At 32.0% G+C, this 57,671-nt stretch carries 70 protein-coding genes and 1 other annotated feature (1 of these 71 cut by a window edge); of the genes, 67 read left to right on the forward strand and 3 right to left on the reverse strand.

What is annotated here, in order from left to right:
• The first annotated feature begins 17 nt into the window (after positions 1–17).
• From tuf (I2A75_RS11695) to I2A75_RS11975, 57 genes are all read left to right on the forward strand, one after another.
• On the forward strand, positions 18–1,211 hold the full coding sequence (tuf, locus tag I2A75_RS11695; protein WP_195264663.1) for an elongation factor Tu: 1,194 nt from the start codon (positions 18–20) through the stop codon (positions 1,209–1,211).
• 174 nt (positions 1,212–1,385) lie between these two features.
• On the forward strand, positions 1,386–1,535 hold the full coding sequence (gene rpmG, locus I2A75_RS11700; RefSeq protein WP_008681213.1) for a 50S ribosomal protein L33: 150 nt from the start codon (positions 1,386–1,388) through the stop codon (positions 1,533–1,535).
• 51 nt (positions 1,536–1,586) lie between these two features.
• Positions 1,587–1,820 carry a preprotein translocase subunit SecE gene (gene secE, locus I2A75_RS11705; RefSeq protein WP_195264665.1) on the forward strand — a complete coding sequence of 78 codons (234 nt, stop codon included), beginning with the start codon at positions 1,587–1,589 and terminating at the stop codon, positions 1,818–1,820.
• 33 nt (positions 1,821–1,853) lie between these two features.
• On the forward strand, positions 1,854–2,375 hold the full coding sequence (gene nusG, locus I2A75_RS11710; RefSeq protein WP_195264667.1) for a transcription termination/antitermination protein NusG: 522 nt from the start codon (positions 1,854–1,856) through the stop codon (positions 2,373–2,375).
• A 69-nt stretch (positions 2,376–2,444) separates the two neighbouring features.
• Complete coding sequence (rplK, locus tag I2A75_RS11715) at positions 2,445–2,870, forward strand: 50S ribosomal protein L11 (protein ID WP_008681208.1); 426 nt, start codon at positions 2,445–2,447, stop codon at positions 2,868–2,870.
• Between the two features lie 52 nt (positions 2,871–2,922).
• Positions 2,923–3,612: a 50S ribosomal protein L1 gene (rplA, locus tag I2A75_RS11720; RefSeq protein ID WP_008681207.1), complete on the forward strand. Its 690-nt coding sequence runs from the start codon at positions 2,923–2,925 to the stop codon at positions 3,610–3,612.
• A gap of 42 nt (positions 3,613–3,654) precedes the next feature.
• Positions 3,655–3,782: a sequence feature (ribosomal protein L10 leader region), on the forward strand.
• 38 nt (positions 3,783–3,820) lie between these two features.
• Positions 3,821–4,324: a 50S ribosomal protein L10 gene (gene rplJ / locus I2A75_RS11725; protein ID WP_195264669.1), complete on the forward strand. Its 504-nt coding sequence runs from the start codon at positions 3,821–3,823 to the stop codon at positions 4,322–4,324.
• A 31-nt stretch (positions 4,325–4,355) separates the two neighbouring features.
• The gene (gene rplL / locus I2A75_RS11730; RefSeq protein WP_195264671.1) at positions 4,356–4,724 is read left to right on the forward strand and encodes a 50S ribosomal protein L7/L12; all 369 of its coding nucleotides are present in this window, start codon (positions 4,356–4,358) and stop codon (positions 4,722–4,724) included.
• Between the two features lie 354 nt (positions 4,725–5,078).
• Positions 5,079–8,786, forward strand: a complete 3,708-nt coding sequence (gene rpoB / locus I2A75_RS11735; RefSeq protein ID WP_195264673.1) for a DNA-directed RNA polymerase subunit beta — start codon at positions 5,079–5,081, stop codon at positions 8,784–8,786.
• 21 nt (positions 8,787–8,807) lie between these two features.
• Positions 8,808–12,341 carry a DNA-directed RNA polymerase subunit beta' gene (gene rpoC / locus I2A75_RS11740; RefSeq protein ID WP_195264675.1) on the forward strand — a complete coding sequence of 1,178 codons (3,534 nt, stop codon included), beginning with the start codon at positions 8,808–8,810 and terminating at the stop codon, positions 12,339–12,341.
• A gap of 153 nt (positions 12,342–12,494) precedes the next feature.
• Positions 12,495–12,734 carry a ribosomal L7Ae/L30e/S12e/Gadd45 family protein gene (locus I2A75_RS11745; protein WP_195264676.1) on the forward strand — a complete coding sequence of 80 codons (240 nt, stop codon included), beginning with the start codon at positions 12,495–12,497 and terminating at the stop codon, positions 12,732–12,734.
• Between the two features lie 65 nt (positions 12,735–12,799).
• On the forward strand, positions 12,800–13,180 hold the full coding sequence (gene rpsL / locus I2A75_RS11750; protein WP_008681201.1) for a 30S ribosomal protein S12: 381 nt from the start codon (positions 12,800–12,802) through the stop codon (positions 13,178–13,180).
• 154 nt (positions 13,181–13,334) lie between these two features.
• On the forward strand, positions 13,335–13,805 hold the full coding sequence (gene rpsG / locus I2A75_RS11755; protein WP_111928710.1) for a 30S ribosomal protein S7: 471 nt from the start codon (positions 13,335–13,337) through the stop codon (positions 13,803–13,805).
• Positions 13,806–13,880: 75 nt separating this feature from the next.
• A complete protein-coding gene (fusA, locus tag I2A75_RS11760) occupies positions 13,881–15,944 on the forward strand; it encodes an elongation factor G (protein ID WP_195264678.1) in 2,064 nt (687 codons plus the stop codon).
• Positions 15,945–16,131: 187 nt separating this feature from the next.
• A complete protein-coding gene (gene tuf, locus I2A75_RS11765) occupies positions 16,132–17,325 on the forward strand; it encodes an elongation factor Tu (RefSeq protein WP_195264663.1) in 1,194 nt (397 codons plus the stop codon).
• 665 nt (positions 17,326–17,990) lie between these two features.
• Positions 17,991–18,299: a 30S ribosomal protein S10 gene (gene rpsJ / locus I2A75_RS11770; protein WP_008681195.1), complete on the forward strand. Its 309-nt coding sequence runs from the start codon at positions 17,991–17,993 to the stop codon at positions 18,297–18,299.
• 78 nt (positions 18,300–18,377) lie between these two features.
• Positions 18,378–19,007 (forward strand): 50S ribosomal protein L3, encoded by a 630-nt coding sequence (gene rplC / locus I2A75_RS11775; protein ID WP_195264680.1) that lies wholly within the window; start codon positions 18,378–18,380, stop codon positions 19,005–19,007.
• Between the two features lie 24 nt (positions 19,008–19,031).
• A complete protein-coding gene (gene rplD / locus I2A75_RS11780; protein ID WP_195264682.1) occupies positions 19,032–19,652 on the forward strand; it encodes a 50S ribosomal protein L4 in 621 nt (206 codons plus the stop codon).
• Positions 19,652–19,942 (forward strand): 50S ribosomal protein L23, encoded by a 291-nt coding sequence (gene rplW, locus I2A75_RS11785; protein ID WP_008681192.1) that lies wholly within the window; start codon positions 19,652–19,654, stop codon positions 19,940–19,942. Before rplD ends, rplW begins: the two co-directional genes overlap by 1 nt.
• A gap of 64 nt (positions 19,943–20,006) precedes the next feature.
• Positions 20,007–20,840: a 50S ribosomal protein L2 gene (gene rplB, locus I2A75_RS11790; RefSeq protein ID WP_195264684.1), complete on the forward strand. Its 834-nt coding sequence runs from the start codon at positions 20,007–20,009 to the stop codon at positions 20,838–20,840.
• Positions 20,841–20,908: 68 nt separating this feature from the next.
• On the forward strand, positions 20,909–21,193 hold the full coding sequence (rpsS, locus tag I2A75_RS11795) for a 30S ribosomal protein S19 (protein ID WP_136006846.1): 285 nt from the start codon (positions 20,909–20,911) through the stop codon (positions 21,191–21,193).
• Between the two features lie 21 nt (positions 21,194–21,214).
• Positions 21,215–21,550, forward strand: coding sequence for a 50S ribosomal protein L22 (gene rplV / locus I2A75_RS11800; RefSeq protein ID WP_008681188.1), 336 nt, complete (start codon positions 21,215–21,217; stop codon positions 21,548–21,550).
• Positions 21,551–21,569: 19 nt separating this feature from the next.
• Complete coding sequence (rpsC, locus tag I2A75_RS11805; RefSeq protein ID WP_195264686.1) at positions 21,570–22,238, forward strand: 30S ribosomal protein S3; 669 nt, start codon at positions 21,570–21,572, stop codon at positions 22,236–22,238.
• Positions 22,239–22,255: 17 nt separating this feature from the next.
• Positions 22,256–22,690, forward strand: coding sequence for a 50S ribosomal protein L16 (rplP, locus tag I2A75_RS11810; protein ID WP_008681186.1), 435 nt, complete (start codon positions 22,256–22,258; stop codon positions 22,688–22,690).
• Positions 22,690–22,902, forward strand: coding sequence for a 50S ribosomal protein L29 (gene rpmC / locus I2A75_RS11815; RefSeq protein ID WP_008681185.1), 213 nt, complete (start codon positions 22,690–22,692; stop codon positions 22,900–22,902). The genes rplP and rpmC overlap by 1 nt, the downstream gene beginning before the upstream one ends.
• Before the next feature lie 22 nt (positions 22,903–22,924).
• The gene (gene rpsQ, locus I2A75_RS11820; RefSeq protein ID WP_008681184.1) at positions 22,925–23,179 is read left to right on the forward strand and encodes a 30S ribosomal protein S17; all 255 of its coding nucleotides are present in this window, start codon (positions 22,925–22,927) and stop codon (positions 23,177–23,179) included.
• Positions 23,180–23,207: 28 nt separating this feature from the next.
• The gene (rplN, locus tag I2A75_RS11825; protein ID WP_008681183.1) at positions 23,208–23,576 is read left to right on the forward strand and encodes a 50S ribosomal protein L14; all 369 of its coding nucleotides are present in this window, start codon (positions 23,208–23,210) and stop codon (positions 23,574–23,576) included.
• A gap of 17 nt (positions 23,577–23,593) precedes the next feature.
• Positions 23,594–23,908, forward strand: a complete 315-nt coding sequence (gene rplX / locus I2A75_RS11830; RefSeq protein ID WP_195264688.1) for a 50S ribosomal protein L24 — start codon at positions 23,594–23,596, stop codon at positions 23,906–23,908.
• A 22-nt stretch (positions 23,909–23,930) separates the two neighbouring features.
• Positions 23,931–24,473, forward strand: a complete 543-nt coding sequence (gene rplE, locus I2A75_RS11835; RefSeq protein ID WP_008681180.1) for a 50S ribosomal protein L5 — start codon at positions 23,931–23,933, stop codon at positions 24,471–24,473.
• A 15-nt stretch (positions 24,474–24,488) separates the two neighbouring features.
• Positions 24,489–24,674 (forward strand): type Z 30S ribosomal protein S14, encoded by a 186-nt coding sequence (locus I2A75_RS11840; protein ID WP_008681179.1) that lies wholly within the window; start codon positions 24,489–24,491, stop codon positions 24,672–24,674.
• Between the two features lie 31 nt (positions 24,675–24,705).
• A complete protein-coding gene (rpsH, locus tag I2A75_RS11845; RefSeq protein WP_016205888.1) occupies positions 24,706–25,104 on the forward strand; it encodes a 30S ribosomal protein S8 in 399 nt (132 codons plus the stop codon).
• Positions 25,105–25,167: 63 nt separating this feature from the next.
• Entirely contained in the window at positions 25,168–25,710 is a 543-nt protein-coding gene (gene rplF / locus I2A75_RS11850; protein ID WP_008681175.1) for a 50S ribosomal protein L6, read from the forward strand.
• A 20-nt stretch (positions 25,711–25,730) separates the two neighbouring features.
• Complete coding sequence (gene rplR, locus I2A75_RS11855; RefSeq protein WP_195264690.1) at positions 25,731–26,093, forward strand: 50S ribosomal protein L18; 363 nt, start codon at positions 25,731–25,733, stop codon at positions 26,091–26,093.
• Positions 26,094–26,112: 19 nt separating this feature from the next.
• Complete coding sequence (rpsE, locus tag I2A75_RS11860; RefSeq protein WP_008681172.1) at positions 26,113–26,610, forward strand: 30S ribosomal protein S5; 498 nt, start codon at positions 26,113–26,115, stop codon at positions 26,608–26,610.
• A gap of 12 nt (positions 26,611–26,622) precedes the next feature.
• Positions 26,623–26,802 (forward strand): 50S ribosomal protein L30, encoded by a 180-nt coding sequence (gene rpmD, locus I2A75_RS11865; RefSeq protein WP_008681171.1) that lies wholly within the window; start codon positions 26,623–26,625, stop codon positions 26,800–26,802.
• A 21-nt stretch (positions 26,803–26,823) separates the two neighbouring features.
• The gene (gene rplO / locus I2A75_RS11870; RefSeq protein WP_008681170.1) at positions 26,824–27,264 is read left to right on the forward strand and encodes a 50S ribosomal protein L15; all 441 of its coding nucleotides are present in this window, start codon (positions 26,824–26,826) and stop codon (positions 27,262–27,264) included.
• Position 27,265: 1 nt separating this feature from the next.
• Complete coding sequence (secY, locus tag I2A75_RS11875; protein ID WP_195264702.1) at positions 27,266–28,540, forward strand: preprotein translocase subunit SecY; 1,275 nt, start codon at positions 27,266–27,268, stop codon at positions 28,538–28,540.
• 22 nt (positions 28,541–28,562) lie between these two features.
• The gene (locus I2A75_RS11880) at positions 28,563–29,213 is read left to right on the forward strand and encodes an adenylate kinase (RefSeq protein WP_195264704.1); all 651 of its coding nucleotides are present in this window, start codon (positions 28,563–28,565) and stop codon (positions 29,211–29,213) included.
• Complete coding sequence (map, locus tag I2A75_RS11885) at positions 29,213–29,962, forward strand: type I methionyl aminopeptidase (RefSeq protein ID WP_195264706.1); 750 nt, start codon at positions 29,213–29,215, stop codon at positions 29,960–29,962. The genes I2A75_RS11880 and map overlap by 1 nt, the downstream gene beginning before the upstream one ends.
• 51 nt (positions 29,963–30,013) lie before the next feature.
• Positions 30,014–30,325, forward strand: a complete 312-nt coding sequence (locus I2A75_RS11890) for a KOW domain-containing RNA-binding protein (RefSeq protein ID WP_195264707.1) — start codon at positions 30,014–30,016, stop codon at positions 30,323–30,325.
• 7 nt (positions 30,326–30,332) lie between these two features.
• Entirely contained in the window at positions 30,333–30,551 is a 219-nt protein-coding gene (gene infA, locus I2A75_RS11895; protein ID WP_066889870.1) for a translation initiation factor IF-1, read from the forward strand.
• 44 nt (positions 30,552–30,595) lie between these two features.
• Positions 30,596–30,709, forward strand: coding sequence for a 50S ribosomal protein L36 (rpmJ, locus tag I2A75_RS11900; protein WP_016205879.1), 114 nt, complete (start codon positions 30,596–30,598; stop codon positions 30,707–30,709).
• A 220-nt stretch (positions 30,710–30,929) separates the two neighbouring features.
• A complete protein-coding gene (gene rpsM / locus I2A75_RS11905; RefSeq protein WP_016205878.1) occupies positions 30,930–31,295 on the forward strand; it encodes a 30S ribosomal protein S13 in 366 nt (121 codons plus the stop codon).
• 15 nt (positions 31,296–31,310) lie between these two features.
• Entirely contained in the window at positions 31,311–31,703 is a 393-nt protein-coding gene (rpsK, locus tag I2A75_RS11910; protein ID WP_008681161.1) for a 30S ribosomal protein S11, read from the forward strand.
• A gap of 23 nt (positions 31,704–31,726) precedes the next feature.
• The gene (gene rpsD, locus I2A75_RS11915; protein ID WP_195264718.1) at positions 31,727–32,347 is read left to right on the forward strand and encodes a 30S ribosomal protein S4; all 621 of its coding nucleotides are present in this window, start codon (positions 31,727–31,729) and stop codon (positions 32,345–32,347) included.
• A gap of 102 nt (positions 32,348–32,449) precedes the next feature.
• Positions 32,450–33,397 carry a DNA-directed RNA polymerase subunit alpha gene (locus I2A75_RS11920; RefSeq protein ID WP_097033900.1) on the forward strand — a complete coding sequence of 316 codons (948 nt, stop codon included), beginning with the start codon at positions 32,450–32,452 and terminating at the stop codon, positions 33,395–33,397.
• Positions 33,398–33,411: 14 nt separating this feature from the next.
• Positions 33,412–33,753: a 50S ribosomal protein L17 gene (rplQ, locus tag I2A75_RS11925; protein ID WP_008681157.1), complete on the forward strand. Its 342-nt coding sequence runs from the start codon at positions 33,412–33,414 to the stop codon at positions 33,751–33,753.
• Between the two features lie 215 nt (positions 33,754–33,968).
• Positions 33,969–34,814: an energy-coupling factor transporter ATPase gene (locus I2A75_RS11930; RefSeq protein ID WP_195264719.1), complete on the forward strand. Its 846-nt coding sequence runs from the start codon at positions 33,969–33,971 to the stop codon at positions 34,812–34,814.
• Positions 34,799–35,659, forward strand: coding sequence for an energy-coupling factor transporter ATPase (locus I2A75_RS11935; RefSeq protein ID WP_195264721.1), 861 nt, complete (start codon positions 34,799–34,801; stop codon positions 35,657–35,659). The genes I2A75_RS11930 and I2A75_RS11935 overlap by 16 nt, the downstream gene beginning before the upstream one ends.
• An 11-nt stretch (positions 35,660–35,670) precedes the next feature.
• Positions 35,671–36,474: an energy-coupling factor transporter transmembrane component T gene (locus I2A75_RS11940; protein ID WP_195264722.1), complete on the forward strand. Its 804-nt coding sequence runs from the start codon at positions 35,671–35,673 to the stop codon at positions 36,472–36,474.
• Positions 36,475–36,501: 27 nt separating this feature from the next.
• Positions 36,502–37,236: a tRNA pseudouridine(38-40) synthase TruA gene (gene truA / locus I2A75_RS11945; RefSeq protein WP_195264724.1), complete on the forward strand. Its 735-nt coding sequence runs from the start codon at positions 36,502–36,504 to the stop codon at positions 37,234–37,236.
• Between the two features lie 217 nt (positions 37,237–37,453).
• Complete coding sequence (gene rplM / locus I2A75_RS11950) at positions 37,454–37,888, forward strand: 50S ribosomal protein L13 (RefSeq protein ID WP_008681152.1); 435 nt, start codon at positions 37,454–37,456, stop codon at positions 37,886–37,888.
• 26 nt (positions 37,889–37,914) lie between these two features.
• Entirely contained in the window at positions 37,915–38,307 is a 393-nt protein-coding gene (gene rpsI, locus I2A75_RS11955) for a 30S ribosomal protein S9 (protein ID WP_195264727.1), read from the forward strand.
• A gap of 593 nt (positions 38,308–38,900) precedes the next feature.
• Positions 38,901–40,517: a Na/Pi cotransporter family protein gene (locus I2A75_RS11960; RefSeq protein ID WP_195264729.1), complete on the forward strand. Its 1,617-nt coding sequence runs from the start codon at positions 38,901–38,903 to the stop codon at positions 40,515–40,517.
• Positions 40,518–40,645: 128 nt separating this feature from the next.
• A complete protein-coding gene (gene cwlD / locus I2A75_RS11965; protein ID WP_195264731.1) occupies positions 40,646–41,335 on the forward strand; it encodes an N-acetylmuramoyl-L-alanine amidase CwlD in 690 nt (229 codons plus the stop codon).
• Between the two features lie 597 nt (positions 41,336–41,932).
• A complete protein-coding gene (locus I2A75_RS11970) occupies positions 41,933–42,775 on the forward strand; it encodes a fumarate hydratase (RefSeq protein WP_195264733.1) in 843 nt (280 codons plus the stop codon).
• A gap of 42 nt (positions 42,776–42,817) precedes the next feature.
• Positions 42,818–43,372, forward strand: a complete 555-nt coding sequence (locus I2A75_RS11975) for a Fe-S-containing hydro-lyase (RefSeq protein ID WP_347707767.1) — start codon at positions 42,818–42,820, stop codon at positions 43,370–43,372.
• A gap of 143 nt (positions 43,373–43,515) precedes the next feature.
• On the opposite strand, the gene I2A75_RS11980 is transcribed toward I2A75_RS11975, so the two are convergent.
• Entirely contained in the window at positions 43,516–44,376 is an 861-nt protein-coding gene (locus I2A75_RS11980; protein WP_195264737.1) for a YitT family protein, read from the reverse strand.
• 182 nt (positions 44,377–44,558) lie between these two features.
• On the opposite strand from I2A75_RS11980, the gene I2A75_RS11985 reads away from it, so the two are divergent.
• The 10 genes from I2A75_RS11985 to iadA all read left to right on the forward strand — a co-directional run bounded on the left by I2A75_RS11985 (position 44,559) and on the right by iadA (position 56,490).
• Positions 44,559–45,254, forward strand: a complete 696-nt coding sequence (locus I2A75_RS11985) for a response regulator transcription factor (protein WP_195264739.1) — start codon at positions 44,559–44,561, stop codon at positions 45,252–45,254.
• Entirely contained in the window at positions 45,238–47,013 is a 1,776-nt protein-coding gene (locus I2A75_RS11990; protein ID WP_195264741.1) for a HAMP domain-containing sensor histidine kinase, read from the forward strand. The genes I2A75_RS11985 and I2A75_RS11990 overlap by 17 nt, the downstream gene beginning before the upstream one ends.
• A 51-nt stretch (positions 47,014–47,064) precedes the next feature.
• On the forward strand, positions 47,065–47,421 hold the full coding sequence (locus I2A75_RS11995) for an arsenate reductase family protein (protein ID WP_195264743.1): 357 nt from the start codon (positions 47,065–47,067) through the stop codon (positions 47,419–47,421).
• Positions 47,422–47,646: 225 nt separating this feature from the next.
• Positions 47,647–49,878: a ribonucleoside-diphosphate reductase subunit alpha gene (locus I2A75_RS12000; protein WP_195264744.1), complete on the forward strand. Its 2,232-nt coding sequence runs from the start codon at positions 47,647–47,649 to the stop codon at positions 49,876–49,878.
• Between the two features lie 38 nt (positions 49,879–49,916).
• Positions 49,917–50,951, forward strand: a complete 1,035-nt coding sequence (locus I2A75_RS12005) for a ribonucleotide-diphosphate reductase subunit beta (RefSeq protein WP_195264746.1) — start codon at positions 49,917–49,919, stop codon at positions 50,949–50,951.
• A gap of 350 nt (positions 50,952–51,301) precedes the next feature.
• The gene (gene ptsP, locus I2A75_RS12010; RefSeq protein ID WP_195264748.1) at positions 51,302–52,921 is read left to right on the forward strand and encodes a phosphoenolpyruvate--protein phosphotransferase; all 1,620 of its coding nucleotides are present in this window, start codon (positions 51,302–51,304) and stop codon (positions 52,919–52,921) included.
• 103 nt (positions 52,922–53,024) lie between these two features.
• Positions 53,025–53,561, forward strand: coding sequence for a chromate transporter (locus I2A75_RS12015; protein WP_195264750.1), 537 nt, complete (start codon positions 53,025–53,027; stop codon positions 53,559–53,561).
• Complete coding sequence (locus I2A75_RS12020) at positions 53,562–54,086, forward strand: chromate transporter (RefSeq protein WP_195264752.1); 525 nt, start codon at positions 53,562–53,564, stop codon at positions 54,084–54,086.
• Between the two features lie 23 nt (positions 54,087–54,109).
• On the forward strand, positions 54,110–55,300 hold the full coding sequence (locus I2A75_RS12025) for a tetratricopeptide repeat protein (RefSeq protein WP_195264754.1): 1,191 nt from the start codon (positions 54,110–54,112) through the stop codon (positions 55,298–55,300).
• Positions 55,301–55,317: 17 nt separating this feature from the next.
• Positions 55,318–56,490: a beta-aspartyl-peptidase gene (iadA, locus tag I2A75_RS12030; RefSeq protein ID WP_195264756.1), complete on the forward strand. Its 1,173-nt coding sequence runs from the start codon at positions 55,318–55,320 to the stop codon at positions 56,488–56,490.
• 184 nt (positions 56,491–56,674) lie between these two features.
• Here iadA and I2A75_RS12035 read toward each other — a convergent pair whose 3' ends face one another.
• Complete coding sequence (locus I2A75_RS12035) at positions 56,675–57,256, reverse strand: cell wall hydrolase (protein WP_195264758.1); 582 nt, start codon at positions 57,254–57,256, stop codon at positions 56,675–56,677.
• A gap of 68 nt (positions 57,257–57,324) precedes the next feature.
• On the reverse strand, positions 57,325–57,671 hold the 3' portion of the coding sequence (locus I2A75_RS12040; protein WP_207733816.1) for a hypothetical protein. 646 nt of this gene lie beyond the right edge of the window; only the last 347 of its 993 coding nucleotides appear in the window; its start codon lies off the right edge, out of view — the gene reads right to left on this strand; its stop codon occupies positions 57,325–57,327.

The following is a 57,671-nucleotide window of genomic DNA, read 5'->3' on the forward strand; positions in this document are numbered from 1 at the left end:
TAAAGGAGGATTTTACAATGGCAAAGCAAAAATTCGAAAGAAGTAAACCACACGTAAACATTGGAACAATCGGTCACGTTGACCACGGTAAGACAACTTTAACAGCTGCAATCACAACAGTATTAGCAAACAGAGGATTAGCAGAATCATTCAAATATGATGAAATTGATAAGGCTCCAGAAGAAAAAGAAAGAGGAATCACTATCAATACAGCACACGTTGAGTACCAAACAGAAAACAGACACTATGCTCACGTTGACTGTCCAGGACATGCTGACTATGTTAAGAACATGATTACAGGAGCTGCTCAAATGGACGGAGCTATCTTAGTTTGTTCAGCAGCAGACGGTCCAATGCCTCAAACAAGAGAACACATACTACTAGCATCAAGAGTTGGTGTTGACTACATAGTTGTTTTCTTAAATAAGGCAGATATGGTAGACGACGAAGAATTATTAGAATTAGTTGAAATGGAAGTTAGAGAATTATTATCAGAATACAACTTCCCAGGAGATGATATTCCAGTAATAAAGGGTTCAGCTTTACAAGCATTAGAAAACCCAACAGATGAAAAAGCAATCGCTCCAATTCTTGAGTTAATGGAAGCTGTAGATAGCTACATCCCAACTCCAGAAAGAGCAACAGATAAGCCATTCTTAATGCCAGTAGAAGATGTATTTACAATCACTGGTAGAGGAACAGTTGCTACAGGAAGAGTTGAAAGAGGAGTTCTTCACGTAGGAGACGAAGTAGAAATCGTTGGATTATCAGAAGAAAGCAGAAAAGTAGTAGTAACAGGAATAGAAATGTTCAGAAAGTTACTAGACGAAGCGCAAGCTGGAGACAACGTTGGAGTTCTTTTAAGAGGAGTTCAAAGAACTGACATCGAAAGAGGTCAAGTTTTAGCAAAAGTTGGATCAGTTAAGCCACACAAGAAATTCGTAGGTCAAGTATACGTACTTAAAAAAGAAGAAGGTGGAAGACACACTCCATTCTTTGATGGATACAGACCACAATTCTACTTCAGAACAACAGACGTTACTGGTTCAATCAAGTTACCAGAAGGAATGGAAATGGTTATGCCAGGAGACCACATTGACATGAACGTTGAATTAATCACTCAAGTAGCAATGGATGAAGGATTAAGATTCGCTATCAGAGAAGGTGGAAGAACTGTAGGTTCAGGAGTTGTTACTAGCATAATCGAGTAATATGAGTTCTTAATATATATGTAGGGACTGGGTTTCATTACCTAGTCCTTTACAAAGGCATATATATTGACATAATACGTGTTTTATGATAATGTGTTTAGGTAATTAACGAAATTAATTTAACATAAAGTAGTAAGGTTTTATATTATTTACGGTAAACTGGAGGTGCAGACTGTGAGAGTAAAGATAACTTTAGCATGCACAGAGTGTAAGCAAAGAAATTATAATTCAATGAAAAATAAGAAAAATAACCCAGACAGATTAGAAATGCATAAATACTGCAAGTTCTGTAAAAAACATACACTTCATAAAGAAACTAAATAATTAGCTAATATAGTAGTGACACATACTCACAAAGATTAAGGATGTGAAGTAATGGCTGTTAAGGAAAATGTAAATTTAACTAAGAACTCACCTAATAAAGGTGGCATATTTAAGTTTTTTAGAGAGGTTAAGGCAGAAGTTAAAAGAATAACTTGGCCTTCTAAAAATGACACTAAAAAGGCGTTAATTGCAGTTGGCGTAGTTGTGCTAATATATATAGTATTAGTGGGCGGGTTAGATTATATTTTTCAAAACCTCTTTGAATTCATTTTTAAACTAAAATAAGGAGGTTTAGGTGTTAATCACCTATAAGAAAATATGAGCGAAAGAGCAAGATGGTATGTTGTACACACATACTCAGGCTACGAAAACAAGGTTAAAGCGAATCTTGAAAAAACCATTGAAAATAGAAATCTTCAAAGCTTACTTCAAGACATTCAAGTGCCTATGGAAGAGGTTGTAGAAGAAAAAGATGGGAAACAAAAGATTTCTCTTAAAAAGAAGTTTCCTGGATATGTGTTAGTAAAGATGCTAATGACAGATGAGTCATGGTATGTGGTTAGAAATACTAGGGGTGTAACAGGATTTGTTGGCCCAGCTTCTAAACCAGTTCCCCTTACAGATGAAGAAATTGAGTCTATGGGAGTTCAAGAAACACCTGTAGAAATAGATTTAGAAGTAGGGGAAAGCGTAAGAGTTATCTCTGGTCCTTTAAGGGAATTTGTAGCTATAATACAAGAGATAAATCTAGAAAAGCGCAAAATAAAAGCATTAATTGATATGTTCGGTAGAGAAACTCTAGCTGAACTAGAATTTACACAAGTTGAAAAATTAGTTTAATATAAGCTAATGTTTTAATAAAGTGGGAGGACTAAGGTCCGTATTACCACAGTATAGGAGGAATAATACATGGCTAAGAAAGTAACAGGAATGATCAAACTTCAACTTCCTGCAGGTAAGGCGACACCAGCACCACCAGTAGGACCAGCATTAGGTCAACATGGTGTTAATATTATGGGATTCTGTAAGGAGTTCAATGCAAAGACTGCTAACCAAGCTGGATTAATAATTCCAGTTGTTATAACAGTTTACCAAGATAGATCTTTTAGTTTTATACTAAAAACTCCACCAGCAGCAGTTCTTATAAAGAAGGAATTAGGAATCGAAAGTGGTTCAGGAGTTCCAAACAGAACTAAAGTTGGTAAGTTAACTAAGGATCAAGTAAGAAAAATTGCTGAATTAAAGATGCCTGACTTAAATGCAGCTACAATCGAAACTGCTATGAGCATGATCGAAGGTACTGCAAGAAGTATGGGAGTAACTATTGAAGAGTAATTCGTAAAAAAGTGGGAGGTAAAAACCGCTAACACCACAAAGGAGGCATATTATGGGAAAGAATTATATTGAAAGCGCAAAATTAATAGATAAGAGTGCATTATACACTCCATCTGAAGCTTTAGATTTAGCAGTAAAGACTGCAAAAGCAAAGTTTGATGAAACAATAGAACTACATGTTAGATTAGGGGTTGACCCAAGACATGCAGATCAACAAGTTAGAGGAGCTGTTGTTCTTCCAAATGGAACAGGTAGAACTGTAAGAGTTTTAGTGTTTGCAAAGGGAGAAAAAGCTAAAGAAGCTCAAGAAGCTGGAGCAGATTTCGTAGGAGCTGAAGAATTAGTTCAAAAGATCCAAAGCGAAAACTGGTTTGACTATGATGTAGTAGTTGCTACACCAGATATGATGGGTGTTGTAGGTAGAATCGGTAGAGTTTTAGGACCTAAAGGATTAATGCCAAACCCAAAATCAGGAACAGTTACATTTGATGTTGCTAAGGCAATAGCTGAAATAAAAGCTGGTAAAGTTGAATATAGAGTTGATAAAACTGCTATAGTTCACTGCCCAATTGGAAAGAAATCATTTGGAGTTGAGAAGTTACAACAAAACTTCCATGCTTTAATGGATGCTTTAATCAAGGCTAAACCAGCAGCTGCTAAGGGACAATACGTTAAGTCAGTATCTGTTTCAAGCACTATGGGTCCTGGAGCAAAGGTTAACCCAACAAAAGTTTTAGATTAGTATTGACAAACAGAAAGTTATGTTGTAAAATATAATCTGTTGTTAAAGAGAATACTGATTCCAAAGACAGTAGGTGCCGAAAGGTTTAAATAATTGCCTACCGAGGAATACCAAGGTAAGTAATTATTTGGTCTTCCTATGTCTATGGGAAGGCCTTTCTTAATATAAATTTGCAGTTAAAAAACTGTGAGGAGGTGGACACACAGTAATGAACAAGAATAGACAAATTAAAGAAGCTAAAGTTGCTGAGATTAAGGAAAAATTAGAAAAAGCTCAAGCGATCGTTTTAGCAGACTATCAAGGTTTAACAGTTGAAGAAGATACAGCTTTAAGAAAAAATTTAAGAGAAGCAGGTGTTGAGTATAAGGTTTATAAGAATAACCTTGTAACATTAGCTGCTAAGGAATTAGGAATTGAAGGTCTTGATTCATACTTAGAAGGACCGGTTTCTATAGCATTCGGATATGAAGATGCTACTGCTCCAGCAAGAGTATTACATACATTTGCTAAGGATCACAAGAAATTAGAATTAAAAGCAGGTATGGTAGAAGGAACTTTATATAATAAAGCAGAAGTTGAACAACTTGCTACAATACCATCAAAAGAAGTTCTTATCGCAAAACTTCTTGGAAGCTTCAAAGCTCCATTATCAAACGTTGCATACTTATTAAATGCAATTAAAGAAAAAAAAGAATCAGAATCAGCTGAATAATAACTGATAAAAATTTGGAGGTGCAATTAAAATGACAAGAGAAGATATAATTCAAGCTATAAAAGAAATGACTGTTTTAGAATTAAACGAGCTAGTTAAAGCTTGTGAAGAAGAATTTGGTGTAAGTGCTGCTGCTCCAGTAGCAGTTGCAGGAGCTGTTGCAGGTGGTGCTGCAGCTGCAGAAGAAAAGACTGAATTTGACGTAGTTTTAGCTAACGCTGGATCACAAAAGATCAAAGTTATCAAAGTTGTTAGAGAATTAACTGGATTAGGATTAAAAGAAGCTAAGGAAATAGTTGATGGAGCTCCTAAGACATTAAAAGAAGGCGTATCAAAAGAAGAAGCTGAAGACATGAAAGCTAAATTAGCTGAAGTTGGAGCTGAAGTAGAAGTTAAGTAATTAACTTTTAAATTGAAAAAGGTGCTGTTAAAGGCACCTTTTTAATTGTCTAAATGAAACTATATAAAATATCAGATTCCTGGGATACTTTATATAGTTTTATATAAAATCTACTTGAAATGTAGGAAATTATAGATTAACATAAGTTATACAATAAAATAATTGACATTAAAAGAATAGTATGATAGTATCATTTAATGTACTATTCAATATGGGTAGGTATATATTCATATGAAAAAAATGTATAATCGAACAAAAGATGGTTATACTAATAAGTGATGCTATCCGAAAGCATAAGTCCTTAGGGAAAGTGTGCTTTTGGTTATTTTAGTTTTATACAAGGGGTGAAAATTCATGGTACATCCTGTCCAAGTCGGAAAAAGAACTAGAATGAGTTTTGGTAAAGTTAAAGATGTAACTGAAATGCCAAATCTTATTGAGGTACAATTAGATTCATATCAATGGTTTTTAAAGGAAGGTCTTCATGAAGTTTTTGAAGACATTAATCCTATTACAAACTTTACGGGAAATCTTGTTCTTGAGTTTGTAGATTATAAGCTTGATATGGATAATATTAAGTATTCAGTGGAGAAGTGTAAAGAGAGAGATGCTACTTATGCTGCACCACTAAAGGTTTCTGTAAGATTACAAAACAATGAAACTGGAGAAATTAAAGAACAAGAAGTGTTTATGGGTGACTTCCCATTAATGACAGAGCAAGGAACTTTCATCATAAATGGTGCTGAAAGAGTTATTGTAAGCCAATTAGTAAGGTCACCAGGTGTTTATTACAGTTTTAATGTTGATAAAACTGGTGAAAAATTATATTCATCAACAGTTATTCCAAATAGAGGAGCATGGTTAGAATACGAAACGGATTCTAACGATATTATTTATGTAAGAATAGATAAAACAAGAAAACTTCCTATATCTATTTTAGCAAGAGCTATGGGATTCGGAAGCGATCAAGAGCTTTTAGACTATTTTGGAGAAGATGAAAGATTTAAAGCTACAATAGAAAAAGACAATACTAAGACTAAAGAAGAAGCTTTATTAGAGATATATAAAAGATTAAGACCAGGTGAACCACCTACGGTTGATAGCGCTATATCTCTTATAGATTCATTATTCTTTGATCCAAAGAGATATGACTTATCAAGAGTTGGTAGATATAAGTTTAATAAGAAGTTAGCTTTAAACTTAAGATTAGTTAACCAAGTTGCAGCTACAGACATAGTTAATCCTCAAACAGGAGAAATTATGGTAGAGCAAGGTAAAAAGATTAGTAGATCTCTTGCTGAGGAAATTCAAAACGTTGGTATAAACTCAGTTGATATATTAGTTGAGGATAGAGTGGTTAGAGTAATTGGTAACCATTTTGTTGATATTAAGAATTTTGTATCATTTAATATAGAAGATTTAAATATCAGAGAACTTGTTCACTATCCAACATTAAAAGAGATACTAGATAACTATGATGATGAAGACACTATAAAAGAAGAAATAAAGAAAAACTTAAATAGACTTATTCCTAAACATATAATAAGAGATGATATATTTGCAACTATAAGTTACGAATTGGGATTACCATATTCAGTAGGTTATGTTGATGATATAGATCACTTAGGAAATAGAAGATTAAGATCAGTAGGTGAATTACTACAAAATCAATTCAGAATTGGTTTATCAAGAATGGAAAGAGTAGTTAAAGAAAGAATGACTATTCAAGATCAAGAAGCTATAACACCTCAAATGTTAATTAACATAAGACCTGTTGCAGCTGCTATTAAAGAATTCTTTGGTAGTTCACAATTATCACAATTCATGGATCAGGTAAATCCATTATCAGAATTAACTCATAAGAGAAGATTGTCAGCTTTAGGACCAGGAGGTCTTTCAAGAGAAAGAGCTGGTTTCGAAGTTAGAGACGTTCACCATTCTCATTATGGTAGAATGTGTCCTATAGAAACTCCAGAAGGACCAAATATAGGTCTTATTAACTCATTAGCTACATATGCTAAAGTTAATGAATATGGATTCATAGAAACTCCTTATAGAGTTATTGATAAAGAAAAAGGTATAATTACAGACGAAATAAGATACTTTACAGCTGATGAAGAAGATTTATATCTTGTAGCACAAGCTAAAGAGCCTATTGGAGAAGATAGAAAGTTTATTGATAGCAGAGTTACTGTTAGAAGTAAGCATGATATATTAGTAGTTAATGCTGATGAGGTTGATTTAATAGACGTATCACCAAGACAAATAGTATCAGTAGCTACAGCTATGATACCATTCCTTGAAAATGACGATGCTTCAAGAGCTCTTATGGGATCAAACATGCAACGTCAAGCGGTTCCATTATTAAAACCTCAAGCGCCAGTAGTTGGTACTGGAATAGAATTTAAAGCAGCAGTAGACTCTGGAGTTCTTCCAAAGGCTAGAAATGCGGGTAAGGTAGTTTACGTAAGTTCTAATGAAATCAGAATTAAGAGAGATGTAGACGGCGGAATAGATACTTATAATCTTCTTAAGTTCAAGAGAAGTAACCAAGGTACATGTATAAACCAAAGACCTTTAGTAGATAAAGGTGAAATAGTGTTTAAGAACCAAGTGTTAGCTGATGGTCCATCAACTGATTTAGGGGAAATAGCATTAGGTAAAAACATTAGAATGGGCTTCATAACTTGGGAAGGATATAACTACGAAGATGCTATGCTTATTTCTGAAGAACTAGTTAGAGAAGATGTATTTACTTCAATTCATATAGAAGAATATGAGTGTGAAGCTAGAGATACAAAGCTAGGACCTGAAGAAATAACTAGAGATATTCCAAACGTAAGCGAAGATGCATTAAAGGATATAGATGACAGAGGAATAATAAGAATCGGAGCTGAAGTTAGATCAGGTGATATCCTTGTAGGTAAAGTTACACCTAAGGGAGAAACTGAATTAACAGCGGAAGAAAGATTATTAAGAGCTATATTTGGAGAGAAAGCTAGAGAAGTAAGAGATACTTCATTAAGAGTACCACATGGGGAAGCTGGAATAATAGTAGATGTGAAAGTATTTACTAGAGAAAACGGTGATGAATTAAACCCAGGTGTAAATGAACTAGTTAGATGTTATATAGCTCAAAAGAGAAAAATCTCTGTTGGAGATAAGATGGCAGGACGTCATGGTAATAAAGGGGTTATCTCAAGAGTATTACCAGAAGAAGATATGCCATTCTTACCAGATGGTAGACCATTACAAATTTGCTTAAACCCATTAGGGGTTCCATCACGTATGAACATCGGTCAGGTACTAGAGGTTCACTTGGGATGGGCAGCAAGTCAATTAGGATGGCATATAGCTACTCCTGTATTTGATGGTGCTACTGAAAAAGACATTGAAGAATGCTTAGAGAAAGCAGGATACAATGCGAATGGAAAAACTGTTTTATATGATGGTAGAACAGGAGAAGCTTTTGATAATGAAGTAACTGTTGGAATAATGTATATCTTAAAGCTAGCTCACTTAGTTGACGATAAGATCCATGCAAGATCAACAGGTCCATACTCATTAGTAACTCAACAACCACTTGGTGGTAAAGCACAATTCGGTGGTCAAAGATTTGGAGAAATGGAAGTTTGGGCTTTAGAAGCGTATGGAGCAGCTCATACACTACAAGAAATATTAACTGTTAAATCAGATGATGTTGTAGGTAGAGTTAAAACATATGAAGCTATTGTTAAAGGTGAAAACATACCTGAACCTGGAGTTCCAGAATCATTTAAGGTTCTAATTAAAGAACTTCAAGCTTTATGTTTAGATGTAAAAGTGTTAAATGATGAAAAAGAAGAAGTTAGACTTAAAGAATTTGCAGAAGAAGATATGGAAGATTTAGAAGTTAACATTGAAGGAACAGAAGATGTTGTTTCAGAAGATGTTAATGTAGATGATAGTTATACAATATCAGAGGAAGAAATTGATGAAGATGTTGAGTTTGATAACTTTGCGTTAGATGGATTCCATGAAGAAGACTTAGAACTTGATGATTTTGTAAATGATGAACACTAAATTTGAAGGGAGGATATACCCTTGTTTGAATTGAATAATTTTGATGCTATACAAATAGGTTTAGCTTCACCTAGCCAAATAAGAGAATGGTCAAGAGGAGAAGTTAAAAAACCTGAAACTATAAACTATAGAACTTTAAAACCAGAAAGAGACGGTCTATTCTGTGAAAGAATATTTGGACCTATTAAAGATTGGGAATGTCATTGTGGTAAATACAAGAGAGTTAGATATAAGGGAATAGTTTGTGACAGATGTGGAGTTGAAGTTACAAAAGCTAAAGTAAGAAGAGAAAGAATGGGGCATATTGAACTGGCTGCCCCAGTTTCTCACATTTGGTACTTTAAGGGAATTCCATCAAGAATGGGATTACTTTTAGATATGTCACCAAGAGCTTTAGAAAAAATATTATACTTTGCTTCATATGTAGTAATAGATCCTAAAGAAACACCATTATTAAAGAAACAACTTCTTAACGAAAAAGAATATAGAGAAGCTGTTGACAAATATGGTGAAGAAAGCTTTATAGCTGGAATGGGAGCTGAAGCTGTTCAAGAGCTACTTGGAGAAATTGATTTAGAAGGTCAATCTAAGGAGCTTAAAGAAGAATTAAAAACAAGTACTGGTCAAAAGAAAGTTAGAATCATAAGAAGATTAGAAGTTGTTGAATCTTTTAGAAAATCAGGTAATGATCCAAGATGGATGGTTATTAATGTTATACCTGTAATTCCACCAGATTTAAGACCGATGGTTCAATTGGATGGGGGAAGATTTGCTACTTCAGACTTAAATGATTTATATAGAAGAGTTATAAATAGAAATAACAGATTGAAGAAGCTTTTAGACCTAGGTGCTCCAGACATAATTGTTAGAAATGAAAAGAGAATGCTTCAAGAAGCAGTAGATGCACTTATAGATAATGGTAGAAGAGGAAGACCTGTTACAGGACCTGGAAATAGACCACTTAAATCATTATCAGATATGCTTAAAGGTAAGCAAGGTAGATTTAGACAAAACTTACTTGGTAAGAGAGTTGACTACTCAGGTAGATCAGTTATCGTTGTAGGACCTGAGTTGAAGATGTATCAATGCGGACTTCCAAAAGAAATGGCTTTAGAGTTATTTAAACCATTTGTAATGAAGAAGTTAGTTGAAGATGGAGTAGCACATAATATAAAGAGTGCTAAAAGAATGGTTGAAAGAGTAAATAATCAAGTATGGGACGTACTTGAAGAAGTAATTACTGATCATCCAGTTTTACTAAACCGTGCTCCTACTCTACATAGATTAGGAATTCAAGCATTCCAACCAATATTAGTAGAAGGTAGAGCTATAAAACTACACCCACTTGTATGTACTGCGTATAATGCTGACTTCGATGGAGACCAAATGGCGGTTCACGTTCCATTATCAGTTGAAGCACAAGCAGAAGCAAGATTCTTAATGCTTGCAGCAGGAAATATAATGAAGCCTTCAGATGGTAAACCAGTTTGTGTACCTACACAAGATATGGTATTAGGATCATATTATTTAACTATGGATAAAACTGGAGCTAAGGGTGAAGGTAAAGTTTTTGCTTCAAAGGATGAAGCTATAATGGCTTACGAAGTAGGCGAAATAGCAATTCATGCTGAGATTAATGTAAGAATGTTTAAGGAAATTAATGGAGAAAAGAAATCAGGAATAATAAAAACTACAGTTGGTAAGATAATCTTTAATGAATCAATTCCTCAAGACTTAGGTTTTGTAGATAGAAGTAATAAAGATGAAGAATTCAACTTAGAAGTAGATTTCTTAATAACTAAAAAGTCATTAGGTAAGATAATCGATAAATGCTATGCAGTGCATGGTCCAACAAATACATCAATAATGCTTGATAAAATCAAAGCTTTAGGTTATCACTATTCATCAATTGGAGCTGTAACAGTAGCTGCTTCTGATATGATAGTACCAGAAGCAAAATATACACTACTTAAAGAAGCAGATGAAACTGTTGATAAGATTGAAAAGATGTATAAGAGAGGTTTCATATCAGAAGAAGAAAGATATGAAAGAGTTATTGAAAAATGGACTAAAACAACAGAAGATGTTGCGGATGCACTTATGAATAGTTTGGATAAATTTAATCCAATATTCATGATGGCCGACTCTGGAGCCAGAGGATCTAAGTCTCAGATTAAGCAATTAGCTGGTATGAGAGGACTTATGGCGAGTCCAACAGGTAAGATTATAGAATTACCAATCAGAGCTTCATTTAGAGAAGGTCTTGAAGTGGTAGAGTACTTTATATCTACTCACGGAGCTAGAAAGGGTAATGCCGATACAGCTCTTAAGACAGCTGACTCTGGATACTTAACAAGAAGACTAGTTGACGTATCACAAGATGTTATCGTAAGAGAAATAGATTGTGGAACAACAGAAGGTATCTATGTTTCAGAAATTAAAGAAGGTAATGAAGCGATTGAAGGATTAGCAGAAAGACTTTATGGTAGATATACAGCTGAACCAATAATTCATCCAGAAACTGGTGAAGTTATGGTAGAAGCTGATCAATATATGGAACTTGATGTTGCAGAAAAAGTAGCAGCAGCAGGTGTTAAGAAAGTAAAAATTAGATCTGTATTTACATGTAAGTGTAAAGTTGGTGTATGTTCTAAGTGTTATGGCATGAACATGGCGACAGCGCAAAAGATCAATATAGGTGAAGCTGTTGGTATAATCGCAGCACAATCAATCGGGGAACCAGGAACTCAGCTTACGATGAGAACATTCCATACAGGGGGAGTTGTTGGAGCCGATATTACACAAGGTCTTCCTAGAGTTGAAGAATTATTCGAAGCTAGAAAACCTAAAGGATTAGCTATAGTAAGTGAAATAACTGGTACAGTTAGAGTTGAAGAAACGAAGAAAAAGAGAACTGTATTTGTAATGGCTAACGATGGAGAAGAACGTAGTTATGAAATACCATTTGGTTCAAGACTAAAGGTATCTGATGATGACTCTATTGAAGCTGGGGATGAGATTACTGAAGGTTCAGTAAACCCTCATGATATAGCTGCAATTAAGGGTATAGATGGAGCTAGAAAATATCTATTATCTGAAGTTCAAAAAGTTTATAGACTTCAAGGTGTTGATATCAATGATAAGCACTTAGAAGTAGTTGTTAGACAAATGACTAGAAAAGTTAAAGTACTAGATTCAGGAGATACTGATCTATTACCAGGAACTATGATAGATATGTTCGACTTCGAAGAAGAAAATGCAAGAGTAAGAGAATTTGGTGGAGAAGAAGCTAAAGGCGAGCAAGCATTACTTGGTATAACTAAGGCTGCATTAGCAACAGATAGTTTCCTATCAGCTGCATCATTCCAAGAAACAACAAGAGTTCTTACAGAGGCTGCTATTAAAGGAAAGATAGATCCTCTAGTAGGTCTGAAAGAAAATGTTATTATTGGTAAGTTAATACCAGCAGGTACTGGAATGATGAGATATAGGAATGTAAAGCTAGATGTTGAGGACGTTTTAGTGGAAAATGACACTTTAGAATCAATTGAATAATACATTGCAATTTTATTGACATGTGTATGCTTAAATGATAAAATACGAATTGTGTGATTTTAAAGCTACACTACAATATAATTGTCTACATGAATTCATGGAGGCAAGGTCATGAACTGAGCCTCTATGAACTTTTATATAGGGAGTGGTTTCATGATAGATAACATTGTAGGAAATAAATTAATAGGTATAAAACAATGTACTAAGTCTATTAAAAATGGAACTGGAACTGTTTTATATGTAGCTAAAGACGCAGAAATTAATTTGACTAAATCATTAACAGATTTAGCAATTGAAAAAAATGTAAAAATTATTTACATTGACACAATGAAAGAATTAGGAAAAATGTGTAGTATAGATGTTAAAGCATCAGCAGTACTAACTTTAGAATAATTCATTAATAAGCTTTTATCTTAAATATTAGATATATAGATAAAAAAATTTCAGGAGGTGAAAAAATGCCAACTATTAGCCAATTAGTTAGAAAAGGCAGAAAAACTGTTATCAACAAGTCAACAGCACCAGCACTTAACGAGTGTCCACAAAGAAGAGGAGTTTGTACAGTTGTTAAAACAACAACTCCAAAGAAGCCTAACTCAGCTTTAAGAAAAATAGCAAGAGTAAGACTTACAAATGGATTCGAAGTTACTGCATACATTGGTGGTGTAGGACACAACTTACAAGAGCACAGTGTTGTTCTTATAAGAGGTGGTAGAGTTAAGGACCTTCCTGGTGTTAGATACCATATCGTAAGAGGAGCACTTGACTGTGCTGGAGTAGCTAACAGAATGCAAGGAAGATCAAAGTACGGTGCTAAAAAGCCGAAGGCAAAAAAGTAGTTTAAAATAATAAGCTACGCTAGTGCTTGTCTTCAGCATTTACATAGATTTATAAATTAAGTTTATATAGATGAAGAAGTAAAGCACTTTACGGCAATGTTTAATTGCAGAGTACCAATGAACTTAAATTTATTATGTTAAGGAGGGAAGAAAAGTGCCAAGAAAAGGACATATCGCAAAGAGAGATGTATTACCAGATCCAATGTACAACTCAAAAGTTGTTACAAAGTTAATAAACAATGTAATGGAAGATGGTAAAAAAGGAGTAGCACAAAAAATATGCTACGACGCGTTTGAAATAATGGCGCAAAAAACAGGTAAAGATGCTTTAGAAGTATTTGAAGAAGCTATGAATAATGTAATGCCTTTATTAGAGGTTAAAGCTAGAAGAATAGGTGGTGCTAACTACCAAGTTCCTATAGAAGTAAGACCAGAAAGAAGACAGACTCTAGGAATCAGATGGATGCTAGATGCTGCTAGAAAAAGAGGCGAAAAAGTAATGGCTCAAAGATTAGCTGGAGAATTAATGGATGCAGCTAATAATACTGGAGCAGCTGTTAAGAAGAGAGAAGATACTCATAAAATGGCTGAAGCAAACAAAGCATTCGCTCATTACAGATACTAATAAACAAACTGTTTTGGCTTCTGCCAAAGCAGTTTTGTCGAATCTAAAATTACTCGTTGAGAGGAGGACATACAAATGGCTAGAAAATATCCGTTAGACAAATTCCGTAACTTTGGAATAATGGCTCACATAGATGCTGGTAAAACTACAACTACTGAGCGTATATTATTCTATACTGGAAGAAGCCACAAAATTGGAGAAGTTCATGAAGGAGCAGCTACAATGGACTGGATGGTTCAAGAACAAGAAAGAGGTATAACAATTACTTCTGCTGCTACAACATGTTCATGGAAAGGTCATGAATTAAATATTATAGATACTCCAGGTCACGTAGACTTCACAGTTGAAGTTGAAAGATCATTAAGAGTTCTTGATGGAGCTGTTACAGTTCTAGATGCAAAAAGTGGGGTTGAACCTCAAACTGAAACTGTTTGGAGACAGGCGGACAAATACGGTGTACCAAGAATGATATACGTTAATAAGATGGATGCTACAGGTGCAGACTTCTTTAGATGTATAAACACTGTAAGAGATAGATTGAAAGCTAATGCAGTTCCAATACAAATTCCAGTTGGATCAGAAGATCAATTCAAAGGAATGGTAGATTTAATAACTAATAAAGCTATTATGTTCTATGATGATCTAGGAAAAGATGTTAGAGAAGAAGAAATTCCAGCAGATTTAGCTGATCAAGCTGAAGAATACAGAATGGCTATGATTGAAGCTATAGCTGAAACTAACGAAGAATTAATGGAAAAATACCTTGAAGGTGAAGAATTAACTGTAGAAGAGTTAATGACTGGTTTAAGAAAAGCTACTATAGCTAATGAAATAGTTCCATGTATCTGTGGTTCATCTTACAAGAATAAAGGTGTTCAACAAATGATCGATGGAGTTGTTGCATTCCTTCCATCACCTTTAGATATTCCTGCAGTTAAAGGTATATCTTTAGAAGGTGAAGAAGATTCAAGAGAAGCTTCAGATGAAGCTCCAATGTCAGCTTTAGCATTTAAGATAGCTACTGACCCATTCGTTGGAAAGCTTGCATTCACTAGAATTTATTCAGGAGTTATGCAAAGTGGAACTTACGTATTAAACTCAACAAAGGGTAAGAAAGAAAGAATAGGAAGACTTGTTAAGATGCATGCTAATTCAAGAGAAGAAGTTGAAGCATTAGAAGCAGGTGAATTAGGAGCAATTATTGGATTAAAGAATACTACAACAGGAGATACTCTTTGTGTAGAAAGCGATCCAATAATATTAGAAGCTATGGAATTCCCAGAACCAGTTATATCTGTAGCTATAGAGCCAAAGACAAAAGCTGGTCAAGAAAAGATGGGATTAGCATTAGCTAAGCTTGCTGAAGAAGATCCTACTTTCAGAACTCATACTGATCAAGAAACTGGTCAAACAATAATTGCTGGTATGGGTGAACTTCACTTAGAAATCATCGTTGACAGATTAACTAGAGAATTCAAAGTTGAATGTAACGTTGGAGCACCTCAAGTTGCTTACAAAGAAACAATTAGAAAAGCTGTTAAAGCTGAAGCTAAATATGCTAAGCAATCAGGTGGTAAGGGTCAATATGGTCACTGTGTGATTGAAATGGAACCTACTGAAGGTGAATATGTATTTGAAAATGCTATCGTTGGAGGAGCTATTCCAAGAGAATATATTCCAGCTATAGATAACGGTATTCAAGAAGCAGCTAAAAATGGTATTATAGCTGGATACGAAACTATTAACTTCAAAGTTAAGTTAGTTCACGGTTCATACCATGAAGTTGACTCATCTGAAATGGCGTTTAAGATTGCTGGTTCTATGGCATTTAAGAATGCTATGACAAAAGCAGACCCAGTATTACTTGAGCCAATGGAAAAGGTTGAAGTTACAGTACCAGAAGAATACATGGGAGATGTAATGGGAGATCTTAACTCAAGAAGAGGAAGAATAGAAGGTATGGAAGCTATAAACGGAGCTCAAATTATCAGAGCTATGGTTCCACTTTCAGAAATGTTTGGATATGCAACTACTTTAAGATCAAGAACTCAAGGTAGAGGTACTTATTCAATGGTATTCGATCACTTCGAAGAAGTTCCTAAGAGTGTTCAAGAAAAAATTAAGAGTGAAAGAAACTAATTCACTTTAGTTATAAATATAAAGAATGTTGCTCATAATTAAACTATGAGCAACATTACAAAATATAAATTTAAGTATTATTAAATAATATAAGGAAAATTTATATAAGTATAGAAAAATCGAACTAAATTAGATATAATAACTAAGAAGGTTCATATAATTAATTTCCATAAAGGAGGATTTTACAATGGCAAAGCAAAAATTCGAAAGAAGTAAACCACACGTAAACATTGGAACAATCGGTCACGTTGACCACGGTAAGACAACTTTAACAGCTGCAATCACAACAGTATTAGCAAACAGAGGATTAGCAGAATCATTCAAATATGATGAAATTGATAAGGCTCCAGAAGAAAAAGAAAGAGGAATCACTATCAATACAGCACACGTTGAGTACCAAACAGAAAACAGACACTATGCTCACGTTGACTGTCCAGGACATGCTGACTATGTTAAGAACATGATTACAGGAGCTGCTCAAATGGACGGAGCTATCTTAGTTTGTTCAGCAGCAGACGGTCCAATGCCTCAAACAAGAGAACACATACTACTAGCATCAAGAGTTGGTGTTGACTACATAGTTGTTTTCTTAAATAAGGCAGATATGGTAGACGACGAAGAATTATTAGAATTAGTTGAAATGGAAGTTAGAGAATTATTATCAGAATACAACTTCCCAGGAGATGATATTCCAGTAATAAAGGGTTCAGCTTTACAAGCATTAGAAAACCCAACAGATGAAAAAGCAATCGCTCCAATTCTTGAGTTAATGGAAGCTGTAGATAGCTACATCCCAACTCCAGAAAGAGCAACAGATAAGCCATTCTTAATGCCAGTAGAAGATGTATTTACAATCACTGGTAGAGGAACAGTTGCTACAGGAAGAGTTGAAAGAGGAGTTCTTCACGTAGGAGACGAAGTAGAAATCGTTGGATTATCAGAAGAAAGCAGAAAAGTAGTAGTAACAGGAATAGAAATGTTCAGAAAGTTACTAGACGAAGCGCAAGCTGGAGACAACGTTGGAGTTCTTTTAAGAGGAGTTCAAAGAACTGACATCGAAAGAGGTCAAGTTTTAGCAAAAGTTGGATCAGTTAAGCCACACAAGAAATTCGTAGGTCAAGTATACGTACTTAAAAAAGAAGAAGGTGGAAGACACACTCCATTCTTTGATGGATACAGACCACAATTCTACTTCAGAACAACAGACGTTACTGGTTCAATCAAGTTACCAGAAGGAATGGAAATGGTTATGCCAGGAGACCACATTGACATGAACGTTGAATTAATCACTCAAGTAGCAATGGATGAAGGATTAAGATTCGCTATCAGAGAAGGTGGAAGAACTGTAGGTTCAGGAGTTGTTACTAGCATAATCGAGTAATAATTTCTATAAGATAATATAAATTAAAATAAAACTGTGATCACATTCAGAGAGCAAGGGGACGCCCTTGCTCTCTTTTTATTATGTAAAGAAAAATATAATAAAAAAAATACGCAATATGAAGTAATAAATGAAGTATCTAGTTATAGTTGATATCTTTAATATTTAATAAATTAATATTTAATAAATTAATATAACGAAAACTAATATAGTAACAATTAGCAAGGAATATACTTAAATTTCCTTGTAAATGATTAATATATTGTAATTAGTTAAGAATTATAATAAGGAAAAATGTTCGCCAAAAATTACAAGAAAAAATGTGTTGATAAAATGTAAAAACAAATATAAAATATATTTACGAAAGAGATCATATTTTAAAGATAGCACTTAAATATACTTTAAAATTTATCAAAAAAGGCCAAAAAACTCTTGAAAAGGCTATGTAAACATAGTATAATAAAGAAGTTGTATAGCAAACAGCGATGAGTCAGGAGGTTGCCGGACTTCCGGGTTAATTCTTGATGAGTATGTTAGGATCTAGAATCCAACGACAGGGGTTTTGTAAAGCCATGTGATTAAGTATGAAACACGTGGAACAGTTTATAGAACATCCGCTGTTGTGCGTTAGAAGTAAAGCGTACATGAAAAGGAGGGAAACCAAGATGTCAAAACAAAAAATAAGAATCAGATTAAAGGCTTTTGATCACAATATATTAGATCAATCAGCTGAAAAAATTGTTGAAACAGCAAAATCAACAGGAGCTAAGGTTGCAGGTCCAGTACCACTACCAACTGAAAAAGATGTTGTTACTATATTAAGAGCTGTTCACAAATACAAAGATTCAAGAGAGCAATTCGAAATCAGAACACACAAGAGATTAATCGATATAGTTAATCCATCACCAAAGACTGTTGATGCATTAATGAGATTAAACTTACCAGCAGGTGTGGATATCGAAATAAAGCTATAGTTAATACTTATTAAATAAACAGTTTGAACGGTTATGATTGTTAAACAATCCGCTAATACGTTTAGGAGGTGTAAATACATGAAAAAAGCTATATTAGGAAAGAAAATAGGAATGACTCAAATTTTCGATGCAAACGGAAAAGTAGTTCCTGTAACAGTAGTAGAAGCTGGCCCATGTGTTGTTGTTCAAAAGAAAACTATCGAAAAAGATGGTTATGAAGCAATACAAGTAGGTTTTGGAGATGTTAGAGAAAAGTTAGTTAACAAGCCAAAGAAGGGACACTATGCTAAAGCAGGAGTTTCATTAAAGAGAAAATTAAAAGAGTTCAGATTAGAAGATTGTTCAGCTTATGAAGTTGGTCAAGAAATAAAGGCTGATTTATTTGAAGCTGGAGATAAAATTGATGTATCTGGAGTTTCTAAAGGTAAGGGATTCCAAGGTGTTATCAAGAGATGGAATGCTAACAGAGGACCAATGAGTCACGGTTCTAAGTTCCACAGAGCAGTAGGTTCAATGGGTGCTTCATCAGATCCATCAAGAACTTTCAAGAACAAGAATATGCCAGGACATATGGGAGCTGTTAACACAACAGTATTAAACTTAGAAGTAGTTAAGGTTATAGCTGAAAAGAACTTAATACTAATCAAGGGTGGTATCCCAGGACCTAACAAAGGTACAGTAGTAATAAGAAACGCAGTTAAAGCTTAATTTCTGTAGAAAGGAGGAAACAGGATGCCTACAGTAGGATTATTTAATCAAGAAGGAAAACAAGTTGGAGATATCCAATTAAATGATAATGTGTTCGGAGTTGAAGTTAACACTGATGCTATGCATCAAGTTGTTGTTGCTTTATTAGCAAACAAGAGACAAGGAACTCAATCAGCTAAGACAAGAGCTGAGGTTAGAGGAGGCGGAATCAAGCCTTGGAGACAAAAGGGAACTGGTAGAGCAAGACAAGGTTCTATTAGAGCTCCACAATGGATCAAAGGTGGTATAGTATTCGCACCAAAACCAAGAGACTATAGAATGTCAGTACCAAAGAGCATGAGAAGAGTAGCTATGAAATCTGCATTAACTAGCAAGGTTCAAGACGGACAAATGGTAGTGTTAGAAACATTAGCATTCGAAGCTCCAAAGACTAAGAAAATGGTTGAAGTTTTAAAAGCATTTGATGCAAAGAAAACTTTAATAGTAACTGGAGAATCAAATGAAGTACTTTACAAATCAGCTAGAAATATTGCTGATGTACAAATCATGCCAGTTAACAACATCAATGTTTATGATTTATTAAAGTTTGAGAAATTAATCATAACTAAGGATGCTGTATCAAAAATCGAGGAGGTGTACGCATAATGACAAGCTATGATATAATAAGAAAGCCTGTTATCACTGAAAAGAGTATGACTGCTATGGCAGACAAAAAGTACACTTTCATAGTTCAAATTAATGCAAACAAGGTTCAAATCAAGAAAGCTGTAGAAGAAATCTTCGGCGTTAAGGTTGAAAAAGTTCAAACAATAAGAACTATGGGAAAAACAAAGAGAATGGGCGTACATGTAGGAAAGAGAGCAGACTTCAAGAAGGCTGTTATCACTTTAACAGCAGACAGCAAGAATATAGAATTCTTTGAAGGAATGCAATAACGCAAATAAAGCGTATTATTGGTACATAAGTACCAGAGAAGCTTAAAGTAAGGAGGGAATTTACATGGCAGTTAAAAAGTTTAGACCAACTACCCCATCAAGAAGAGAAATGACAATGGCTACTTTTGAAGAAATTACAACAAGTACACCTGAAAAATCACTTCTTGTTTCTTTAAACAAAACTGGTGGTAGAAATGCTCAAGGTAAAATAACTGTTAGACACCACGGTGGTGGAGCTAAGAGAAAATATAGAATAATAGATTTCAAGAGAAATAAGGATGGTGTTCCTGCAAAGGTTGCAACAATAGAATACGATCCAAACAGAACAGCATACATTGCATTAGTTGTATATGCTGATGGTGAAAAGAGATATATAATTGCTCCAGTTGGATTAAAAGTTGGAGATGTTATAGTTTCAGGACCAGACGCTGATATTAAAGCAGGTAATGCTCTTCCATTAAAGAACATACCAGTAGGTACTTTCGTTCACAACGTTGAGTTACAAGTTGGTAAGGGTGCTCAAATGGTAAGATCAGCTGGTACTACAGCACAATTAATGGCTAAAGAAGGAAACTATGCAACATTAAGATTACCTTCAGGCGAAATGAGATATGTAAGAATCGAATGTAGAGCTACAATCGGAACTGTATCAAATACTACTAACGATATAATCAATATCGGTAAAGCAGGTAGAAAGAGACACATGGGATGGAGACCTACAGTTAGAGGTTCTGTAATGAACCCTAATGATCACCCTCACGGTGGTGGTGAAGGTAGATCACCAATCGGTAGACCAAGTCCAGTTACTCCATGGGGTAAACCAGCACTTGGATACAAGACAAGAAAGAATAAGAAGTATTCTGACAGATTCATAATAAAGAGAAGAAACGATAAGTAGTATGAAGAGAATCTAAATTTCTCTTCATGGCTTGTCAGCCTATAGATTATGAAGGGAGGCAAATTATAGTGAGTAGATCAACAAAAAAGGGGCCTTTTGTACATGAAGGACTTTTAAAGAAAATTGAAGAAATGAATGCTAGTGGAGATAAGAAGGTTGTTAAAACTTGGTCAAGAAGTTCAACAATATTCCCACAAATGATTGGTCATACAATTGCTGTTCACGATGGAAGAAAGCATGTTCCAGTTTTCGTTAGCGAAGACATGGTTGGACACAAGCTTGGTGAGTTCGCATTAACAAGAACTTACAGAGGACACGATTATGACGAAAAAGCAGCAAGAAAAAGAAAGTAATCCCGGAAAGGAGGAACATAAATGGAAGCTAGAGCTATAGCTAAATATGTTAGAATGTCTCCAACAAAAGTAGGAGTAGTTCTTGATTTAATAAGAGGAAAAAATATTCAAGAGGCTTTCGCTATTTTACAATATACTCCAAAAGATGCAGCTGTTGTTATAAATAAAGTTTTAAAATCAGCTGTTGCTAATGCAGAAAATAATCATGAAATGGACGTAGAAAGATTATATGTAGCAGAAGCATTCGTTGGTGCAGGTCCAACATTAAAGAGATTTAGACCAATGGATCACGGAAAAGCATTTAGAATTAACAAGAGAACAAGTAATATAACACTTGTAGTTAAAGAAAGAGCTTAGAAAGAAGGAGGGAAATCAAGTGGGTCAAAAAGTACATCCTCACGGACTTAGAGTAGGAGTTATCAAAGATTGGGATGCTAAGTGGTATGCTTCAAAGAAGAACTTTGCAGACAATCTAATAGAAGATAACAAGATCAGAGAATTCGTAAAGAAAGAACTTTTCTCAGCTGGTATTTCAAAGATTGAAATTGAAAGAGCTGCTAAGAGAGTTAAGTTAAATATATATACTGCTAAACCAGGTGTTATAATCGGAAAAGGTGGAGCAGGAATAGAAGCTTTAAAAGCTAAATTAGCTAAAGTAACTGATAACAAAAACTTATTAATAAATATAGTTGAAGTTAAAAATGCTGAAGCAGATGCTCAATTAATGGCAGAAAATATAGCTGCACAATTAGAAAAAAGAGTATCATTTAGAAGAGCTATGAAACAAAGCATCCAAAGAGCTATGAAACTTGGAGCTAAAGGTGTTAAGACAGCTTGCTCAGGTAGATTAGGTGGAGCTGAAATAGCTAGAACTGAACAATATCATGAAGGAACAATTCCACTACAAACTTTAAGAGCAGATATCGATTATGGATTTGCTGAAGCTGATACAACTTATGGAAAGATCGGTGTGAAAGTTTGGGTTTATAATGGAGAAGTTCTTCCAACTAAAAAAGTTGAAAAGAAGGAAGAAGTTAACGCATAAGAAAGGAGGAATTAGTCATGTTAATGCCTAAGAGAGTTAAGCATCGTAAGGTACAACGTGGTAGAATGAAAGGAAAAGCTACAAGAGGTAATTTCCTTGCATACGGAGATTTTGGTATTCAAGCTACAACTTGTGGTTGGATAACTAGTAATCAAATAGAATCTGCCAGAATTGCTATAAACAGATATATCAGAAGAGGAGGAAAACTTTGGATAAAGATTTTCCCAGATAAGCCAGTAACTGAGAAACCAGCTGAAACAAGAATGGGTTCAGGTAAAGGTTCACCAGAATATTGGGTAGCAGTAGTTAAACCTGGTAGAGTTTTATTCGAACTATCAGGAGTTAATGAAGAAGTTGCAAGAGAAGCTATGAGACTTGCATCACACAAGCTTCCTGTAAAGTGTAAATTCGTTACAAGAAGAGATTTTGAGGAAATGGGTGGTGAAGAATAATGAAGGCTAGAGAATTAAAAGAATTAAGAGCAAATAATCCTCAAGATTTAAAGGTTAAATTAAATGACCTTAAGGCTGAGTTATTCAACTTAAGATTCCAATTAGCTACAGGTCAATTAGAAAATCCTATGAGAATAAGAGAAGTAAAAAAATCTATAGCCCAAATCAAAACCATCATAAGAGAAGAAGAGATCAGGGCTTTCGAGCAGTAAATCTGAAAGGAGGTAACTCTTAATGGAAAGAGGATTAAGAAAGAAAAAAATAGGTAGAGTTGTTTCAGATAAAATGGATAAGACAATAGTTGTTGCTGTTGAAACTAAGGTTAGACACCCATTATATGGTAAGACAGTTAATAGAACAACTAAGTTTAAAGCTCATGATGAAAACAATGAAGCTAAAATGAATGATAGAGTTTTAATTATGGAAACTAGACCATTATCTAAAGATAAGAGATGGAGACTTGTTGAAATAGTTGAAAAAGCTAAATAGGCTTTAAGACTGAAAGGAGGGTAATTCAATGATACAACAACAAACCTTACTAAAGGTAGCAGATAACTCAGGTGCAAAGGAAATAATGTGCATAAGAGTTTTAGGCGGATCAAAGAGAAAGTTCGGTAACATTGGAGATGTAATAGTTGCTAGCGTTAAAAGTGCAACACCAGGCGGAGTTGTTAAAAAAGGAGACGTTGTAAAAGCTGTTATAGTTAGATCAGTTAGAGGATTAAGAAGAGCTGATGGTTCATACATTAAGTTTGATGAAAATGCAGCTGTTATTATAAAGGATGATAAGCAACCAAGAGGAACTCGTATCTTCGGACCAGTTGCTAGGGAGCTAAGAGATAACGAATTTAACAAGATTTTATCATTAGCACCTGAAGTTCTATAATAGAGGAGGTGTCTCATTTGAAGGTACATGTTAGAAAGAACGACACAGTTGTAGTTGTTTCAGGTAAAGATAAAGGAAAAACTGGTGAAGTTTTAAAAGTATATCCTAAAACAGGCAAAGTTATTGTTCAAGGAGTTAATATAGTTAAAAAGCACCAAAAGCCAACTAGAGCTAATGCTCAAGGCGGAATAATTGAAAGAGAAGGAGCTATATACAGCTCAAAAGTTATGTTATACTGCACAAAATGCAAAAATGCTACAAGAATTAGCAACAAAATCTTAGAGGACGGTACTAAGGTTAGAGCTTGTAAGAAGTGTGGAGAAACATTCTAGAATCTGAAAGGAGGTACTAATTATGACAACAAGACTTCAAGAGAAGTATCAAAAAGAAGTAATTCCAGCTATGATTGAAAAGTTCGGATATAAAAATATAATGGAAGTTCCAAAGCTTGAAAAAATAGTTATCAACATGGGAGTTGGAGAAGCTAAGGACAATCAAAAAATATTAGAAGCTGCAGTTAATGATTTAAGCATAATTGCAGGTCAAAAGCCAATCTTAACTAGAGCAAAGAAATCAGTTGCTAACTTCAAGATAAGAGAAAACATGGCTTTAGGATGTAAGGTTACATTAAGAAAGGCAAAGATGTATGAATTTGCTGATAAATTAATGGCTATTGCTCTTCCAAGAGTTAGAGATTTCAGAGGAGTTTCAAGCAAAGCTTTTGATGGTAGAGGAAACTACTCACTAGGAGTAAAAGAGCAATTAATATTCCCAGAAATTGAATACGATAAAATCGATAAGGTTAGAGGAATGGATATTATCTTCGTAACAACAGCTAACACTGACGAAGAAGCAAGAGAATTATTAAGATTCCTTGGTATGCCATTTGCTCAATAATAAGGAGGGAAAACCGTGGCACGTAAGGCTATTATTGAAAAGTGGAAAAAAGAACCTAAATATAAAACAAGAGCTTATACAAGATGCAGAATATGTGGAAGACCACATTCAGTATTAAAGAAGTTCGGTATTTGCCGTATATGTTTTAGAGAACTTGCTTATAAGGGTCAAATCCCTGGTTGTAAGAAAGCAAGTTGGTAAGAAACTGATGTAGTGAAAGGAGGCACATTAAATGGTTATGACAGATCCTATCGCAGATTTGCTAACACGTATTAGAAATGCAAATGCTGTAAGACATGAAGTAGTAGAAGTTCCTTCATCAAATATGAAGAAGGCTGTTGCAAATATATTATTACAAGAGGGATATATTAAAGAATTAGAGGAATATAACGATGGTGTTGTTCCAATGTTAAGAATATCTCTTAAATATGGCGCAGATAAAGAAAGAGTTATAACTGGTATAAAGAGAATATCTAAACCAGGACTAAGAGTTTACTGCAAGAAAGATGAAATTCCAAAGGTACTAAGCGGACTAGGAATTGCTATAATATCAACTTCATCAGGTTTATTAGTTGATAGAGAAGCAAGAAAAGCTGGATTAGGCGGAGAAGTAGTTTGCTACGTTTGGTAATTTCCAAAGTAGAAAGTAACTAGATTAACATATATCAGAACAAGTAAAACAGGAGGTGCGATTATGTCAAGAGTAGGTAGATTACCTATAGCTATACCTGCAGGCGTAACTGTAGCTGTTTCAGCAGATAACGTTGTTTCAGTTAAGGGTCCAAAGGGCGAACTTGTTAAAGCTATGAATAAAGACATGAATATAGCAGTTGAAAACAACCAAGTTGTTGTAACTAGACCTAGCGATCAAAAAGAGCACAGAGCTCTTCATGGTTTAACTAGAGCGTTAATCAATAACATGATAATCGGAGTTGAAAAAGGATTTGAAAAGAGCTTAGAACTAATTGGTGTTGGTTACAGAGCTCAATTACAAGGTAAAAAGCTTGTAATGAACTTAGGATATTCACATCCAGTTGAAATAGAACCAATCGAAGGTGTAACTTTCGAAACTCCAGCTGCAACTAAAGTTGTTGTTAAGGGTATCGATAAGGAAAAGGTTGGAGCAGCTGCGGCTGATATAAGATCATGGAGAAAACCTGAACCATATAAGGGTAAAGGAATTAAATATGATAACGAAGTAATCAGACGTAAAGAAGGTAAAACTGGTAAGAAATAATAGAAAGGAGTGAAATCTTTATGTTCAAAAAGGTAGACAGAAAAGCTAGTAGAGAAAGACGTCACCTAAGAGTACGTAAGAAAATTTCTGGTACTCCTGAAAGACCAAGACTTTCAGTATATAGAAGTGAAAAAAACATATATGCTCAAATTATAGATGATGTAAATTCAGTAACTTTAGTTTCAGCTTCAAGCTTAGATAAAGCATTCGATGCAAAATCAGGTGGCAACAAAGAAGCAGCTAAAATGGTTGGTGAATTAGTAGCTAAGAAAGCTTTAGAAAAGGGAATTTCAGAAGTTGTATTCGATAGAGGTGGATACGTATATCACGGAAGAGTTCAAACTTTAGCTGAAGCTGCAAGAGAAGCAGGCTTAAAATTCTAATAAACAAGGAGGGAAATACATGAGAATCGATCCTAGCACACTAGACCTTAAGGAAAAGGTTGTTAACATAAACAGAGTAACTAAGGTTGTTAAGGGTGGTAGAAACTTCAGATTCAGCGCTTTAGTAGTTGTAGGTGACGAAAACGGACACGTAGGCGTTGGAATGGGTAAGTCAATAGAAATCCCAGAAGCAATTAAAAAAGGAATAGAAGACGCTAAGAAACATTTAGTAAGTGTTGCAATAGTTGGAACAACTGTTCCTCATCAAATATATGGAAAATTCGGAACTGGTAAGGTTCTTATAATGCCAGCTAAAGAAGGTACAGGAGTTATCGCTGGAGGTCCAGCAAGATCTGTATTAGAATTAGCAGGATTAAAGGATGTTAGAGCTAAGTCATTAGGTTCAAACAATCCTAAAAACATGGTAAATGCTACAATTAACGGTTTAGCAAGCTTAAGAACAGCTGAAGATATAGCTAAATTAAGAGGCAAAACTGTAGAAGAAATTTTAGGTTAGGAGGGAAAAGCAATGGCAAAAATTAAAGTTACTCTAGTAAAGAGTTTAATTGGAAGAAAGAAAGACCATATTGCTACTGCACATGCCCTTGGACTTAAAAAGATCGGTAAGACAGTAGAACATGAAGAAACTCCTCAAATCAGAGGAATGATCAACAAAGTTGACTATCTACTAAAAGTAGAAGAAGTTTAATAAGAGGAGGTGCATTGAGTAATGAAACTTCATGAATTAAAACCAGCAGCAGGAAGTAAGAAAGCTCCAAAGAGAGTTGGTAGAGGTACTGGTTCAGGTTTAGGTAGAAATGCCGGAAAAGGTGAAAAAGGCCAAAATGCTAGATCAGGCGGTGGCGTAAGACCAGGATTTGAAGGCGGTCAAATGCCATTATACAGAAGACTTCCTAAGAGAGGATTTACAAATATATTTGCTAAGCAATATGTTAGCATTAATGTTGACAGATTAAATATATTTGAAAATGGAACAGAAATAACACCAGAAGTTTTACTTGAAAGAAGAGTTATCAACAAAGTAAAAGATGGAGTTAAGATTTTAGGAAACGGAACATTAGAGAAGAGCCTAACTGTTAAAGGATGTAAGTTCTCAAAATCAGCGGCTGAAAAGATAGAAGCAGCTGGAGGAAAAGTTGAGGTGATTTAGTATGCTATCAACCCTACGTAATGCCTGGAAGGTTCCCGAATTAAGAAAGAGATTTATATGGACTATATTTTTAGTTGCAATTTTCAGGATAGGAACGCATATTCCTGTTCCTGGAATTAGCACAGATGTTTTAAAAGATTTAGCTAGCAGTGGAACTATATTTGGTTTTTATGATTTGTTATCTGGTGGAGCGTTTAGACAATTTAGTATATTTGCTTTAAGTGTAACACCATATATTAATGCCTCAATAATAGTTCAATTATTGACTATAGCAATACCATCTTTAGAGCAACTTTCTAAAGAGGGTGAAGAAGGCAGAAAGAAGATACAAAAGATAACAAGAATATTATCAATAGTTATAGGATTTGTTCTTGCTTTTGGAACATATAGCATGGTTGCAGCAAAAGGTGCAGCAGTTGGAATGCAATGGACTGGAATGGTTGTTGTATTAGTAGCATTAGTTGCAGGATCAACATTCTGTATGTGGTTAGGTGATCAAATCACAGCTAAAGGTTTTGGAAATGGTATATCCATATTAATATTCGTGAATATAGTATCTCAGTTACCTATAACTTTAATGTCATTATTTACATTAAAGGATCAAGGGAAAATTGATATAATTGAAATTTTACTATTTGTAGTTTTTGCAATTGCATTATTAGGAGTAGTAATATTCTTCTCATTAGCAGAAAGAAGAATTCCAGTCCAATATGCTGGTAAAGCTGTTGGAAATAAAGTTATGAGAGGGCAAAGCACTCACATACCTTTAAGTATAATTGGATCAGCTGTTATAGCAATAATCTTTGCTATGTCAGTTATGATGTTCCCTAAAACAATTGCAGAATTTTTCCCGAATACAACTTGGGTACAAAGTGTGGTTACAAGTAAGTATAGTATTTTTAATGAAAAAACATGGATGTATCCAGTAGCTTATTCATTATTAACTATTTTCTTCACTTGGTTCTATACACAAATTACATTTAAGCCTGATGAAATGGCAGAAAATCTGCATAAGTCAGCAGGATTTGTACCAGGAATTAGACCGGGAGATGCAACTGAAAAGTATTTTGAAAAAGTACTTACTAAAGTATCATTAGTTGGAGGAGTATTCGCTGCTTTACTAGCAATACTACCAATATTAATTTCAAATACGCAATTACAAGGAATTCAATTTGGTGGTACATCATTATTAATTATGGTTGGAGTTGGACTTGATTTTTCAAGACAATTAGACTCACAATTAGTAATGAGACATTATCAAGGATTCTTAAAATAGATTAATAATGGAGATGATGCCCGTGAAGATAGTATTATTAGGTCCTCCTGGAGCAGGAAAGGGAACACAGGCAAAATCAATTAGTAATAGATACTCAATACCACATATTTCTACTGGGGATATTTTTAGAAAGAATATTTCTGAAAACACTCCATTAGGGGTAGAAGCTAAGAAGCACATCGATAAAGGACAGTTAGTACCAGATGAAGTTACTATTAATATGGTAAAAGATAGACTGCAACAAGATGACTGTAAAAATGGTTACTTATTAGATGGTTTCCCAAGAACAGTCAATCAAGCAGAAGCACTTCAAGAATTTCTTTTAGAAAGAAATGAAAATCTTGATACTGCTTTACTAATTGAAGTACCTACTGGATTTATATTAGAAAGAATGACAGGTAGAAGAGTTTGTCCATCATGTGGAGCTAGCTATCATATAAAATTTAATCCACCAGCTATTGTAGGAAAATGCGATGTTTGTGGAAGTGATATAATCCAAAGAAAAGATGATACAGAAGAAACTGTATCTGAAAGACTTGATGTGTATGAGAGACAGACACAACCACTGATTGATTTTTATAAAGAAAGAAACTTACTTTCAATTGTAGATGGAACAAAAGCTATTAATGAAGTATTCGAAGGTATCTGTAATATCTTAGGGAGTGTTGAATAATGATAATCATTAAAAACAACAAAGAGATTGATCTAATGAGATCAGCAGGTAAAATAGTAGCAGAAACACTACTACTAGTTGAAGAAAAAGTAAGACCAGGAATAACTACTGCTGAAATAGACAGGATAGCAGAAGAATTTATAACTAAGCATGGAGCAAAGCCTTCATTTAAAGGGCTGTATGGATTTCCAGCTTCACTATGTATATCTGTTAACGAGCAAGTAGTTCATGGGATCCCAGGAGGTTATGTATTAAAAGATGGAGATATAGTTAGTGTAGACTGTGGCGCTTATCTTAATGGCTTTCACGGAGATGCTGCAAGAACATTTGCAGTAGGAAATGTTAGTGAAGAAGCTAATAAGTTAATTAAAGTAACTGAACAAAGTTTCTTTAAAGGCATAGAATATGCTAAGGTTGGCAACAGACTTACTGATATATCACATGGAATACAAAGCTACATAGAAGCTTCAGGTTTCGCTGTAGTAAGAGATTTCGTAGGACACGGTATAGGTAGAGTTGTACACGAAGATCCAGATGTACCTAACTTTGGTAAACCCGGTAGAGGTCCAAAGTTGGTTCAAGGAATGGCTTTAGCCATTGAACCTATGGTTAATTCAGGAAGCTATAAAGTAAAAACATTAAATGATGACTGGACTGTAGTAACTAGTGATGGAAGTCTATCTGCACACTACGAAAATACTATTGTAATTTTACCAGATGGACCCGAAATATTAACACTGATTAAATAAGTGTTGCTTAGTTATAAATTCGCATGATACCAAAAGGTGGCTTGTAGATTTATGGCTAAGGTAATCATCGAGGTGAAAAGTTTGCAAAACAATGACTTAATTGGGAAAATGGTTCTTTCAAAAACAGGAAGAGATAAAAATCATTTATATGTGATAATAGGTCATTTAAGTGATAATTATGTAATTCTTAGTAATGGGAGCACTAAAACAGTTCAGATGCCTAAAAAAAAGAATTTAAAACATATAAATGTTTTAGAGGATGTAGATGATGAGATTAAAGCATCTATCATATCAAAAGATAGAGGTACTGATTTAAAAATAAAAAGATTTCTAAAACTTAAAGGCATTGTTAAGGAGGGTTGATTACCTTATGTCAAAAGATGATGTAATAGAAATGCAAGGTACAGTACTAGAAGCACTACCAAATGCTATGTTCCAAGTTGAACTAGAGAGTGGTCACAAGATTCTAGCACATATATCAGGAAAATTAAGAATGAACTTCATAAGAATTCTACCAGGAGATAAGGTTACAATAGAACTTTCTCCATACGATTTAACAAGAGGTAGAATTACATGGAGAGCTAAATAAAGGTAGCAAAAGACTACCACGAAGTATTACAAGGAGGGTTAGCGATGAAAGTAAGACCATCAGTTAAGCCTATTTGCGAAAAGTGCAAGATTATAAGAAGAAAAGGAAAAGTAATGGTTATCTGTGAAAATCCTAAGCACAAGCAAAAACAAGGCTAATACAATCAAAGTATAGGCAAAAAAGTATTATTTTACTATGTAAAATTTATTGACTTTTCACTTAAAGTCAAATATGATTATATAGGCATTTAATTAAGCGGATAAATTTTAGGTGCGGCTGACAGTAGAGATATGCTCTACTGACCTAGGATTTTATATATAAAATACACACATATAATTAAAGTTGTATGCATTTCAATATCAGGAGGTGTAAGTTTTAATGGCAAGAATTTCAGGCGTAGACCTACCAAGAGAAAAAAGAGTTGAAATAGGTCTAACATATATATACGGTATAGGACTTTCTACTTCACATAAGATTTTAGCAGAAACAGGAGTTAATCCTGACACAAGAGTTAAGGATCTTACAGAAGAAGAAGTAACAAAAATTAGAGAATACGTAAAGACTTTAACAATTGAAGGTGACTTAAGAAGAGAAGTTGCTTTAAACATTAAAAGATTAGTAGAAATTGGATGTTACAGAGGAATAAGACATAGAAAAGGTCTTCCAGTTAGAGGTCAAAAGACTAAGACTAACGCAAGAACTAGAAAAGGTCCAAAGAAAACTATCGCAAATAAGAAGAAGTAGTGAGGAGGGAATTCGATGGCTCAAAAAGTTAAAAAGACTAGAAGAAGAAAAGAAAGAAAGAACGTTGAGCATGGTGCTGCACACATCAAATCAACTTTCAATAACTCAATAGTTACTTTAACTGATGCGGCAGGAAATGCTCTATCATGGTCAAGCGCAGGAGCTTTAGGCTTCAGAGGATCAAGAAAGAGTACTCCATTCGCAGCTCAAATGGCAGCAGAAACAGCAGCTAAAGCAGCTATGGAACACGGATTAAAGAGTATAGAAGTATATGTAAAGGGACCAGGAGCTGGAAGAGAAGCAGCTATAAGATCTTTACAAGCGGCAGGATTAGAAGTAACTTTAATTAAAGACGTTACTCCAATCCCACACAACGGATGTAGACCACCAAAGAGAAGAAGAGTCTAGTATTCATATAGGAGGTGTAATTAATGGCAAGATATACTGGAGCTACATGTAGATTATGTAGAAGAGAAGGTATGAAATTATTCCTTAAAGGGGATAGATGTTATACAGATAAATGTGCTTTTGTTAGAAGAAGTTATGCACCAGGACAACATGGAGCAGCTAAGAAAAAACTATCTAACTATGGCGTACAATTAAGAGAAAAGCAAAAAGCTAGAAGAATATACGGAGTATTAGAAAGCCAATTCAGAGCTTACTATGAAAAGGCTGATCATATGAAGGGTATCACTGGTGAAAACTTACTTAAGTTATTAGAAATGAGATTAGATAACGTTGTTTACAGACTAGGTTATGGTGCTTCAAGAGCTGAAGCTAGACAATTAGTTAATCATGGACATTTCTTAGTAAATGGTAAGAAAGTTGACATTCCTTCATACAAGGTTTCTGTTAACGATGAAATATTAGTAACAGAAAAGAGCAGAGGAACTGAAAAATTCAAGACATTTATTGAAAATCCAAAGACATTACCAAAGTGGTTAGAAGCAAATGTTGAAAATTATTCAGGTAAAATAGTTGCTGAGCCATCAAGAGAAGATATTGACGTTCCAGTTAATGAAACTCTTATCGTTGAGTTATACAGCAAGTAATAGTTTAGTATTTGTATTGTTAAGATTTTTCTTACAATACAAATATATAAGCAGTTGCCCTCAGAATAATGTTGCCATTTAAAATATAAGGAGGGTTTGTGCATGTTAGAAATCGAAAAGCCAATAATAGAATGTATAGAAGCAAATGAAAATGGTACTTATGGTAAATATGTAGTTGAACCATTGGAAAGAGGATATGGTATAACTCTTGGAAATGCTTTAAGAAGAATACTTTTATCATCACTTCCAGGTGCAGCTCCAACTTCAGTAAAGATAGATGGAGTACTACATGAATTTTCAACTGTACAAGGTGTTAAAGAAGATGTTACAGAAATAATCTTAAACATTAAATCTTTAGCATTAATTATGAATGGTGAAGGTCCAAAGACAATATATATAGATGCTCAAGGACCAGGAGTAGTTACAGGTGCAGATATTAAAACTGATGGAGATGTTGAAGTTGTAAGCAAGGATCTTCATATTGCTACATTAGATGATAATGCAAAGTTATATATGGAGATTACAGTTAATAGAGGAAGAGGATATGTTACTCAAAATAAAAATAAGAGTGAAGACCTTCCATTATCAGCTATAGCTGTTGACTCAATTTATACACCAGTAAAAAGAGTTAATTTTACTGTTGAAAATACAAGAGTTGGTCAAATTACTGACTACGATAAATTAACTTTAGAAATCTGGACTAATGGAACTATAAAGATTGATGAAGCTATAAGCTTATCAGCAAAAATACTTATAGAACATTTCAAATTATTTATGTCATTAGGAGATAGTACTAATGATGTAGAGATTATGATAGAAAAAGAAGAAGATAAAAAAGAGAAAGTACTAGAAATGACTGTAGAAGAGCTAGATTTATCAGTTAGATCATATAACTGTTTAAAGAGAGCTGGAATAAATACAGTTCAAGAACTTGCTGGAAAATCAATGGATGATATGATGAAGGTAAGAAATCTAGGAAAGAAATCTTTAGAGGAAGTCGAAAGAAAGCTTAAGGAATTAGGCTTAGGATTAAGACTAAACGATGAGTAAGGAGGTAAATCCACATGGCAGGTTATCGTAAATTAGGTCGTCCTACTGACCAAAGAAGAGCTATGCTAAGAAGCCTTGTTACAAGCTTTTTAAAGCATGGTAAAATAGAAACAACTGAAACAAGAGCAAAAGAAACAAGAAAATTAGCTGAAAAGATGATCACTTTAGCAAAAAGAGGTGACCTTCACGCTAGAAGACAAGTTTTAGCTTTTGTAAATGAAGAAGAAGTAGTTCAAAACCTATTTGACAATGTTGCTCCAAAGTACGCAGAAAGAAATGGTGGATACACTAGAATGTACAAAAAGGGTCCAAGAAGAGGGGACGGAGCAGAAGTTGTTATACTTGAATTAGTATAATATACAGGGGATTAAGTTAATAACTTAGTCCCCATTTTTACATATTCAAATTTAAATATTATATAAGATCTTATAAATTTATTATAAAGTAATTGTAATTAAGCAAATGTATATTATAATATTCTTATGTTAAATGTATATACACTAATAAGTTTTTATATAATATTTAAGATATAAGTTAAGCGATAAGTTAAGCGATAAAAGGAGGGCTATATATGAAAGAAACAATGATTAAATGTAATGATGTATCTTTTAAATATAGAGCACATGAGGGAGAAGAGGAAAGATACGCTGTAAATGGCGTTAGTTTTGAAGTTGAAAAGGGTGAATTCTTAGTAGTTTTAGGTCATAATGGATCAGGGAAATCTACTATAGCTAAGCATATGAATGCGTTACTTATGCCTTCTGAAGGCACTGTAATTGTAGATAGTTTAGATACATCGGATCCTAATAATTTATGGAAAATAAGAGCAAAGGCTGGAATGGTTTTTCAAAATCCTGATAACCAGTTAGTAGCAACTATAGTTGAAGAAGATGTTGCTTTTGGACCCGAAAATCTAGGTGTTCCTCCAGAAGAAATAAGAAAAAGAGTAGATGAAAGTTTAAAAAAAGTTGGAATGTATGAATATAGAAGACATGCACCTCATTTGCTTTCAGGTGGACAAAAGCAAAGAATTGCGATAGCTGGAATTTTAGCTATGAAGCCAGAATGCATAATTTTTGATGAGCCTACTGCAATGTTAGATCCTTCAGGAAGAAGAGAAGTATTAAATAATATTAAAGAAATAAACGAGAAATATGGGATTACTATAGTTCTTATAACTCATTATATGGATGAAGCAGCACAGGCAGATAGGGTACTTGTTATGGATGATGGAAAGATAATTTTGGAGGGAAAACCAAGAGAAGTGTTTTCTAATGTAAAGCAAATGAAGGACATCGGTTTAGATGTTCCTCAAGTTACTGAACTTTGTTATGAATTAAAGAATAACGGTATAAATATAGATACAAATATTTTAAATGTAGATGAAATGGTGGATGCGTTATGTCAATTAAAATAGAGAACTTAGTACATGTATATATGCCAAAGTCCCCTTTTGAAAAAGTGGCTTTAAATAATGTTAATATAGAGATAAATGAAGGTGAATTTGTTGCACTTATTGGTCATACGGGATCGGGCAAATCAACGTTAATTCAACATATGAATGGATTGCTTAAGCCCACATCAGGAAGAATAATAGTTGATGGGGAAGACATTACAAAGGAAGGTGTAAGGCTTACTGATATTAGAAAAAAGGTAGGGTTAGTATTCCAATATCCAGAATATCAATTATTTGAAGAAACTATAGAAAAAGATATAGAATTTGGGCCAAGAAATCTAGGTTTATCCGATGAAGAGATAACAAAAAGAGTAAAAAGGTCTATGGAAATGGTGGGGCTTGATTATGATACTTATAGAAATAAGTCTCCATTTGATTTAAGTGGAGGGCAGAAGAGAAGAGTAGCGATAGCAGGTGTAATTGCTATGGAACCTAAAGTCCTTATATTAGATGAGCCAACAGCAGGTTTAGATCCAAAAGGTAGAGATGATATTCTAAATCAAATAAAGATATTACATGATGAATATAAAATGACTATAATATTAGTTAGCCATAGCATGGAGGATGTAGGTAAGCTTGCTGAAAGAATAATAGTTATGAATAAGGGAGCGGTAGCTTTAGAAGGAGCACCGGCTAAAGTATTTAAGGAAGTTGAAACATTAGAAAATATAGGTCTTGCAGTTCCACAAGTAACTTACCTTATGCGAGAATTAAAAAGAAGAGGATTTAATGTTTCAGATGAAGTTTATACTATAGAGCAAGGAAAAGAAGAGCTATTAAGAATATTAAAGGAAGTTAAGAGCTAGGGGGAGCAAAAATGATAAAAGATATAACTATAGGTCAATACATACCAGGTGAAACTTTTGTTCATAAGTTAGATCCTAGAACAAAGATACTATTATCAATATTATTTATTATATCCTTATTTGTCGTAGATAAGTTTATTGGATATATATTAATTGTTGGGTTTTTAGCATTAACAGTATATATTGCTAAATTGCCACCTAGATATTTATATAAGGGATTAAAGCCTGTATTTTTTCTTATAATATTTACTGCGGTTTTAAATATTTTTATGATTAAGGGAACAGCAGATACACTAATATTTGAGCTAGGATTTTTGAAAGTATATGAAGAAGGATTAAGAACAGCTGCATTTATGGCATTAAGACTTATCTTCTTAATAATGGGTACATCTGTACTGACATTAACAACATCACCAATCGAACTAACAGATGGTATAGAAAGACTATTAAGGCCAATTGGTAAAGAAATAGCTCATGAACTTGCAATGATGATGACGATAGCATTAAGATTTATACCAACATTAATGGATGAAACAGATAAAATAATGATGGCACAAAAAGCAAGAGGAGCGGATTTTGAAACTGGCGGAATAATTCAAAAGGCAAAAAGTCTGATACCATTATTAGTACCACTATTTATTAGTTCATTTAGAAGAGCTGATGAACTTGCAATGGCAATGGAAGCTAGAGCTTATAGAGGTGGCAATGGAAGAACAAGAATGAAACAGCTGAAATTTACAAATAGAGATGCTATAGCATTTGCTGTATTTTCTATTTTATTTGTAGGAAGTTTATTGGTTAGATTTGCTATTTAAGTAATATGAGCAAAGGTGATTAAAAATATGAGAAATATTAAACTAACTTTAGAATATGATGGAACAAATTATTTAGGATGGCAAAAGCAAAAGATAGGAGCAACAATTCAAGAAACATTAGAAGAGGCTATTAGCCTCTTAACTAATGAAGCGGTTGAGGTTATCGGAAGTTCAAGAACAGATGCTGGAGTTCACGCAAGAGGATTTGTAGCTAATTTTAAAACCAATAGTAAAATACCATCAGAAAAATTTAGAGAAGCTATTAATTATAGATTACCTAATGATATAGTAATTTTAAAATCTGAGGAAGTAGAAGAAGATTTTCATTCAAGATATAGTGCAAAAGGGAAGACTTATTCTTATTCTATATTAAATAGAGATGTTAATTCTGCAATAGGAAAAGATTATGTGTATCATGTAAAGCGTAAATTAGATATAGGAGATATGAAAGAATCATGTAAATACTTTATAGGAACTAAAGATTTTATGGCATTTAAGAGTAGTGGAAGTTCGGTAAAGACAACTGTAAGAACAATATCAGATTTACATATAGATGTACAAAATGACGTAATAAAAATTTATGTTACTGGTGATGGCTTTTTATATAATATGGTAAGAATAATAGTTGGAACATTAATAATGGTGGGATCTAATAAAATTGATCCAATAGAAGTGCAAAATATAATACACAGTAAAGATAGAAAAAAAGCCGGAATATGTGTCCCAGCAACTGGCTTAGTATTAGAAAAAGTTTATTATTAGAATATAACAATGATTTTAAATAATTAGTTTAAATAATTAGTTTAAATAATTAATTAAAATAATTACTTAAAATAGTTGACACGCCCGTAAGCGTGTATTATAATAATGTATGTTTGTTAGAATAATTTATGTATATAAGATCCACTAGCCCCGGGTCTTGACATAAAAGCAGTACTTAATAAGTAAAGCACAAATGTAAGTTCAGGGAGGGAAAAACATGAAATCATACATTGCTAAAGCACAAGAAGTTGAAAGAAAATGGTATGTTGTTGACGCTGCTGGAAAGCCACTAGGAAGAGTTGCTAGCCAAGTTGCATCAATTTTAAGAGGAAAAAATAAACCAACATTTACACCAAATGTTGACTGTGGAGATTTCGTTATCGTAATCAATGCAGAAAAGGTTGTTTTAACTGGTAAGAAGTTAGATCAAAAATTAATGAGAAAGCACAGCTTATATCCAGGTGGATTAAAAGAGACTCCATACAGAGAAGTATTAGCAAAGAAGCCTGAATTCGCTTTCGAAGAAGCTGTAAGAAGAATGCTTCCAACAGGAGTTTTAGGAAGAAAAATGCTTAAGAAGCTAAAAGTATATAGAGGTACTGAGCACGGACATGATGCTCAAAAACCAGAAGTACTTGAATTAAAGTACTAATACGCGCTCGGGAGGAGGAATAAAAAATGGCAAAAGTTCAATACATGGGTACTGGAAGAAGAAAAAAATCAATCGCAAGAGTTAGACTTGTACCAGGAAACGGTAAAGTAGTTATAAATAATAGAGAAATAGAAAACTATTTCGGTTTAGAAACTTTAAGAATGATAGTTAACCAACCATTAGTTTTAACTGGAACTAAGGATAGATTTGACGTTTTAGTTAACGTTCACGGTGGTGGATTCACAGGTCAAGCTGGAGCTATCAGACACGGAATAACTAGAGCTTTAGTAAAAGCTGACGAAAACTTAAAGCCAGAATTAAAGAAGGCAGGTTTCGTAACTAGAGATCCAAGAATGAAAGAAAGAAAGAAATACGGTCTTAAAAAGGCAAGAAGAGCTCCACAATTCTCAAAGAGATAATATATGGAACTTCAAAAATCCCACAAACCTTATGGTTGTGGGATTTATTTTTTTTATTTTAATTTATAATAGTGTTAAACTTTTGAAGCTAGAAAGAGTGAGAATTATAGGGATAGAAACTATATGAGACAATATCAGAAGAGATTCTTTTTATATATGAAAAAGATAGTGAAATGAATATATGCATTTTTACTGTTATTCCAAAAGAAATGTAAGAAAAATTAACAGAAGATGTTAGAACCAAGTTTGTTCATATAGGATGCAAGTAGCGAAAGGTTTATACAAATAGGAGAAATGTTAGTAAGAATTTTTACAGTTTATTGTTATAGCAAATGAAAAGAAAAAGGTGCTTTGGAGAGCTTAATTGGCTTATAGAGCATAGTGGTAATTGGAAATATAGATAATATAAGCTAGAGATTAACTTCAGCTAATATATCTTAAAAACATAAAAGTTCAAATTAAGAATATAAAAACTAAATAAAGTAAGTTTTACTATATTAAAATCATGTTAAAAATATATTTAATTACTTAACAAATGTAAAAAAATATTGTAAACTAAAAATGTAAAAATAATGTTGAAAAGGAGAATAACTTTGGAATCATTAAAGGTTATTATACAGTTACTTGGCGGACTAGGTCTATTTATTTATGGTATGAAAATAATGGGAGACGGCTTAGAAAATGCTGCTGGTGATGGATTAAAGTCAATTCTTGAAAAAGTAACTAAAAATCCAATTATAGCTGTTATAGTGGGAGCAATAGTTACAGCAGTAATACAAAGTAGTAGCGCTACAACTGTAATGGTAGTTGGATTTGTAAATGCAGGGCTAATGAATTTAGCTCAAGCGGCAGGGATTATAATGGGTGCCAATATAGGTACTACAATTACTGCACAATTAGTTGCATTTAAATTAGATCAGATTGCTCCATTATTTGTTTTTGTAGGGGCGTTTATGGTTATGTTTGCTATGGGTAAAAAGAGAAAAGACATAGGTAACATAATATTAGGTTTCGGTATACTATTTGTTGGAATGGGGCAAATGAGTGCTGCAATGAAACCTTTAACTGCTTCACCTATTTTCAATAATATCTTATCAACAGTAGGAGATAAGTGGTATTTAGGAATTATAGCAGGAGCAGTTATAACAGCTATTCTACAAAGTTCATCAGCAACTACAGGGATTTTAGTAGCTTTAGCAACTGCAGGAGCAATTAATATATATGATGCCCTTCCTATAGTATTTGGATGTAATATAGGCACATGTATTACTGCAATGCTTGCATCAGTTGGTACAAATAAGACTGCACATAAAGCTGCAATTTTACATTTAATATTTAATTTAGGCGGTACGTTAATATTTATACCGGTGTTAATTAGTGGTATTTTAGGTGATGTAGTATCAACTATAAGCCCAGAAGATGTTAGTAGACAAATTGCTAATGCTCATACAGTCTTTAATATAGTAAATACTGCAATAATGCTACCTTTAACTGGCATATTGATTAAAACTGTAAATAGAATTATTCCAGGAGATGATGAAGAGGATAAACCAGGACCAAAGTATATAGATGATAGATTATTAGAAACTCCTGTTATAGCAGCAGGACAAGTTGCTAAAGAAACATTAAGAATGGCTAAGAAAGCTAAGAAAGGATTAGCTTTAGCATTAGAAGCTTTTGAAAAAAATGATGAAAAGCTAATTAAAAAAGTTTATGACAATGAAGTTATTATAAATACATTAAATGAAGCTATCACAAATTATTTAGTTAAGCTTTCTAAATGTGACTTATCTGATAAAGAGCTAAGTATAGTAGCGGCAACATTCCATGTTATAAATGATATAGAAAGAATAGGTGATCATGCTGAAAATATAGCAGATTTAACATCACAAAAAATTTCTAAAAAACTTGAATATAGTAATCAAGCATTAGAACAAATAAATAATATGTATAATAAAACTAATGAGGCTTTACAAGTAGCTATAGATAGCTATGCAAAAAAGGATGTAGAAAAGGCTAAAAGTATTGAAGACATAGAATCAGAAGTTGATAGATTACAAAAGAAATATAGAGAACTTCATATAAAGAGACTTTATGATGGAACTTGTAATGCATATGCAGGAGCTATATTCTTAGATTTATTAAGTAATTTAGAAAGAATTTCAGACCATTCAACAAACATAGCAGAAAGTGTTATAGAAAATAGCTAAAAATATAAAAATCTCTAGTATAGGATATTAAATCCTAATACTGGGGATTTTTTTATTAGAAAGAAAAATCAATAATATGGACATAATATTTTTACAAGTACTTTTATAAATATTATGGAGGCAAACAAATGAAAAAATTACAATCAATAATTTTATGTATAATTATATCACTATCATGTATTGTACCTATCAAAGTTTTTGCAGAAGAAACAAATCAAAAGATAATACTAATTGATCCAGGACATGGTGGATTTGATGGTGGGGCAAAATCAAAATCAGGTGTGATAGAAAAAGATATAAACCTTCAAATAAGCTTAAAGCTTAAGGATGTTTTAGAGAATAAGGGATATAAGGTTTATTTAACAAGAGAAGGAGATCAGGGCTTAGAAAAAAAGGGGGCTACAATAAAAGAAAAGAAGAGGGAAGATCTTAAAAAGAGAAGAGATTTAAAGGCTGAGACAAAGTGTGATGTTTTTGTGTCAATTCATCAAAATATGTTTCCGCAATCTAAATGTTACGGAGCTCAAGTTTGGCATGCATCTAATGAAATAAGTAAAAAGCTAGCTGATAATATACAAGAATCAATTAAGGAGACAGTTAAGGATAATAATAAAAGAGTATCAAAACCTGCTGGAGATTCTTATTTAATATTAAGAGATAAGTATGAAGGTGCATCTGTTTTAGTAGAATGTGGATTTTTATCTAATCCAGAAGAGGAGCAAAGGCTACAAACAGAAGAACATCAAAATGCAATAGTTCAAGGAATATCATTGGGAATAGACAAATATTTTGAAGAAATAAATAAAATAGTAAATTAATAAGATGGTTTCCTGGGAAATATATAAAAAGATGTTGTCGAAAAAGTTTTTTATATTATATTAAGTAAAAGCAAGATATATTACATTTGTATAATATATCTTGCTTTATTTTATTAACAATTAATGTTGATGAAATTTAATTATTATATATACTTTGGTTATGTAGCTTATAGCCTTAAATATTAAATTAGATAATCAAATATTTATTTAAGAAAAAATAAAGCTGTTTACCTTGAGGCTGTTTGGAGGTATTTCTTTAAAATTAATGAAAGTAATTAAAGTATAAATTATAAATAAGACTAAAATAGCAATAATAAAATAAACTATAAATTTAGCAATTTTACTTAAATTTATATTCATTACATACTCTCCTTAAACATGTTTATTAATATATAGTTTTTATTATTTAAAAATATGATAAAATATTTATGAAAAGCTTTATATTGATATAAATATGAATAAGTTGTTTTTGACTTTTGATAAAAAATAGATGCATTACTGATATATCTATAAAGTTTTTTGAAATATATAAATTTTCAACTAGTATAATTTAATATTTTAACAAAAAATACATTAAGTTAGGGAGAGGATATATTTATGAAGACTATATGTGTTGAAAAAATTAAAGATGCTATTAAGGGATTGTGCATAGATTCAAATTATAATTTATCTAATGATGTGTATGAAGCTTTAAGTATTGCTAAAAGGGAAGAAACTTGGGGATTAGCTAATGATATACTGGATAAAATAATGATAAACTCAGAAGTGGCAAGGAATGAAAAAATGCCAATGTGTCAAGATACAGGTATAGCATGTGTTTTTATGGAGATTGGACAAGATGTTCATATAGTAGGAGGAAGTCTTGAAGAGGCTATAAACGAAGGTGTTAGAAGAGGATATGAAGAAGGATATTTAAGAAAATCTGTAGTTAAGGATCCTATAGATAGGGTCAATACCAATGATAATACTCCAGCTATAATATATTATGATATAGTTCCTGGTGATAAAGTAAAAATAACTGTTGCCCCAAAAGGATTTGGTTCAGAAAATATGAGTCAAATAAAGATGCTTAAACCTTCGGATGGAATACAAGGAGTTAAGGATTTTATAATAAAGGTAGTAAAAGAAGCTGGTCCTAATCCATGCCCTCCTATGATTATAGGGGTAGGCATAGGGGGAACATTCGATAAAGCTGCATATTTAGCAAAAAAAGCCTTATTAAGACCTATAAATAATGGACATAATAATAAGTTCTATAGTGATTTAGAGGAAGAGCTACTAAAAGAAATAAATAGTCTTGGAATAGGGCCACAAGGTTTTGGTGGAAAGACCACGGCGTTAGGTCTTAATATTGAAACATATCCAACACATATAGCAGGATTGCCTGTGGCTGTAAATATAAGTTGTCATGCAACTAGGCACAAAGAAATAATTTTATAGGGGGATAAAATTGTGGAAAATAAAGAAATAAGAAAAGAAACTGTGGAAAAAAAAATAAATACTCCTTTAACATATGAAAAAATAAAAGATTTAAGAGTAGGAGACACAATTTTACTAACAGGTACTATATATTCAGCTAGAGATGCAGCACATAAGAGATTAGTTGATTTACTAGATTCAGGCGATGATTTACCAATAAATATTGAAGGAGAGACTATATATTATGTAGGACCAAGTCCAGCAAAAGAAGGACAAGTTATAGGATCAGCTGGACCAACTACAAGCTATAGAATGGATGCGTATTCACCTAGGTTACTAGATTTAGGGCTAAAGGCAATGATAGGAAAAGGTGCTAGAAACCAAGAGGTAGTTGATTCAATAGTAAAAAATAAGGCTATATATCTAGGGGCAATTGGAGGCGCTGCTGCATTAATTTCTAAAAGTATAGTTTCATCAGAGATAATTGCATATGAAGATTTAGGTGCAGAAGCTATTAGAAAAATGGAAGTGATAGATATGCCTTTAATAGTTATAATAGATGTAAACGGTAATAACTTATATAAAGAAGGGCAAAGGGCTTATTTAAATTCAATATGATAATTGGTAAGAAGCTTTCATTTGCTTTAATATAAGTATATTGATTTTATAAATTTGAATAAAAAAATTACCCCCGTATTAGAGAAAAATAAAACCTAATATATGGGGGTAAAATTATTGTATATTTTACAAAATAATTAATATTAAATTTTATGGAATCCCTTTCCATTGACTTCAGAAACATCTATTATTGTAATAAATGCTTTAGGATCTATTCTTAATATTTTACTCTTCAAATGTATCATTTGAGATGATGTTACAGCAATATAAAGCATTTTCTTAAGCTCATGAGTGTACTCACCTTCAGCAATTAGAGAAGTAACTCCTCTATTCATATCTTTAATAACATACTCTATTATTTCTTGTTCTTTTTCAGTTAATATTAATAGTAACTTTTTACTATTAAATCCATTAATAACTTTATCCACTATAGTTCCTTGAACAAACATAGAAATCAAAGTATATAGAGCTTTAGGAAGACCAAAAATTAATGCGCCTATAAAAACTATTATACAGTTAATAGCGAAGCTAAGCTTACCTATTTCAAAGTTAGAATACTTCTTCCTAAGCACCATTGTTATGATATCAGTCCCTCCAGTTGAACCATTTCTTGAAAAAACTAACCCATAGCCTAAACCACATAAAACTCCACCGTAAATACAATAAAGTAATATATCATCTACTTTAACTAAATTAGATAAGGGTTTTGTGATTATAAGTGAAATTGATAGCGAGATCATCCCAACTGCAGAGTATATAGTAAATCTCTTATTTAGCATTTTATAACTTATAAAAAATAAAGGAATATTAATTATAAATACAGTTATACCAGAAGGTACTTCAGCTAAATATTGTAAAATAAGTGCTATGCCAGTAGCGCCACCACTAAGTAATTGAGCATTAACTAAGAATAAATTAACTCCAAGAGATGCTATTACACATCCAACAAAAATAAAAAAGAAATCTAAAATCATGTGTTTGTTAATTGTAAGTTTATGTAACATATAAAACTCCTTAAAATTATCTGTTAGAAATATACACTAAAATTATATATTAAATACTATCGAATGTTAATAATAACTTATAGTGATATTTGATTATTTTAATAAAAATGTAATTTTTACAATTAGTAAAATTTTATAATATAAGATATTATAGTTATAAGATAAGATAGAGGGGTGAAAATATGTTTAACGTTTTAGTAGTAGATGATGAAAAGGAAATTAGAGATGCTATTGATATATATCTAAGAGGAGAAGGTATGAAGGTGTTTAAAGCTAAAGATGGTGTAGAGGCATTAGAGTTATTGGATAAAGAAAAAATACATCTTATAGTTTTAGATATAATGATGCCAAGAATGGATGGGATAAAGACATGTTTAAAGATTAGAGAAAAAAGAAATTTACCCATTATAATGTTATCAGCCAAAGGAGAAGACAGTGATAAGATATTAGGATTAAATGTAGGTGCTGATGATTATATAGCTAAACCATTTAATCATTTAGAGCTTGTTGCAAGAGTTAAGTCTCAATTAAGAAGATACCAAAAACCCTTAGAGTTAGAAGGTGAGAGTCCGGATATAATAGAAGTAAAGGACTTAATAATAAATAATAAAGAAAAAACAATTTTCTTAAGGGGAGAAGAGGTAAAAGTTACGGCAACAGAATTTAAAATACTTCAACTTCTAGCATCAAACTTAGGAAGGGTTTTTTCTATAAAAGAAATATATGAAAAAGTATGGGAGGAACCATTTTATAGAAGTGAAAATACTGTAACTGTTCATATTAGAAGGATAAGAGAAAAGATAGAACTTAATACAAAGGATCCTGAATATATAAAGGTAGTGTGGGGAGTTGGATATAAAATTGAAAGAGAAGATTAAAAGGTATATAACTGGTGTATGGGGAATAGAAATTTTAACCGTATGTATATTATTAGTTACATTAACTATAGGATATTATCAATCTTTTAATAATACTTTTTCAGATTTAGGAGCGGGAACATTTGATGCATTATTAAATAAAGATAAATACATAGAATCAATGATATATTATGAAAGTAAAGATATATCAAAATATATATATTCACATACTAATAATCTAGAAGATATTAGAGCGTTAGAATATGAAAATGAACATCTATCAGAAAATAATTATTTTTATGGGGATTTATTTTATGCACTAATAAATAAAGAAACAGGAAATTTCACTACTAATGATATAAAGTTGCGTGAAGCAGTAGAAAAGGATGATAATACTGTAGCTTTGCGTGAAGATAGTATAAATACGTATCTAAAGGAATTTGGATATTCATCTGTTAGAATAGATAATAAAGATAAATATAATTATTATGTTACTAGTACTACAGATAAGATAATTAAACAAAATGTAGATAAATATATAGAAATATATTATAGAGACCCTAGCGTATATACATATCTTATAAAAACAGATACTATAACAGCAAAAATAATGATAATATCAACAATACTTGCTATAGTGCTTTTATTAAAGATAATAGTAAACTCTATAATTAACAGTAAAAATATACATTTAGAAATTAAAGTTCTAAAGAGACTTATTTATGTTTTAATATATGGCTACAAATACAAAAATACACGTAATAAAATGATGCTTTCTTTTGGGGGAGCAATAGCAGTAATACTAGTTTATTTATATTTAATTGCAGGAATAAGAAACCAAAATGTTTTAGTGACATTTTTAACTAGATATCCATTTAAGGGAACGTTAATCTTGGTGCTGATTCCATTAGGTTGTGTATTATATTCCTTAAAGAAAAGTCTTGATATTTCAGTTATTAATGATGGACTAAAGAAAATTAATTCAGGTGAATTAGAATATAAACTAAGTGATATTGGAGAAAGAGAAGTTAAAGAATTAGTAGAAAATATAAATCAAATAAGAGAAGGATATATAATAGCTTTAAATGAAAAGGTAAAAAATGAGAAATTAAAAACAGAGCTAATTTCCAATGTTTCTCACGACTTAAAAACACCATTAACATCAATAATAAACTATGTAAATATATTAAATGATACTAATATAACAGAAGAGGAAAGAAAAGATTATTTGACTATATTAGATAGAAATTCAAAGAGATTAAAGACTCTTATAGAAGATTTATTTGAAGTATCAAAATTAAACAGTGGGAAAATGACTATAGAAAAGCATGAAATAGATATAGTTTCTTTAGTATATCAAGGTATTGGAGAGTACTCAAATTTATATGAAGAAAAAAATATGGAATTTAAGGTAAGTACAAATGAGGATGAAATTTTTGTTGATTTAGATGGTAAATTAATGTCTAGAGTATTTGAAAATATAATTGTAAACGCCTTAAAATATTCACTTAATAATACTAGAGTATATATAGATATAACTTCTAAAGAAAACTCTGTAGAGGTATCTTTTAAAAATATATCCAATTATGAAATGGACTTTAATACACAAGATATTTTTGAGAGATTTGCAAGAGCTGATAAATCAAGAAATTCATCTATAGAAGGATCGGGAATGGGGCTTGCAATTACAAAAAGCATAGTAGAACTTCATAATGGGAGTATAAAAATCGAAGTAGAAGGTGACATGTTTAAAATTTATTTAATCATACCTAAGAAATAATATGTTATAATAATAATTAAATAATAATAATTAAATATAGGAGTGATAAATATGTCAGTTTTATTTGTTGAATATCCAAAGTGTACTACATGTAGAAAAGCAAAGAAGTTTTTAACAGAAAATAATATAGAATTTATAGATAGACATATAGCTGATGAAAATCCAACAAAAGAGGAACTTAAAGATTGGATAGCTAAAAGTGGTTTACCAATAAATAAATTCTTTAATACATCAGGTGTATTATATAGGGAAATGCAATTAAAAGATAAAGTTAAAGTATTACCTCAAGATGAACTTTTAGATATATTAGCATCTAATGGAATGCTTGTAAAAAGACCAATAGTAATAAAAGATAATACTGTTTTAGTAGGATTTAAAGAAGAAGAATGGATAGAAAAGTTAAAGTAATAAATGTTATTTAACTTTTAATTCTAAGAAATAAAAATTATTTATAAAAGCTGTTATTAAAGGTGAAAAAAGGAGATATTAAATGAATATCTCCATTTTTTCTTGTTTAGTATTAGATTATTAAATTTTACAAAGGAAAAAATAGAAATTATAATTAACTATATATTGTATATTGATGGAAATGGAAAGAGTATTACATACTATATGTAGTGGAAGGGGAAGAGTATGACACATTTACTTAATATTTGTAGGTTAGCTTTAGATGGAATAGATAATGGTCAAGGTATTTATACAGAGGAGAGGCTTTTAGAAGCATTAAATCATATAGTTAGACCTAATATGGAGGATGAAGAAATAAGAAATTCAATAATACAAGTAGCTTTAGAGCTTACATCAGATACAGAACCACAATGGCAAAATGCAGCAGCAAGACTATATGTGTTTAAACTTTATGATAAAATAAGAAAAAGTAGAGGACTTACTAACGACGATAATATATATGGCGATTTATATGGATTTATAAATCAATTAACTGATAAAGGACTTTATGGAAAATACATATTAGAAAATTATACAAAAGAGGAAATAATAGAGTTAGAAAATGAAATTAAACCAGAAAGAGACTTTTTATTTACTTATAGTGGAATAAACCTTTTAGCAAAAAGATACCTAGTTCAAGATTTTGATAGAAGCACATTAGAACTTCCACAACAAATGTTTATGGGAATAGCAATGCATCTAGCAATTCCAGAAAAGAAAGAAGTAAGAGTACTATGGGCAAAGAGATTTTACGATGTATTAAGTTCTCTTAAGGCAACTATGGCAACACCAACAATGTCTAATGCTAGAAAGCCATTTTATCAACTAAGCTCATGCTTTATAGATACAGTACAAGATAGCTTAAAGGGAATATATAAGTCACTTGATAACTTTGCAGAAGTTTCAAAGTTTGGTGGTGGAATGGGAATATACATTGGTAAAGTTAGAGCTTTAGAATCACCTATTAGAGGATTCAAGGGAGCTTCTGGTGGAGTGATACCATGGGTAAAATTATTTAATGATACAGCCATAGCGGTAGATCAATTAGGAGTAAGAAATGGATCAGTTGCTATATGGTTAGATGCTTGGCATAAGGATTTACCTGAGTTTTTACAATTAAAAACTAATAATGGTGACGATAGAAAGAAAGCACATGATGTTTTTCCAGGGCTTTGTTATCCAGATTTATTTTGGAAGCTTGCAGAAACAGATATAGATGCAAATTGGTATATGATGTGTCCTCATGAGATTAGGTTAGCAAAGGGCTATTCATTAGAAGACTTCTATGGAGAAGAGTGGGAAAAGAAATATTATGAATGTGTTGAAGACGAGAATATAAGCAAAAGGGTAATGTCAGTAAAAGAAATAGTTAGATTAATAATAAAGAGTGCTGCTGAAACTGGAACTCCATTTGCTTTCTATAGAGATACAGTAAATAAAATGAATCCAAACAAACATAAAGGAATGATATATTCATCAAATCTTTGTACTGAAATTATGCAAAATATGAGTCCAATGGATATTCAACAATCTGAAGTAAAAGATGAAAATGGAGATACTATAATAGTTGAAAGAACAAAATCAGGTGATTTTGTAGTATGTAATTTATCATCAGTAGTTTTAGGAAATGTTGATGTTAAAAATGATGAAGAACTTGGATATGTTGTAGAAACTCAAATAAGAGCTATGGATAATGTAATAGATTTGAACTATTATTCAGTACCATTTGCAGAAGTAACTAATAAAAAATATAGAGCAATAGGGCTTGGAACAAGCGGATATCACCATATGCTTGCAAATAATTTAATTCATTGGACAGAAGATAGACATAAAGAGTTTGCAGATGATGTTTACGAGAGAATTAATTATCATGCAATAAAAGCAAGTATGAATATTTCAAAAGAAAAAGGAAGATATTCATGTTTCGAAGGATCAGACTGGGATAATGGAAATTATTTTGATCTTAGGGATTATAAATCAGAAAAATGGAACGTTCTAAGAGAAGAAGTAAATACTTATGGAATGAGAAATGGATATTTAATGGCAGTAGCTCCGAATGGATCTACAGCAACTATAGCAGGAACTTCAGAAGGCATAGACCCAGTAATGGCAAGATTCTGGCTTGAGGAAAAGAAGGGAAGTATAATACCAAAAACTGCGCCAAATTTAAATGAAGAAAACTATTGGTACTATAATTCTGCGTATAATATAGATCAAAAATGGTGCGTGCAAATAAACGGAGTAAGACAAAGACATATAGATCAAGGGCAATCATTTAATTTATATATAACAACTAATTATACTATGAGACAAATTATGAATTTATATATAGAAGCTTGCAAATCTGGAGTTAAATCCATATACTATGTGCGTTCAAAATCATTAACAGTAAGTGATTGCGAAAGTTGTTCAGCATAAGTTTGTGATAATACTAATAAGGTCTTGGAGGGTAATAAATGTTTATAAATAAGAAACCTCTTTTTAATGAGTTTGGTGATACTGAAACATCTAAAAAGAGAATGATAAATGGAAATACTACTAACTTAAATGATTTTAATAATATGAAATATACTTGGGTTTCAGATTGGTATAGGCAAGCAATGAATAACTTCTGGATTCCAGAAGAAATAAATCTTGCTCAAGATTTAAAAGATTATAATAAATTGACACATGAAGAAAGAACAGCTTATGATAAAATACTTTCTTTCTTAATATTCTTAGACTCAATACAAACAGCGAATTTATCTAATATAAATAATTATATTACAGCAAGTGAAGTTAATTTATGCCTAACAATACAAGCTTTTCAAGAAGCTGTTCATTCACAAAGTTATAGCTATATGTTAGATACAATATGCTCTCCAGAAAAAAGAAATGAAATATTATATCAATGGAAAGATGATAAAATATTATTAGAAAGAAATAAATTTATAGGTGAGCTATATAATAATTTCTTAGAAGCACCAACTCAAGAAAATCTTATTAAAACTATAATGGCAAACTATATTTTAGAGGGAATATATTTTTATTCAGGATTTATGTTCTTCTATAATTTAGAGAGAAATGGTAAGATGCCTGGGTCAGCACAAGAAATTAGATATATAAATAGAGATGAAAATACTCATCTTTGGTTATTTAGAAATATATTAAAAGAATTACAATTAGAGCAACCTGAAATATTTACAGAAGAAGTAAAAAATCAACTAAAAGAAATGATGAAAACTGCAGTTGAACATGAAATTTCTTGGGGAAATTATGTTATAGGTGATAATATTCAAGGAATAAATAAAAATTTAATTAATGATTATATAAAATATCTAGGAAATTTAAGAATGAAGGCTATAGGATTAGATGAAATTTATGAAGGTTATGATAATAACCCAGCAGCTTGGGTAGATATATTATCAGATGCTAATTCAGTTAAGACAGATTTCTTTGAAGCAAAATCAACTGCTTATGCTAAGGCTGGAGCTCTCATAGATGATTTATAAAAAACAATAAAATGTAAGGATATCTATAAAATATACATTTTTAGATATCCTTTTTTACTATAATAAAATCAATAAATATATTAAATAAAAAGTAAAAAAATAATAGTTGCTTTGAAAAAAATGTAAAATTTTTTAGAATAATTATACTTATATAGAAAATATGCAAATAAAATGAATAAAAAAATAAAATAAATGATAGAAAATAATAAAAATTATGTGTATTCTTATTAACATAGGCGGAAAATATGTTATAATACATTGTAGTTGTAATTAAAAAAACAGATTAGTACTTTCTATAAATTTCATATATAATTTGAATTTATAGCTATTATTAAGGAGGAATCTCGGAAATGAAAAAAGGTATAGCTGCGTCTAAAGGTTATGCAATAGGAAAAGTATTTTTACAAGAACATGAAGAAATAGTAATAACAGATGCAAAAGTTTCTAATGTAGAAGCAGAAAAAGAAGTGCTACAAAAAGCTTTAGAGCAAGCAAGGGCTCAACTAACTGCTATTAGAGATAAAGCTTTAGCAGAAATAGGAGAACATGAAGCTCAAGTTTTCGAAGCTCACCTAACTTTATTAGATGACCCAGAATTTACTGGTGGGATGCTATTAGAAATAGAATCAAATAGCGTAAATGCAATGAAAGCGGTTGAAAGCGTTACAAATATGTTTGTAATGATTTTTGATTCAATGGAAGATGAATACATGAAAGAAAGAGCTGCTGACATAAAAGACGTTTCTAAGAGGATAATTTCAAACTTAGCAGGAAAAGGTGGAGATGCATTTGCAATAACTGAAGCAAATACTGTAGTTGTAGCTCACGATTTAACTCCATCAGATACAGCTCAATTAGATAGAAGCAAAGTTGTTGGTTTCTTAACTAATATCGGAGGAAGAACTTCTCACTCTGCTATTATGGCTAGAACATTAGAAATACCAGCAATAGTAGGTCTAAAAGATATAACTACATCAGTTAAAAATGGAGATACTATTATAGTTGATGGTATTGAAGGAATATGTATAATAAATCCTGAGCAATCAGTTATAGATGAATATACAGCTAAGAGAGAAAAGTTCTTAGCAGAACAAGAAGAATTAAAGAAATTAATAACTGTAAAGACAGTTACTAAATCAGGAAGAAGAGTTGAAGTTTGTGGAAACATAGGTTCACCAGCAGATGCTGAAGCAGTAGTTGCAAATGGTGGAGATGGTGTTGGACTATTCAGAACTGAGTTCTTATACATGGATAGAGATTCAGCTCCAACAGAAGAAGAACAATTCGAAGCTTATAAGAAAGTTCTTGAAATAATGGATGGAAAACAAGTTGTTATAAGAACACTAGATATTGGTGGAGATAAAACACTTCCATACTTACCATTACCACAAGAAATGAATCCTTTCTTAGGCTACAGAGCTATAAGATTATGCTTAGATAGAAAAGATATATTCAAGGTTCAAATAAGAGCTTTATTAAGAGCTTCTGTTTATGGAAATCTTGCAGTAATGTTCCCTATGATTTCAGGTTTAGAAGAATTCCAAGCTGCAAAGGAATTTGTAGATGAATGTAAAGCTGAATTAAAATCAGAAGGAATAGAATACTCAGAAAAAATTCAATGGGGTATAATGGTTGAAATCCCTGCTGCGGCTGTATATGCAGATGAATTAGCTAAGCATGTAGATTTCTTCTCAATAGGAACAAATGATTTAATTCAATACACTTTAGCGGCTGATAGAATGAGCGAAAAAGTATCATACCTTTATAATCCAATGCATCCAGCTGTATTAAGATTAATAAAGATGACTATAGATGGAGCTCATAAGCATGGCAAATGGGTTGGAATGTGCGGAGAAATGGCTGGAGATGAAGCTGCAATTCCAACATTAGTTGAATATGGTTTAGATGAATTCTCAATGAGTGCTACATCAATCTTAACAGCTAAGAAAATAATATTAGAACAAGAATAATTAAAATAAAGAAAAGTCGCATACTATAAATGCGACTTTTTTATTTTAAATTAATATCTTATATGCATAATAAATATATAGGATTAACTAAGGTGGTGAAAATATGAAAAAAGTTCTAGAAATGTTTATTGCATTCTTTAAAATAGGAGCTTTTACCTTTGGAGGCGGATATGCAATGATTCCATTAATAGAAGAGGAGGTTGTTAATAATAAAAAATGGATTGAAAAAGAAGAGTTTATGGATGTATTAGTTGTATCACAAAGTCTTCCAGGTGCATTAGCGGTTAATTGTTCAATATTTCTTGGGTATAAAATTGGAGGATTAATAGGCGCTATAATGGCTCTATTAGCAGTCATATTACCATCGTTTTTAATAATTATCATAATTGCAGCTTTCTTTATGCAGTTTAGAAATAACTATTATGTTAATGCTGCTTTTAAAGGGATAACTGCAGCAGTTCCTATGTTAGTACTAGTTGGAGCGATAAGCTTGAGTAAGGGGTTAGAAAAGAATAAAAGAACAGTTCTAACAATAATAGTAGCACTTATAGCATTAACATTTTTTGATATTCATCCAATTATAGTAATAATGGCATCAGCTATATATGGAATCATCTTTTTAAGAAGGAAGGTGAGCTAGTTGGAGTTATTGATAAAATTATTTTTTTCTTTCTTTAAGATAGGTTCATTTAGCTTCGGTGGAGGCTATGCTATGCTTCCTTTTATTCAAAGAGAAATAGTAGAAAATAATAATTGGATTAGTATAAATGAATTTTTGGATATTATAGGAATATCACAAATGACACCAGGACCAGTTGCAATAAATTCAGCAACATTCGTAGGGTACAAATTGGCTGGGGTTTTAGGAAGTGTTATGGCAACTTTAGGAGTAGTTATAACATCCTTTATATTAGTATCTATAATTAGTAAAACATTAGAAAAATTTAAAGAATCTACAGTTATTAAAGCAGCATTAATGGGAATGAGACCAGTTCTAATTGCTTTAATAATAAAAGCTTTTTTAGATCTAGCTAAAGAATCCTATTTAGATTTAAAGAGTATCATAATAACTTCGATAATAGGAGTAATACTATTAAGTAAAAAAGTACACCCTATATTAGTTATAGTAATAGCAGCAATAATAGGATTAATATTCTACTTATAAAAATTAAAATGAGGTAATTATAAATGAGAAAAAAGGGTATAAAGACTTATGAAAAAGCACTTAGTTTATATAATGATGGATATATAGATAAAGCTATATTAGTTTGTGAGGTAGGTATATCAAGAGACTTACAAGATTCAAATTTACTTAATTTAAAAGGCCTACTGTTATATTTAAAAGGAGATCTTGAAGATGCAATCTCATTATGGAAAATAAACAAATATAATAATGAAGATGAAATTTCCGAAGCGTATTTAAAAGATATAGAAAGAGATTTCCAAAGAAGAGATTTATTTAAAGATGCAGAAAAATTAATAGAAGACTTAAATATAGATGCAGCTATAGAAGTTTTGATGTATTGTAAAGAAAGTGACTATAATTCTATAAATGTAAATAATGCTTTAGCAATATGTTATATGAGAAAAGGGCAATATGATGATTGTAAAAGATGTATTGAAAAAGTATTCTCTTTAGATAAGGGTAATATATTAGCTAATAGTATTAATAAAGAAATAGATGAAATATTAAATACAAACAGTAATAGAAATATTGGAATAAAACCCATTCTAGTAACATCTATAATATGTATTATTATAGTATCAGGAATCCTAGTGAAATATAAATTACAAAATAATTCAAAAAATAATACAGAAAGTAGTTTTGATATAGCTAATAAAAATGAAAGTATAGTAGAAGAAAATTCGGGGGGAATTTTAAATTCTATTGATAATAGTACAGAAGAAATTAGTAATGAGACAGAAGAAGTCAGTAATGTTATGGAAGAAATTAATGATGGTATAGAAGATAAAGAAGAAGTTGATTTAGAACACAATGCATTAACAGAAGAAGAAATAAGAGAAAATTATATTGAATCAACTAATTTGTTTGCTGAAGAAAATTATGATGCGGCTAGAGAGATATTAGAGGATACAGTTTTATATTCAGAGAATAACCATTTAAATGATGATATAATATTTTTGCTAGCTTCAACGTATGAAAGATTAGGGATGAATGACCAAGCAATAAAAAGTTTTGAAAAGTATATATCTAGCTACGAAAATGGGAACTATATAGAAGAGTCTTATTATAAGATATCTTTACTTTATAAGGATTTGAATACTGATAAAAGTAAATACTATGCAAAAGAGCTTGCATCTAAGTATTCAAACTCAATTTATAATAATAGTAATATAGACGATATCTTAAATAATTAACTATAGGAGTGACGTAGATGATAACGGTAATAAAGGGAATTAAGGTTTATTCTCCAGAATACCAAGGAGAAAAAGATGTAGTAATATCATCAACTAAAATTGAAGGGATATATGAAAATCTAAAGATTCCTAAGGATTTTATAGATATAAAGATTATAAATGGAGCAGGAAAATTACTTTTTCCTGGCTTTATTGATTGTCACGTTCATATTAATGGTGCTGGTGGAGAAGGAAGTTTTAAGACTAGGACTCCAGAAATAAAATTAACAGACTTAACAACTGCTGGTATAACAACAGTTGTTGGGTGCATAGGAACAGATGGAATTTGCAGAGATATGGCCAGCTTGATAGCTAAGGCAAGGGCTCTAGAAGAAGAGGGTCTAACTACATATTGCTATACAGGTTCATATGAAATACCAGTAAAAACTTTAACTAATAGTATAAAGGGAGATATAATGCTGGTTGATAAGATTATAGGAGTAGGAGAAGTAGCTATTTCTGATAATAGAAGTTCTCAAGCTACATTTACACAATTTGCTCAAACAGTAGCTCAAGCTAGAGTTGGAGGATTATTAGCTGGAAAATCAGGAATAGTAAATATCCATTTAGGTAATGGAGATAGAAAGTTAAATTATTTATTTAAGTTAATTGAGGAAACAGAAATTCCAGCAACACAATTGCTTCCAACTCATATTAATAGAAATAAGGAATTATTTGAGGCAGGAGAAGAATATGTAAGCAAGGGTGGGTTTATAGATCTTACTACAAGTTCAGATCCTAGTTGTTTAGAACCAGGTGAGCTTAGAGCAAGTGAAGGATTAAGTATTTTACTTAATAATAACGTTGATTTATCACATGTTACATTTTCTTCAGATGGAAATGGAAGTATGCCTATATTCGATAAGGATGGAAGCTTAAGTAAAGTAGGTATTTGTGCAGTATCAACTTTATATGGAGAAGTAAGAGAAGCTATAAAAACATATAATATAAAAATTGAAGATGCTATTAAAGTTATAACATCTAATGTTGCAAGTATATTAAAACTTTCAAATAAGGGAGCAATAGAAAAGGGAAAAGATGCTGATTTAGTTTTAGTAGATGAAAGTTCATTAGAAATAGATACTGTTATAGCTATGGGAAAAATAATGATTCAAAATGGGAAACCAGTAGTGAAGGGAACATTTGAATAATAAATAATTAATAAATAATTATTAACAATTGAAAATGGATAATTGAGTTGGAAATTCAGCTTTTGCTGAATTTCTTTTTTTATTAATATAGGCTAATAGTTTGAAAACTTAATATAATAAGCATAAGGTTTGTATTTAAAATTATAAACTAGTAGGAATGTCTTTCGACATTCCTATGATCTTTTTAATATTTTGTTTTGAAAAATAAGTGTTGGCCAATAGATTTACTATCAGCTTTTTCAACATCTTGCATCCAGGAGCAAGTAGCTATGGCAGGATTATAAAAGAATAATGCTTCATTTGTAGGATCATTACCTTTTATAGCCTCATAAACTGCATTATAACATTCTTCAGTTGGGGTAACAGATATTTGACCATCTACTACACAAGAGAATGCCTTAGGTTGAAATATAACCTCACTAATGCTATTTGGAAATCCTGGACTTAATACCCTATTTAAAATAACTGATGCAACTGCAACTTTACCCTCATAGGGTTCACCTTTACTTTCAGCATAAACGATTTTAGCCATCAAATTTACGTCATCTTCTGTTAAATATAGTATGTTGTCATTGTAATTGAAAACCTCAATCACATTTTCTTTTGGCATATTTATTATAGTACTATTTACTTCTCCATTTAAATTAGTGCTTATTGAACTGTTAGAATTACCTACTAAACTAACATTTTTATAAGCAAACACAGGTATTTCTGCTGAAAATAAAAAGGTTAAAAATAAAATAGGTATTGTTTTTAAATATTTCATAAATAACCTCCTTTTGGATAATATATAATCCAAAATTATTATTTCCAAAAGGAAAAATTTAATACACATTATTTTTCCAGAATATTTTTGTAATTAGAATAAGCATCTATTACATCATTTCTTTTAGAAGTAGCGTTCTTATAATTTTTGTTAATTTCTTTAGAGAACTTATCTATATCTGAACAAGTTTTCTCGTATATAACAGCTTCTTTAATAGATTTTAAATAGATATAGTACATATTAAAATATTCATCTAAAGCATCATATATATCCATGCATCCATCTGGAATAGACATAGATATAATTTTAGATTTCAAATTTTCATAAGATTTTTCCTTGCTATATAAATCCTCAACTATAACCTGTAAATCTCTTTTGTCTTCTCTTATTTTATTGATAGCAGGCATTAAATCTT

Origin of the sequence: Clostridium sp. 1001275B_160808_H3 (assembly GCF_015550425.1) — a bacterium.
Lineage (GTDB): Bacteria > Bacillota > Clostridia > Clostridiales > Clostridiaceae > Clostridium.

What these genes read in the sequence shown, in the direction of transcription:
- rplE (WP_008681180.1), top strand. Translation starts at nt 23,931, where the DNA reads ATGACAACAAGACTTCAAGAGAAGTATCAAAAAGAAGTAATTCCAGCT.
- rplA (WP_008681207.1), top strand. Translation starts at nt 2,923, where the DNA reads ATGGGAAAGAATTATATTGAAAGCGCAAAATTAATAGATAAGAGTGCA.
- rplO (WP_008681170.1), top strand. Translation starts at nt 26,824, where the DNA reads ATGAAACTTCATGAATTAAAACCAGCAGCAGGAAGTAAGAAAGCTCCA.
- rpmC (WP_008681185.1), top strand. Translation starts at nt 22,690, where the DNA reads ATGAAGGCTAGAGAATTAAAAGAATTAAGAGCAAATAATCCTCAAGAT.
- tuf (WP_195264663.1), top strand. Translation starts at nt 18, where the DNA reads ATGGCAAAGCAAAAATTCGAAAGAAGTAAACCACACGTAAACATTGGA.
- I2A75_RS11980 (WP_195264737.1), bottom strand. Translation starts at nt 44,376, where the DNA reads ATGTTACATAAACTTACAATTAACAAACACATGATTTTAGATTTCTTT.
- rpsD (WP_195264718.1), top strand. Translation starts at nt 31,727, where the DNA reads ATGGCAAGATATACTGGAGCTACATGTAGATTATGTAGAAGAGAAGGT.
- I2A75_RS11985 (WP_195264739.1), top strand. Translation starts at nt 44,559, where the DNA reads ATGTTTAACGTTTTAGTAGTAGATGATGAAAAGGAAATTAGAGATGCT.
- truA (WP_195264724.1), top strand. Translation starts at nt 36,502, where the DNA reads ATGAGAAATATTAAACTAACTTTAGAATATGATGGAACAAATTATTTA.
- I2A75_RS11930 (WP_195264719.1), top strand. Translation starts at nt 33,969, where the DNA reads ATGAAAGAAACAATGATTAAATGTAATGATGTATCTTTTAAATATAGA.
- rpmD (WP_008681171.1), top strand. Translation starts at nt 26,623, where the DNA reads ATGGCAAAAATTAAAGTTACTCTAGTAAAGAGTTTAATTGGAAGAAAG.
- iadA (WP_195264756.1), top strand. Translation starts at nt 55,318, where the DNA reads ATGATAACGGTAATAAAGGGAATTAAGGTTTATTCTCCAGAATACCAA.
- rpoB (WP_195264673.1), top strand. Translation starts at nt 5,079, where the DNA reads ATGGTACATCCTGTCCAAGTCGGAAAAAGAACTAGAATGAGTTTTGGT.
- I2A75_RS11935 (WP_195264721.1), top strand. Translation starts at nt 34,799, where the DNA reads ATGTCAATTAAAATAGAGAACTTAGTACATGTATATATGCCAAAGTCC.
- cwlD (WP_195264731.1), top strand. Translation starts at nt 40,646, where the DNA reads ATGAAAAAATTACAATCAATAATTTTATGTATAATTATATCACTATCA.
- rplQ (WP_008681157.1), top strand. Translation starts at nt 33,412, where the DNA reads ATGGCAGGTTATCGTAAATTAGGTCGTCCTACTGACCAAAGAAGAGCT.
- rpsI (WP_195264727.1), top strand. Translation starts at nt 37,915, where the DNA reads ATGGCAAAAGTTCAATACATGGGTACTGGAAGAAGAAAAAAATCAATC.
- I2A75_RS11920 (WP_097033900.1), top strand. Translation starts at nt 32,450, where the DNA reads ATGTTAGAAATCGAAAAGCCAATAATAGAATGTATAGAAGCAAATGAA.
- rpsJ (WP_008681195.1), top strand. Translation starts at nt 17,991, where the DNA reads ATGTCAAAACAAAAAATAAGAATCAGATTAAAGGCTTTTGATCACAAT.
- rplW (WP_008681192.1), top strand. Translation starts at nt 19,652, where the DNA reads ATGACAAGCTATGATATAATAAGAAAGCCTGTTATCACTGAAAAGAGT.
- map (WP_195264706.1), top strand. Translation starts at nt 29,213, where the DNA reads ATGATAATCATTAAAAACAACAAAGAGATTGATCTAATGAGATCAGCA.
- I2A75_RS12015 (WP_195264750.1), top strand. Translation starts at nt 53,025, where the DNA reads ATGAAAAAAGTTCTAGAAATGTTTATTGCATTCTTTAAAATAGGAGCT.
- I2A75_RS12035 (WP_195264758.1), bottom strand. Translation starts at nt 57,256, where the DNA reads ATGAAATATTTAAAAACAATACCTATTTTATTTTTAACCTTTTTATTT.
- I2A75_RS11745 (WP_195264676.1), top strand. Translation starts at nt 12,495, where the DNA reads ATGATAGATAACATTGTAGGAAATAAATTAATAGGTATAAAACAATGT.
- secE (WP_195264665.1), top strand. Translation starts at nt 1,587, where the DNA reads ATGGCTGTTAAGGAAAATGTAAATTTAACTAAGAACTCACCTAATAAA.
- tuf (WP_195264663.1), top strand. Translation starts at nt 16,132, where the DNA reads ATGGCAAAGCAAAAATTCGAAAGAAGTAAACCACACGTAAACATTGGA.
- rpsE (WP_008681172.1), top strand. Translation starts at nt 26,113, where the DNA reads ATGAGAATCGATCCTAGCACACTAGACCTTAAGGAAAAGGTTGTTAAC.
- rpsH (WP_016205888.1), top strand. Translation starts at nt 24,706, where the DNA reads ATGGTTATGACAGATCCTATCGCAGATTTGCTAACACGTATTAGAAAT.
- I2A75_RS11970 (WP_195264733.1), top strand. Translation starts at nt 41,933, where the DNA reads ATGAAGACTATATGTGTTGAAAAAATTAAAGATGCTATTAAGGGATTG.
- rplK (WP_008681208.1), top strand. Translation starts at nt 2,445, where the DNA reads ATGGCTAAGAAAGTAACAGGAATGATCAAACTTCAACTTCCTGCAGGT.
- I2A75_RS11995 (WP_195264743.1), top strand. Translation starts at nt 47,065, where the DNA reads ATGTCAGTTTTATTTGTTGAATATCCAAAGTGTACTACATGTAGAAAA.
- I2A75_RS12025 (WP_195264754.1), top strand. Translation starts at nt 54,110, where the DNA reads ATGAGAAAAAAGGGTATAAAGACTTATGAAAAAGCACTTAGTTTATAT.
- nusG (WP_195264667.1), top strand. Translation starts at nt 1,854, where the DNA reads ATGAGCGAAAGAGCAAGATGGTATGTTGTACACACATACTCAGGCTAC.
- rplF (WP_008681175.1), top strand. Translation starts at nt 25,168, where the DNA reads ATGTCAAGAGTAGGTAGATTACCTATAGCTATACCTGCAGGCGTAACT.
- rplJ (WP_195264669.1), top strand. Translation starts at nt 3,821, where the DNA reads ATGAACAAGAATAGACAAATTAAAGAAGCTAAAGTTGCTGAGATTAAG.
- rpsQ (WP_008681184.1), top strand. Translation starts at nt 22,925, where the DNA reads ATGGAAAGAGGATTAAGAAAGAAAAAAATAGGTAGAGTTGTTTCAGAT.
- rplL (WP_195264671.1), top strand. Translation starts at nt 4,356, where the DNA reads ATGACAAGAGAAGATATAATTCAAGCTATAAAAGAAATGACTGTTTTA.
- rpsM (WP_016205878.1), top strand. Translation starts at nt 30,930, where the DNA reads ATGGCAAGAATTTCAGGCGTAGACCTACCAAGAGAAAAAAGAGTTGAA.
- I2A75_RS12000 (WP_195264744.1), top strand. Translation starts at nt 47,647, where the DNA reads ATGACACATTTACTTAATATTTGTAGGTTAGCTTTAGATGGAATAGAT.
- rplR (WP_195264690.1), top strand. Translation starts at nt 25,731, where the DNA reads ATGTTCAAAAAGGTAGACAGAAAAGCTAGTAGAGAAAGACGTCACCTA.
- infA (WP_066889870.1), top strand. Translation starts at nt 30,333, where the DNA reads ATGTCAAAAGATGATGTAATAGAAATGCAAGGTACAGTACTAGAAGCA.
- rplV (WP_008681188.1), top strand. Translation starts at nt 21,215, where the DNA reads ATGGAAGCTAGAGCTATAGCTAAATATGTTAGAATGTCTCCAACAAAA.
- secY (WP_195264702.1), top strand. Translation starts at nt 27,266, where the DNA reads ATGCTATCAACCCTACGTAATGCCTGGAAGGTTCCCGAATTAAGAAAG.
- rplB (WP_195264684.1), top strand. Translation starts at nt 20,007, where the DNA reads ATGGCAGTTAAAAAGTTTAGACCAACTACCCCATCAAGAAGAGAAATG.
- ptsP (WP_195264748.1), top strand. Translation starts at nt 51,302, where the DNA reads ATGAAAAAAGGTATAGCTGCGTCTAAAGGTTATGCAATAGGAAAAGTA.
- rplM (WP_008681152.1), top strand. Translation starts at nt 37,454, where the DNA reads ATGAAATCATACATTGCTAAAGCACAAGAAGTTGAAAGAAAATGGTAT.
- rpsL (WP_008681201.1), top strand. Translation starts at nt 12,800, where the DNA reads ATGCCAACTATTAGCCAATTAGTTAGAAAAGGCAGAAAAACTGTTATC.
- I2A75_RS11890 (WP_195264707.1), top strand. Translation starts at nt 30,014, where the DNA reads ATGGCTAAGGTAATCATCGAGGTGAAAAGTTTGCAAAACAATGACTTA.
- fusA (WP_195264678.1), top strand. Translation starts at nt 13,881, where the DNA reads ATGGCTAGAAAATATCCGTTAGACAAATTCCGTAACTTTGGAATAATG.
- rplN (WP_008681183.1), top strand. Translation starts at nt 23,208, where the DNA reads ATGATACAACAACAAACCTTACTAAAGGTAGCAGATAACTCAGGTGCA.
- rpsK (WP_008681161.1), top strand. Translation starts at nt 31,311, where the DNA reads ATGGCTCAAAAAGTTAAAAAGACTAGAAGAAGAAAAGAAAGAAAGAAC.
- rplC (WP_195264680.1), top strand. Translation starts at nt 18,378, where the DNA reads ATGAAAAAAGCTATATTAGGAAAGAAAATAGGAATGACTCAAATTTTC.
- rplD (WP_195264682.1), top strand. Translation starts at nt 19,032, where the DNA reads ATGCCTACAGTAGGATTATTTAATCAAGAAGGAAAACAAGTTGGAGAT.
- I2A75_RS12005 (WP_195264746.1), top strand. Translation starts at nt 49,917, where the DNA reads ATGTTTATAAATAAGAAACCTCTTTTTAATGAGTTTGGTGATACTGAA.
- rpmJ (WP_016205879.1), top strand. Translation starts at nt 30,596, where the DNA reads ATGAAAGTAAGACCATCAGTTAAGCCTATTTGCGAAAAGTGCAAGATT.
- rplP (WP_008681186.1), top strand. Translation starts at nt 22,256, where the DNA reads ATGTTAATGCCTAAGAGAGTTAAGCATCGTAAGGTACAACGTGGTAGA.
- I2A75_RS11940 (WP_195264722.1), top strand. Translation starts at nt 35,671, where the DNA reads ATGATAAAAGATATAACTATAGGTCAATACATACCAGGTGAAACTTTT.